General features: G+C 55.6%; 48 protein-coding genes and 1 pseudogene (1 of these 49 running past the window's edge). 27 read left to right on the top strand and 22 right to left on the bottom strand.

Annotation, left to right across the window (positions count from 1 at the left end; genetic code table 11):
* Nucleotides 1–417: 417 nt before the first annotated feature.
* On the bottom strand, nt 418–2790 hold the full coding sequence (locus tag ACIOTL_RS17200) for a hypothetical protein (protein WP_400344001.1): 2373 nt from the start codon (nt 2788–2790) through the stop codon (nt 418–420).
* Nucleotides 2787–3431, bottom strand: coding sequence for an ABC transporter ATP-binding protein (locus tag ACIOTL_RS17205; protein ID WP_400344002.1), 645 nt, complete (start codon nt 3429–3431; stop codon nt 2787–2789). The genes ACIOTL_RS17200 and ACIOTL_RS17205 overlap by 4 nt, the downstream gene beginning before the upstream one ends.
* A gap of 905 nt (nt 3432–4336) precedes the next feature.
* Between ACIOTL_RS17205 and ACIOTL_RS17210 the strand changes: the two genes are divergently transcribed.
* Together ACIOTL_RS17210 and ACIOTL_RS17215 are read left to right on the top strand one after the other, a co-directional pair.
* The gene (locus ACIOTL_RS17210; protein ID WP_400344004.1) at nt 4337–4915 is read left to right on the top strand and encodes a recombinase family protein; all 579 of its coding nucleotides are present in this window, start codon (nt 4337–4339) and stop codon (nt 4913–4915) included.
* A 132-nt stretch (nt 4916–5047) separates the two neighbouring features.
* On the top strand, nt 5048–5737 hold the full coding sequence (locus tag ACIOTL_RS17215) for a hypothetical protein (protein WP_400344006.1): 690 nt from the start codon (nt 5048–5050) through the stop codon (nt 5735–5737).
* A 286-nt stretch (nt 5738–6023) separates the two neighbouring features.
* On the opposite strand, the gene ACIOTL_RS17220 is transcribed toward ACIOTL_RS17215, so the two are convergent.
* Nucleotides 6024–6653: a hypothetical protein gene (locus ACIOTL_RS17220; protein WP_400344007.1), complete on the bottom strand. Its 630-nt coding sequence runs from the start codon at nt 6651–6653 to the stop codon at nt 6024–6026.
* A 114-nt stretch (nt 6654–6767) separates the two neighbouring features.
* Between ACIOTL_RS17220 and ACIOTL_RS17225 the strand changes: the two genes are divergently transcribed.
* Nucleotides 6768–10028, top strand: coding sequence for a type ISP restriction/modification enzyme (locus tag ACIOTL_RS17225; RefSeq protein WP_400344008.1), 3261 nt, complete (start codon nt 6768–6770; stop codon nt 10026–10028).
* Between the two features lie 117 nt (nt 10029–10145).
* Here the strand turns inward: ACIOTL_RS17225 and ACIOTL_RS17230 are convergent, their stop codons facing one another.
* From ACIOTL_RS17230 to ACIOTL_RS17270, 9 genes are all read right to left on the bottom strand, one after another.
* Nucleotides 10146–10772: a helicase associated domain-containing protein gene (locus ACIOTL_RS17230; protein WP_400344009.1), complete on the bottom strand. Its 627-nt coding sequence runs from the start codon at nt 10770–10772 to the stop codon at nt 10146–10148.
* 27 nt (nt 10773–10799) lie between these two features.
* Nucleotides 10800–11045, bottom strand: a complete 246-nt coding sequence (locus ACIOTL_RS17235) for a hypothetical protein (RefSeq protein WP_400344011.1) — start codon at nt 11043–11045, stop codon at nt 10800–10802.
* Nucleotides 11046–11515: 470 nt separating this feature from the next.
* Complete coding sequence (locus ACIOTL_RS17240) at nt 11516–11722, bottom strand: hypothetical protein (RefSeq protein WP_400344012.1); 207 nt, start codon at nt 11720–11722, stop codon at nt 11516–11518.
* Nucleotides 11723–11922: 200 nt separating this feature from the next.
* Nucleotides 11923–12717, bottom strand: coding sequence for a ParA family protein (locus ACIOTL_RS17245; RefSeq protein WP_400344013.1), 795 nt, complete (start codon nt 12715–12717; stop codon nt 11923–11925).
* 80 nt (nt 12718–12797) lie between these two features.
* Nucleotides 12798–13022, bottom strand: coding sequence for a glutaredoxin-like protein NrdH (gene nrdH / locus ACIOTL_RS17250; RefSeq protein ID WP_400344015.1), 225 nt, complete (start codon nt 13020–13022; stop codon nt 12798–12800).
* A 76-nt stretch (nt 13023–13098) separates the two neighbouring features.
* Nucleotides 13099–13281, bottom strand: a complete 183-nt coding sequence (locus tag ACIOTL_RS17255) for a hypothetical protein (protein ID WP_400344018.1) — start codon at nt 13279–13281, stop codon at nt 13099–13101.
* 64 nt (nt 13282–13345) lie between these two features.
* On the bottom strand, nt 13346–13756 hold the full coding sequence (locus tag ACIOTL_RS17260; protein WP_400344020.1) for a hypothetical protein: 411 nt from the start codon (nt 13754–13756) through the stop codon (nt 13346–13348).
* A gap of 110 nt (nt 13757–13866) precedes the next feature.
* Nucleotides 13867–14088: a hypothetical protein gene (locus ACIOTL_RS17265; RefSeq protein ID WP_400344023.1), complete on the bottom strand. Its 222-nt coding sequence runs from the start codon at nt 14086–14088 to the stop codon at nt 13867–13869.
* Nucleotides 14089–14187: 99 nt separating this feature from the next.
* Complete coding sequence (locus tag ACIOTL_RS17270) at nt 14188–15075, bottom strand: ArdC-like ssDNA-binding domain-containing protein (protein WP_400344025.1); 888 nt, start codon at nt 15073–15075, stop codon at nt 14188–14190.
* A 320-nt stretch (nt 15076–15395) separates the two neighbouring features.
* Here ACIOTL_RS17270 and ACIOTL_RS17275 point away from each other — a divergent pair, with 320 nt between their 5' ends.
* Nucleotides 15396–15686 (top strand): hypothetical protein, encoded by a 291-nt coding sequence (locus ACIOTL_RS17275; RefSeq protein WP_400344026.1) that lies wholly within the window; start codon nt 15396–15398, stop codon nt 15684–15686.
* A 597-nt stretch (nt 15687–16283) separates the two neighbouring features.
* Here the strand turns inward: ACIOTL_RS17275 and ACIOTL_RS17280 are convergent.
* Both ACIOTL_RS17280 and ACIOTL_RS17285 read right to left on the bottom strand, forming a co-directional pair.
* Nucleotides 16284–17711: a hypothetical protein gene (locus ACIOTL_RS17280; RefSeq protein ID WP_400344027.1), complete on the bottom strand. Its 1428-nt coding sequence runs from the start codon at nt 17709–17711 to the stop codon at nt 16284–16286.
* Between the two features lie 150 nt (nt 17712–17861).
* A complete protein-coding gene (locus ACIOTL_RS17285; protein ID WP_400344029.1) occupies nt 17862–18092 on the bottom strand; it encodes a hypothetical protein in 231 nt (76 codons plus the stop codon).
* Nucleotides 18093–18792: 700 nt separating this feature from the next.
* On the opposite strand from ACIOTL_RS17285, the gene ACIOTL_RS17290 reads away from it, so the two are divergent.
* From ACIOTL_RS17290 to ACIOTL_RS17310, 5 genes are all read left to right on the top strand, one after another.
* Nucleotides 18793–19848: a LacI family DNA-binding transcriptional regulator gene (locus tag ACIOTL_RS17290; protein ID WP_400344031.1), complete on the top strand. Its 1056-nt coding sequence runs from the start codon at nt 18793–18795 to the stop codon at nt 19846–19848.
* A 61-nt stretch (nt 19849–19909) separates the two neighbouring features.
* Nucleotides 19910–20800 carry an SMP-30/gluconolactonase/LRE family protein gene (locus ACIOTL_RS17295; RefSeq protein ID WP_400344033.1) on the top strand — a complete coding sequence of 297 codons (891 nt, stop codon included), beginning with the start codon at nt 19910–19912 and terminating at the stop codon, nt 20798–20800.
* A 15-nt stretch (nt 20801–20815) separates the two neighbouring features.
* A complete protein-coding gene (locus ACIOTL_RS17300) occupies nt 20816–22144 on the top strand; it encodes an MFS transporter (protein WP_400344035.1) in 1329 nt (442 codons plus the stop codon).
* Nucleotides 22145–22234: 90 nt separating this feature from the next.
* Nucleotides 22235–23014, top strand: coding sequence for an SDR family oxidoreductase (locus ACIOTL_RS17305; protein WP_400344036.1), 780 nt, complete (start codon nt 22235–22237; stop codon nt 23012–23014).
* Nucleotides 23015–23028: 14 nt separating this feature from the next.
* Complete coding sequence (locus ACIOTL_RS17310) at nt 23029–23961, top strand: 3-keto-5-aminohexanoate cleavage protein (RefSeq protein ID WP_400344038.1); 933 nt, start codon at nt 23029–23031, stop codon at nt 23959–23961.
* 213 nt (nt 23962–24174) lie between these two features.
* Here ACIOTL_RS17310 and ACIOTL_RS17315 read toward each other — a convergent pair whose 3' ends face one another.
* The gene (locus ACIOTL_RS17315) at nt 24175–24750 is read right to left on the bottom strand and encodes a recombinase family protein (protein WP_400344040.1); all 576 of its coding nucleotides are present in this window, start codon (nt 24748–24750) and stop codon (nt 24175–24177) included.
* A gap of 541 nt (nt 24751–25291) precedes the next feature.
* On the opposite strand from ACIOTL_RS17315, the gene ACIOTL_RS17320 reads away from it, so the two are divergent.
* Nucleotides 25292–25996 carry a hypothetical protein gene (locus ACIOTL_RS17320; protein WP_400344042.1) on the top strand — a complete coding sequence of 235 codons (705 nt, stop codon included), beginning with the start codon at nt 25292–25294 and terminating at the stop codon, nt 25994–25996.
* A gap of 401 nt (nt 25997–26397) precedes the next feature.
* On the top strand, nt 26398–28368 hold the full coding sequence (locus ACIOTL_RS17325) for a hypothetical protein (RefSeq protein WP_400344045.1): 1971 nt from the start codon (nt 26398–26400) through the stop codon (nt 28366–28368).
* 1125 nt (nt 28369–29493) lie between these two features.
* Here the strand turns inward: ACIOTL_RS17325 and ACIOTL_RS17330 are convergent.
* A pseudogene (locus ACIOTL_RS17330) lies at nt 29494–29634 on the bottom strand (IS110 family transposase); the annotation flags it as partial.
* A 1131-nt stretch (nt 29635–30765) separates the two neighbouring features.
* Between ACIOTL_RS17330 and ACIOTL_RS17335 the strand changes: the two are divergent.
* The 6 genes from ACIOTL_RS17335 to ACIOTL_RS17360 all read left to right on the top strand — a co-directional run bounded on the left by ACIOTL_RS17335 (nt 30766) and on the right by ACIOTL_RS17360 (nt 38532).
* Nucleotides 30766–33144 (top strand): SpaA isopeptide-forming pilin-related protein, encoded by a 2379-nt coding sequence (locus tag ACIOTL_RS17335; RefSeq protein WP_400344047.1) that lies wholly within the window; start codon nt 30766–30768, stop codon nt 33142–33144.
* A gap of 131 nt (nt 33145–33275) precedes the next feature.
* Nucleotides 33276–34769 carry a SpaH/EbpB family LPXTG-anchored major pilin gene (locus ACIOTL_RS17340; RefSeq protein ID WP_400344049.1) on the top strand — a complete coding sequence of 498 codons (1494 nt, stop codon included), beginning with the start codon at nt 33276–33278 and terminating at the stop codon, nt 34767–34769.
* A gap of 96 nt (nt 34770–34865) precedes the next feature.
* Nucleotides 34866–35816, top strand: coding sequence for a class C sortase (locus ACIOTL_RS17345; protein WP_400344051.1), 951 nt, complete (start codon nt 34866–34868; stop codon nt 35814–35816).
* A 158-nt stretch (nt 35817–35974) separates the two neighbouring features.
* Nucleotides 35975–36202 (top strand): hypothetical protein, encoded by a 228-nt coding sequence (locus ACIOTL_RS17350; protein ID WP_400344053.1) that lies wholly within the window; start codon nt 35975–35977, stop codon nt 36200–36202.
* 897 nt (nt 36203–37099) lie between these two features.
* Nucleotides 37100–37792, top strand: a complete 693-nt coding sequence (locus ACIOTL_RS17355; RefSeq protein ID WP_400344055.1) for a hypothetical protein — start codon at nt 37100–37102, stop codon at nt 37790–37792.
* 5 nt (nt 37793–37797) lie between these two features.
* Nucleotides 37798–38532 (top strand): hypothetical protein, encoded by a 735-nt coding sequence (locus tag ACIOTL_RS17360; RefSeq protein ID WP_400344058.1) that lies wholly within the window; start codon nt 37798–37800, stop codon nt 38530–38532.
* Here the strand turns inward: ACIOTL_RS17360 and ACIOTL_RS17365 are convergent.
* Together ACIOTL_RS17365 and ACIOTL_RS17370 are read right to left on the bottom strand one after the other, a co-directional pair.
* Nucleotides 38516–39715 (bottom strand): M23 family metallopeptidase, encoded by a 1200-nt coding sequence (locus ACIOTL_RS17365; protein WP_400344061.1) that lies wholly within the window; start codon nt 39713–39715, stop codon nt 38516–38518. The two genes, ACIOTL_RS17360 and ACIOTL_RS17365, sit on opposite strands and share 17 nt — an antisense overlap.
* Nucleotides 39715–40077: a hypothetical protein gene (locus tag ACIOTL_RS17370; protein ID WP_400344063.1), complete on the bottom strand. Its 363-nt coding sequence runs from the start codon at nt 40075–40077 to the stop codon at nt 39715–39717. Before ACIOTL_RS17370 ends, ACIOTL_RS17365 begins: the two co-directional genes overlap by 1 nt.
* 491 nt (nt 40078–40568) lie before the next feature.
* Between ACIOTL_RS17370 and ACIOTL_RS17375 the strand changes: the two genes are divergently transcribed.
* Genes ACIOTL_RS17375 through ACIOTL_RS17385 form a run of 3 tightly spaced genes read left to right on the top strand, consistent with a single transcriptional unit; the run spans nt 40569 to nt 42718 of the window.
* Complete coding sequence (locus tag ACIOTL_RS17375; RefSeq protein ID WP_400344065.1) at nt 40569–41609, top strand: MinD/ParA family protein; 1041 nt, start codon at nt 40569–40571, stop codon at nt 41607–41609.
* A 3-nt stretch (nt 41610–41612) separates the two neighbouring features.
* Entirely contained in the window at nt 41613–41963 is a 351-nt protein-coding gene (locus ACIOTL_RS17380) for a hypothetical protein (RefSeq protein WP_400344067.1), read from the top strand.
* Complete coding sequence (locus ACIOTL_RS17385; protein WP_400344070.1) at nt 41963–42718, top strand: hypothetical protein; 756 nt, start codon at nt 41963–41965, stop codon at nt 42716–42718. Before ACIOTL_RS17380 ends, ACIOTL_RS17385 begins: the two co-directional genes overlap by 1 nt.
* 131 nt (nt 42719–42849) lie before the next feature.
* Here the strand turns inward: ACIOTL_RS17385 and ACIOTL_RS17390 are convergent, their stop codons facing one another.
* Nucleotides 42850–43122 (bottom strand): hypothetical protein, encoded by a 273-nt coding sequence (locus ACIOTL_RS17390; protein WP_400344073.1) that lies wholly within the window; start codon nt 43120–43122, stop codon nt 42850–42852.
* 48 nt (nt 43123–43170) lie between these two features.
* Here ACIOTL_RS17390 and ACIOTL_RS17395 point away from each other — a divergent pair, with 48 nt between their 5' ends.
* The 5 genes from ACIOTL_RS17395 (at nt 43171) to ACIOTL_RS17415 (ending at nt 50423) form a co-directional block, all read left to right on the top strand.
* Nucleotides 43171–44793, top strand: coding sequence for a hypothetical protein (locus ACIOTL_RS17395; RefSeq protein ID WP_400344076.1), 1623 nt, complete (start codon nt 43171–43173; stop codon nt 44791–44793).
* 9 nt (nt 44794–44802) lie between these two features.
* Entirely contained in the window at nt 44803–46443 is a 1641-nt protein-coding gene (locus ACIOTL_RS17400; protein WP_400344079.1) for a hypothetical protein, read from the top strand.
* A gap of 233 nt (nt 46444–46676) precedes the next feature.
* Nucleotides 46677–48074 (top strand): ATP/GTP-binding protein, encoded by a 1398-nt coding sequence (locus ACIOTL_RS17405; protein ID WP_400344081.1) that lies wholly within the window; start codon nt 46677–46679, stop codon nt 48072–48074.
* Complete coding sequence (locus tag ACIOTL_RS17410; RefSeq protein ID WP_400344084.1) at nt 48049–49809, top strand: type IV secretory system conjugative DNA transfer family protein; 1761 nt, start codon at nt 48049–48051, stop codon at nt 49807–49809. The genes ACIOTL_RS17405 and ACIOTL_RS17410 overlap by 26 nt, the downstream gene beginning before the upstream one ends.
* The gene (locus ACIOTL_RS17415; protein WP_400344086.1) at nt 49806–50423 is read left to right on the top strand and encodes a DUF4913 domain-containing protein; all 618 of its coding nucleotides are present in this window, start codon (nt 49806–49808) and stop codon (nt 50421–50423) included. The genes ACIOTL_RS17410 and ACIOTL_RS17415 overlap by 4 nt, the downstream gene beginning before the upstream one ends.
* A gap of 211 nt (nt 50424–50634) precedes the next feature.
* Here ACIOTL_RS17415 and ACIOTL_RS17420 read toward each other — a convergent pair whose 3' ends face one another.
* Both ACIOTL_RS17420 and ACIOTL_RS17425 read right to left on the bottom strand, forming a co-directional pair.
* The gene (locus ACIOTL_RS17420) at nt 50635–51204 is read right to left on the bottom strand and encodes a DUF6036 family nucleotidyltransferase (RefSeq protein ID WP_400344089.1); all 570 of its coding nucleotides are present in this window, start codon (nt 51202–51204) and stop codon (nt 50635–50637) included.
* Nucleotides 51201–51797, bottom strand: a complete 597-nt coding sequence (locus ACIOTL_RS17425; RefSeq protein WP_400344092.1) for a helix-turn-helix domain-containing protein — start codon at nt 51795–51797, stop codon at nt 51201–51203. The genes ACIOTL_RS17420 and ACIOTL_RS17425 overlap by 4 nt, the downstream gene beginning before the upstream one ends.
* Before the next feature lie 1045 nt (nt 51798–52842).
* On the opposite strand from ACIOTL_RS17425, the gene ACIOTL_RS17430 reads away from it, so the two are divergent.
* Both ACIOTL_RS17430 and ACIOTL_RS17435 read left to right on the top strand, forming a co-directional pair.
* The gene (locus ACIOTL_RS17430) at nt 52843–53631 is read left to right on the top strand and encodes a hypothetical protein (protein WP_013350257.1); all 789 of its coding nucleotides are present in this window, start codon (nt 52843–52845) and stop codon (nt 53629–53631) included.
* An 18-nt stretch (nt 53632–53649) separates the two neighbouring features.
* The gene (locus ACIOTL_RS17435; protein ID WP_013350258.1) at nt 53650–53892 is read left to right on the top strand and encodes a hypothetical protein; all 243 of its coding nucleotides are present in this window, start codon (nt 53650–53652) and stop codon (nt 53890–53892) included.
* 610 nt (nt 53893–54502) lie between these two features.
* Here ACIOTL_RS17435 and mobF read toward each other — a convergent pair.
* On the bottom strand, nt 54503–57671 hold the 3' portion of the coding sequence (mobF, locus tag ACIOTL_RS17440) for a MobF family relaxase (RefSeq protein WP_400344109.1). Its footprint extends 1172 nt past the window's final position; the window shows 3169 of its 4341 coding nt (coding positions 1173–4341); the start codon falls outside the window, past its right edge; the stop codon is at nt 54503–54505.

Below are 57671 nucleotides of genomic sequence, written 5' to 3' on the forward strand. Positions count from 1 at the left end.
TAGTGATTTCATTACACCAGACTATCTAATTTCGAGAATAGGCACGTCCAGCTGAGGCAATGTGACTTTCTGGGGAGTTCGTTGAGAGTGTCCCGTATGCCGGTCGCCATACGGGACACTCGATCCGTTGGCTTGTTAAGTTTTCGAAACTCCGAGTTTTCAACGATTTCAGATTCCCATATACCCCGCCCGAGAAAATGCCCGGTGAAGGGGCCTTATACGGACGCCAAAAACGGTCGTTTTTGACACGCTCGAAACGCAATCTCTCAGAATTTTCGTGACAGTTGAAAACTCAAGAGAATTTCGACGCGAGATCGTCGCTAAACTCAGTGCCACAATCTATGTAGCGAAAATACTCCCATTTCGCGAGTATCGATACACCTAACAGTCGCAAATGAACCCGGTCAATGAATTTTTCTAACGATATCGCTCCTGCATTAGCGATCGGTTACTGAGAACGTAACGCCAATAAAACCACCCGATACCAAGGACCACTAGTGCAGTACCGGGGGCGATTGCCCAAATGAGCCCACTGCCTAGCCCGTCCTTGGCACTAACCAGCCATGCCACGAAGAGTCCACCGGCAGAACCTGAGGCAATAGCAGCCACCCATAAACCAATGACGGTAGCCGTGAGGCGTCTTTTTATTCTCTGCGAAGCAGAGAATAAGCTCATCACTCCACGCGTTTCACGCATCAACGAAAGAGCAAATCTTATGCCTGCAACGACGCACACAGTTGCCAAAAAAGCTGCACCCATAGATACGACAATGAGGAACCTCATCCACTGCCCGGACCCATCGGCCTCGATTTCCACCATTTCCGCGCCCGGAGCAATACGTGCAATGTAGCTTCTCAGCTCGGCTCGCTCGCGTCCTTCCAAGGTCCCAAAATCCGTGAAGACCAGCTGACGAAGTTCGCTAGGCTTTAGACCCAGCTCTTGCACAAGCGAGGAACCTCGCCCAATAACGGCCCCCGCTAGAGGTTGAACAAGCGAGTCATCAGATGATGCATTTCTACTACTCAGCTCCTTGCTGGCGAAGCTTTCCCCGGCTTGAAATAAAAGGAAAGTTGCTTCGCCAGCATTAGTGAGCTCACTGGAGACTCGAACTGTCTCTGTGCTGTCCGCAGAGAGCACAACGTACCGGAGTACTGGTTCTAAACCACACAAATCACCGGCGATAAAAGGATCAGCTTCATCGTTTTCACTCATACACAAGGCAATTTCGGGGCTTGTAATACGAGTATCAGCCACATCTTCCAAAGGAAGAGAATAGCGGGTTGGCGGGATCCCGCCTTTTTCTAAGTAGCGTTGGGTGACAGCGTCTGCCTGATCCGCAGGAATAGAATCCAGCGCCATGCTGCCGGCAGGAAGCGTCGGCGATTGATGCACCGTTGCGGTACGTTCATCGTGCACCGCACGCGCTGTAAAGGCGACTGACATGGCCAGCAAAGTTGAAACAAATAAAGCAAAGCATAAAGTCAGCGCGGCGGCAGCCTTCGTAGCCTTTCTTAGCGCAGGAGGGAGCAGAAAGCGACGTAGTAGAGACGAAAAAGCCCAAGGAAAAACCGCGAAGGCGGTCACTACGATAAAGACCGCTGATTCCGGCGGAATCATCCTTTGTGCCGCAGCGAGGATCGCCAGTCCAGAAAGTACTATGAGGACCGTTGAGGTCAGAACTGCTCCACGGGTCTGATCAAAACCGAGGCGTAGAGCCAAGTCCTGGATTCGGGAAGACCCATGACGATATTTGGGGCGAGCTCCGATGGTTGCCGCTAGCAGCACCGAAGATACAGGAAGAAGGATCAAAGTTGCGTTGAGACTAACGCCAGACCACGCTTGTAAAAATATGCTGGACACTGCGTTTCGACCGATCCAAAGCCCGGCTATCGAAGTGAATATTCCCAATAGGGAAGCGACCGCCACAGATGTTCCCAATAGAAGCAGTATCAGCGTAGTTCGTTGACGAGCGGTAACTCCAGAAGAAGCCAGCCCTCTCAAAGGCGCTTTGAGAGCTCGCATGAGAACTGATACGCCAAGCCCCAGAACGATCAGATACGCCAGCCATAGTCCAGTAAGCAAAGTACCTGCTTGCGGGAAATATGTCGCAGAAGCATCAGCGATGGTTTTTTTCTTCAGTGATTCCAGAGAATTGTAAGTGAACAATTTTTGCTCGAATAAGGATGTTGTCGAAGTGTCAAGGAAGGGATCAGTTTCGCTGAGGAACCCGCTAATTTCGGGCAGGGCAACCGAAGTAAGCAGATAGGCCTGTTTATCATCGATTTTCGCTGAGTCCTGGACCAGGCCACTGATCTTAGCGGCAAAAGATTTATTGTCTGCTATTTGGACAGATACAGTATCTCCGACGGCTAATCCCAGATCATTGGCAATCCCAACTGGCAGCAGGATCTGTCCAGACTCTTCAGGCGAGGCTCCCTCGATGAGTTGTCCGAAGGATAGTTCCGAATCCTCATAGGAACGCACGTCTCCTTGAACCAGCTTTGCGTCCGTACTGAAGGACGCACTGGAATCAGATATTGGGGACCACCCAGTGACCTCTGTCCCTGCCTGAAGACTTTCCGTGGTGGTGGGCTGCATTAGATGCTGCATATTGGTGAAATGGGAAGCAACACCTGTAGCGGCGGCATTTTCTACCGAAGATTTGGCAATCGATATTGAACTGAGAGCTACTGAGAATACGAATGCGCATATAAGCAAAGGGATGAGCGATCGCCAGTAGTAACGGCCGATCCGGATCGCTAAATGTCGAGGAGTGAAGATCTTCGTCATCGAATTTTTTGCACCTTGCCCGACTGAATGGAAAGTACTGCATCTGCGACATCAACAAGTGCTGAATCGTGCGTAGCGACAATCACGCATCGCTGATCACTGTGTGCGATTTCCCTGAGAAGAGCGGCGATACCTTGACTCGTCTCATTATCCAGAGACCCTGTCGGTTCATCGGGCAAGAGCACGGGAGCTTGGACCGTTAGAGCGCGTGCAAGAGCCAGGCGTTGTTGCTGTCCTCCGGAAAGTTCTTCAGGTACCCGCTTGGCTAGACCCTGCAGACCGACAATTTTTAGCAGGATCTCTGGATCGTTGACGTTGCGTCCACGCATCTCGGCTGCAAGTTGCAGATTCTCCGCAGCTGAGAGAAAAGGTACGAGCTGAAAATCCTGGGGAACATAAATAGACTGCGCAGTTCCAGCATCATGCTTGGAAGAATCAATGCAATATTCTCCGACGCATACCGTGCCTTGGTCAGCGATCTGAAGGCCAGCAATCACCCTCAGTAAGGTTGATTTGCCAGTTCCGCTAGGTCCAACAACTGCAGTGAGGCCGCTAGGAACTTCAAAGGTGACGTCTTTGAGTACGGTAAGTACGTCTTGCCCGTCTGGGTAGGTCAGTGAAACATGGTCAACGGTCAGCATAACTCTGCTTTCAGGACAGACAGATGGCCCGCACTGACTCACAGTGCGGGCCATCAACCGATTGGTATTTAGACGTTGCGTACGGTGTAGTAAGCACCACGAGTCAACGTCGACTGGTTGGTGCTGTAAGTGGTGTTAGTCCGAGTGAACCATGAGGTGTGGTAATCAAAATCGGCAATCCGATCGAGACTGATGCGAACCTTTTTGTTGCCGTCAATCTTGCTGCAACGACCGGTAGCCTTATGGCTATTTGGAAGCCAGCCACGATCATCGACAAGTACACCATTCGCGGAACAAGCAGTCGCAGCATTCGCTGCGGGTGCAGCCACAAGGGCTCCACCTGCCAGAAGCCCAACAGCCGATGCCGTAGCCGCCACTAACTTGAGAACCTTATTGATAATAACTTTCTCTGATGGATAGATAGGAGGAGACTATCGTTTACGATCAGGGGTGTCAAGCATCACAAAATACGTTTAGAAATAAACCACCGACCTCGCATGCTCTCCTCTTAAGCGAACTAGCACACTGAGTGCGCAGCTAGGGCGCGTCCAAAAAATGCCACACGGCAAAAGCGCGGCTTCGCGGTACTTTCCTTCCTTTCGAATTCTAGGGATTGCGTAATCGAGACTTCTGCGCCGAGGTAAAGCCCGTCATGGGCCACTTTGAAACGCCTCCCCAAAAAAACAAGGTTGCCAAATCTGACCAAAAGAGCAGGATGCGAGCCCGAATTCAATACACGCATGCGTCTTACAACCCATAGGTTGCGAGACGTCTCATCACTCGCCACTCCCCCAGCTGAAAATCCTCGCAAACTCACTGGTCCTAAATTCTCGCAACTATGTGTTTCAACTGATGTCATAGAATAGTGTCAACACCATTAGTTGCGAGACACTTTCGAAGGCCTGATGACGAAACTGATCGGATACGCCCGCGTATCAACCAAAGCCCAAGACGCTGACCGGCAAATCCAGGATCTTCTTGCGGCCGGAGTCCGCCGCGATGACCTCTACATCGACCATGGTCTCTCAGGTGCATTGGCCAAACGCTCCGGGCTCGATAAAGCTCTCAACGCGTTGCATCCAGATGACACCCTCGTCATCACCACCTTGGACCGGCTGGGGCGCTCCACCCAGAAAATGCTCGAATTAGCCGAAGAGCTTCGTGAGCGCAATATCGGATTGCGGGTGTTGAATCTCGGCGGCGGCGACGTGGACACCAAAACGCCCATGGGTGCCATGGTCTTCACCGTCATGGCCGCCCTCGCGCAGATGGAGCTGGAGATCAAGCGCGAAAGGATCACCGACTCCGTGAACAAACGCCGCACTACTGGCGGCGACCTCGGTGGCCGCCGCCCCACCTTCACCGACTCGCAGATCCGCACCGCAGCGAAACTCATCCAGGCAGGAGAGCCAGCAACCCAAGTCGCCAAAGACATGGGAATGTCCCGCGCAACACTGTACCGACGGATCAAAGAGCTTCCATAACCAACCGGTGATCGACAAGGGTTATAGCGTTTCTTCACCTTGCATACTGTTCTAGAGTCCAGGTCACTCGTCGGTGCAATAGACTACGCTGAGCAGCATACGACACAACCTTTCCACGACTGGAGCTGGATCTTGGCCAGAACAAGAAAGACCGCCGCCGAAATTGCAGACCTCCTACGCAATGGCAAGGGTATACCCACTGTCTCAGAGGTCGAGAACCACGCTATCCTGTTCTACCCTCGGCACTGGTTGAACCGGTGGGACGAAAACATGCCGGGCATTCCTTCCATCCTCCAAAGCGGAGAAAAGGATAGCAAAGGGCGACTTGCCCTCAACCGAGGCGACCTATTCACTCTGGGTACCAAGGTGGAAACTGCACAAGATGCGGTCAACTTCTACGTCGCGGTCTGTTCATGGGGCGCTGGCGCCAAAGCCCGGGATATCTACCGTCGAATTCCAACATTGAGCGAACCGGACGTTGGAGGAAAACTCCTCGGCGGAATCATGCTCGCCAAAGACTCGAACGTCGAATCGGAAGATGCCTACCGATCCTTCTGGACACGTGAGCAGCACAGACTCAAAGGTCTAGGCCCAGCCTTCTTCACCAAGCTTTTGTACTTCGCAGCTGGCCCCACGGATAGCAAGAAAATGCGCCATCTCATTCTAGACAGGAAGGTCGCTGCTTCCATTGGCTGGCCTGACAAAGCCTGGTGGACTCCATCGGAGTACCGAGAATACTTAGAACTGATCAACAATGTCGTGGAACACCTGCCCGAAGCAGAACGCTCCGACTGCCTCGAAATGCGACTATTCAATCCCTAGTGCAACTCAAGGAATCTTCCCGAAACGCTATGATCCCCGTTCTGGGCCACGAGCTTTCGGTTCAGAGTTTCGGGAAACCGAAAACGTTGAGAAACTCCCGTTCGAGCGATTGATCGAACGGCGGTTTTCTTCATCCCAAAAACGACCGTTTGTGGTAAATCTTTGCCTTTGCGACTCCACCTCTCAACATTCGCAAGGTAGCGATGTCTTCTAGAATGAAAAGCTGGATATCAGAGACCCAATCCAAGTGACTTGGCCTTAACCACCCGAAAGATCGCGCCTTCTGTTAAATTTCAGCGACAACACCGATTATTACTGTCACAGCGCCGAGAATCTTAACGCTCTCACCAAACAACGCCAAACCATCCGTCAATCTAGGGTTCGATTGCACATCGTCAGCTTTTTTAGCAGACTCGACAACCTGACCAATCGCAGCAATTACCAGCCCTGCAATTACCTTGCCTTTCCCAGTTGGGATAAAAAAGATCAGGGACAATACGACGATGCCAACGATCCATAGAGCGATAAGAACCCATGGCACTTTCTTCCTGTCATACTTCGGGCTGTCATCCTTCGGTGGTGGTAGCTTCGTCAGAGCCGCAACTGCTCTGTCTCGTATTTCCTCCAATTTCTGCGATCTAGGCCTGTTTGAACCTATTCCCTCATACGCTTCTAAAACCACTTTTTGTGCTTTCGCGACCTCCTGTGCCGCTTTTCCCTGACTGGCCGCCGCTGCCGTTACTGCTTCATCCTGCAGTCTTTTCAGGTCTTCTGGATTCAGAACACCCGCTTGATCCAAAGCTTTCCTTAACTCCGTGGCTTGCACGAATTCCTTCGTAGCAAGTTCGAGTTTCTTCGTTGTTTCTTCGAGATATTCCTCTGCGTTGCCGAGGTCCGGTAATTGCTTCTGGCTCATGTTCTCAACTTTCGCTTGGTGTATCGAGCAAATGATGCGCTCTTTACACACAACTTACTGCTTTATCCAGCGACTAACAGCAGTATTGTTTGATCTATGGTTAAACTCGCTGACTTGGTAGAAAAGTACGGTTCCTTGGCAAAGGACTTGCTCAACGGCCCCGGTGAACCGGAAGCTGCATTGTCGCAGCCGGTCACGGAACTAATCACTGGTATTTCTACTGATCTTCTTGGTCTTAAAACCGTGATGCATAAAGAGGTGCGCGAGGATTCCGGCACGGTTCGTCCTGATTATGGGGCAAGAGTTGGTGGCCTCATGACAGGTCATGTCGAACTAAAGAAGCCTGGTACGTCATTAGATCCTTCGACCTACGCCAAAACCACACATAATGCCCGGCAGTGGCAGCGACTTCGCAATCTTCCTAACTTGCTACATACAAACGGCACTGACTGGCGCTTATGGCGCTACGGGGAATTGATTGCTGATTCCACACTGCATACTCCAAGCCTGGCAACGCACAAGGGCAAACTGACTGCGCCTGCATCATTCTTGCCACTGATCACAAACTTCCTTACTTGGACTCCTACACCGATCACGTCCGTGGGTCGGCTCGTGGACACCATCGCTCCCCTGGCAGTGTTGCTGCGGGAAGAAGTATTGGAATCACTGAAGGCAGACCGCCGTTTCGCTAAAGCGAACAACCTCGATCCATCTTTGCGCCCATTCATTGGTTTGCACCGCGACTGGCGCGCAAGCTTATATCCACGTGCCACTGACGAAGAATTCGCTGATGGGTTCGCTCAAACTGTCGTTTTCGCACTCGTTGTTGGTTTGTCTGAAGGAATCGAACTTGAAGGCCTAAAGATCCCTGAAATAGCCAAGCGATTGCAGGCTAACCACACATTGCTAGGGCGTGCGCTGGATCTGCTGACCGAGCACGTTGCTGAGTCAACGGTGGGATTAGCGATCGAAACCATTGTGCGGGCACTCTCTGCTGCGCGTTGGCAGCATATTTCTCAAGGCCGCCAAGATGTTTATCTGCATCTCTACGAGCATTTCCTGAGCGCTTATAACCCTGAGCGCCGCAAGCAATCCGGTTCGTTCTATACTCCGGTTGAAGTGGTCGATTCGATGACTCGATTAACTGACGAAGCACTCAAGAAATACCTGAACACACCCGACGGCTTATCGGCTGATTCTGTTGCGGTCATCGATCCGGCGATGGGTACCGGAACGTACCCGTTGTCGGTACTTCGCCAGGTCGCAGAAAACTCATCGAAATATGGTCGCGGTGCTGTCAGCGATGCCGTGACCTCTGCGGCACAGCGGCTGTACGGGATCGAACTTCAATCCGGGCCGTTCTCTGTCGCTGAGCTACGCCTTACTCAAGCAATCCGCGACTATGGCGGCTCGCTTCCTGATGGTGGATTGAACCTTTATGTTGCCGACACTCTAGAAGATCCAAAGTCTGGTTCGTCGCGTCAACTGAGCTACACGCTGCAATTGATCGCTGAACAGCGCCAACGGGCTAACAAGATGAAAGTCGAGACTCCTATCCAGGTATGCATCGGCAACCCTCCATACAAAGACAAATCTGAGGGCATGGGCGGATGGATCGAGCACGGAGATCCAAACCGAGCCAAGACACCCTTGGACGATTTCCGATTACCCGGCAACGGAAAATTCGAGTACGTACTGAAAAATCTGTATGTGTACTTTTGGCGCTGGGCGATGTGGAAGGTCTTTGAAAGCACACCAGCAAGCCACCATGGCGTTGTCTGCTTCATTACCGCTACCGGCTATCTGAACGGCCCTGGGTTCAAGGGCATGCGCCAATGGATTCGGCAGAACACCTCCCGAGGGTGGATTATCAACCTCACGCCCGAGGGCAAGCAGCCACCGGCTAATACGGCAGTGTTCAATATTGAAACCCCCGTGTCAATCGCTCTGTTCATTCGTGACCAAGCTAATGATCAGTCCGTGCCAGCAGAGATTAAATACACTGAGCTGCATGGACTGCGTAAGGATAAATTCGAGGCACTGTCTCAGTTGAAGCTTGAAGATGCATCCTTCATCCTTGCCGGTTCTAACTGGACTGACGGATTCGTGCCATCGGCCGGGGAAGACTGGGCTTCGTACCCGGCGTTGAATGACCTTTTCCCGTGGGCCGCCCCTGGCGTTAAGCCGAACAAGACGTGGGTCTACAATCCGAGCAAAGAGATCCTAGAGCAGCGGTGGAACGATCTGATTCTTGAAGGCAACAAAGAGATCAAGGCTATTAAGTTTAAAGAGACCAGCAGTACAGGACTACATCTGACTAAAAAGATTCCGTTGGATGGGTACGACACAGAGCAACACACCCAAGATGCCTTCGATTCTGTGTCCTGGCCTCACACGCCAGCTATCGTTCCTGTGGGGTACCGCTCCTTTGACCGACAGTACATTATCGCTGACAGCCGCTTACTGCACCGCGCTAGCCCCGATTTGTGGGCTGCGCGTTCTCAAACGCAAATTTTCATGAGTGAGTTCCATGCACATCCTGTAAAGAAGGGGCCTGGACTATCATTTTCCGCATTAGTTCCTGACATGCACTTCTTCAAGGGAAGTGAAGGCGGCCGGATCATACCTGTCTATCATCCTGATAGATCGGCCAATGTTGCACCCGGTCTGTTAGATGCTCTGTCTGAGAAACTCGAAAAGCCAATCTCTGTGGAGGATCTTGCTAAATACTCAGCTGCGATTTCTTCTCATCCTGGCTATGTCTCGCGCTTTGAAGAAGACCTAAAGTTCGGATCAAATCGCCTACCGATCACAGCTAATCTTGAACTTTGGGATAAAGCCATAACGCTCGGTCAGCTTATTATCTGGCTATACACATATGCAGAGCGGGGAACCGCCCCTAACGGAGCATCTAGCGTTCTCGAGACTGTCACTTCTGCGTCGTTGCCTTCTTATGATGTGGCGGTAGGTAGCGCTATGCCTGAAACCGTGAACTATGAGCCGCTTACCCGCTCGATTTCGTTGGGGTCTGGCTTGTGGTCGAACGTTGATCCGCGCGTCTGGTCTTACACCATCGGTGGAGTTTCCGTCATCGAGTCGTGGGTGGGATATCGCCAGAAAAGGCCTAAGGGAAAACGAACTTCGCCATTGAATGATTTGGTCACGACTAACTGGCCAAGTCAGTGGTCGCGTGAATTCTCGGAGTTGTTGGCTGTCTTGACTCATTTGGTACATCTTGAAGATCAGCAAGCGGATCTTTTAGAAAACGTCTTGGACGGCCCACTTTTGAACATGGATGAATTGGAAGAAATGGGCGTTCAGTGGCCTAAAACAGCCAAAGATCGCAAGCCGCGTATGGCTGGCGATCTGTTCTAGACAAGTAACGCGTGGGCCGCTGATCTTCAGTGGCCCACGATGCCTAAGTCTAGGCTTCTTCATCGGCCCTGCTGTCTAGAACGCAATTCATCGGCTTTGGTGCGGTGCATGCGGTGTTCAGCCGCGGCTGTGCCAGGATGAGACGGCATCATCTAACGCTGCCTTGCGCCATTCGGTTAGGGTTCCTGCGGTGCGCTTCTGGTGCTGGTTGTGCAGCCACACGCCCAGACTACGTTCGTGCTCGGTGGTGTAGTTCCTGTATCGAGGCAGACTGCCGGTGGCTGTCACATAGTCAACTACAGCGGCTAGTTTGGCTTTCCATGTCTCGTCTAAGCGTTGCTGATGCAGGTTAACGTTCCAGTTGGGCAGCTGATCCAGCAAGATGATCTTCGTCGCTGCCATCTTGCCCTGTTGGTAGGAGATGCGTTGGCTGGCTACCCACTCTGCCAGTGACTTTTCTTGGGCTTCTCCCTGGCTGCTGGGCAGCCGCTGGTGGGTGGCATGGAATGCCAGGACTTCATCGAGCCGTCTGCGCCACGAAGTGGTGGGCCGGTCAGGGTCACGACGTGCTAGCGCTGCTTCGTGCGTTGCCCGTAGTCCTGGTGAATATTTTTCTCGCACCTGTAGGTGTAGGTGGACGGTAGCCACGATTGCGTGGCATCGGTCAGCGATTTCTCGCACGGTCAGGCCGGCCGCGTACATCATGTCCCATTCTGGGTGTCGTGATACGTGCCAGCCTGTCATGGCTCCAACCTACACGGCTTGTTCCTTTTAGCGGGTTCCCTGGTCGGGTTCTTTTCCGGTAGGTACTGGCGAGGGCAGGGTTTCCATCCAGCAGGTAGCGTTGATCGCTTGTTGCAGCGCGGCCAGGGCTTGAGCGACGGCCTGTTTCGTGTCGGGGTAGTCCTTGTTCCATGAGTCGGTGCTCATGGTGATACGCCCACTAGCGGCGAGGTCTTCCAGCTCGTTAGCTAAGGTTTTGAGGTCATCGTAGATTTCTGAAGCATCGCGGGTCATTGGTTTTCTCCTGATTTTCAGTTAGTTAAAGGTCGGGCATCGGACGGTAGGAAACCAGCCTCGAGATACCGAGTTATGCGTGTAGCCTCCTGCCCACATGGGCACGAAAAAAGCCCTCCCGCTCCGCTGCTTTTCTCGCACACATCATGGACAGCAGGAACCAATCGACCGACCGCACACAGCCCAAAAGTTGCGGTACCTAAGTTACCCAGCGTTATGCGATCTTGGGTTGTGCACGGATCTTTGAAGCCATGCGCGCGAGTTACAACCAGGCATAAACAGCTGATATCAGGCAAATGATTGCACCGGCAAGCATCACGTACACCCAACGCGTATCGTGCGTTTCCGGCTTTAGTTGCTTATTAGCCAAGACGACAACGGCAGCCCCGAGAACGAAGAATAGAATCGGCAATAGTGGCAAGTCGCTCAGGCGCATGAACGTTCTTTCTATCGCACTACGGTTTTGCGCATTAGTCTTCCTTTTCTCCGTGGGCTGCTGCGCCCTTGGGCATGTCGTTGGCTTTCACAGCTGGCCAGGGCTGGCCACCGTTGTATTCGGCTTCCAGGCGCTCTACTTCCTTCATCACTGCCTTGTGAATGAACTGCGAGAGATTGCGGTTGCCCTCTGAAATCATCGTGTGCAAGATGGCTCCGCGTACCCGGTCCGTGTCACTCATGTCCTGATAGAACGACACTTTATGCGGGTACTTACGCTTTTTTACCGATTCTTCGGCGGCTGGCTTCGACACTGTGGGGGCAGCCTTGACGGCCTTTTTAGGTTCGTCCTGCCGTGGCTCGGCGGCTGCGGCTGGCACAGGATTTACCGGGCTAGTTCCTGCCAGATTCGATTTTCGGGCTGCTGGTCGGCCTGCCATAGCTACTTAGCTCCTTGGATAGTGGTGAGGTGATCGGCGTACATCTCGCTTAGCTCCATCGCTTCGGCGCTCCCCCATTCATCGAGGGCTACTGATGCTTCGGTAGCATCTGCGATGACTACGCGCTTCGGAACTGGCGGGGTAAGCACCCTAAAGTTTCGGGCTTCGGCGGCCGCGTGCAGCTCGTCAAGCCAGGTTTGCCCTGCAATAGTTCGGCCTTCGTGCTGGTTCACCAGGACACCGGCCACCTGCAAGCCCTGGTTATAGTGCTCCCGCACGCTCTCAATGGTGCGAAGGAGCTTGGCCAGCCCGTCAAGGCTCCACTTCTTGGATTGCGTAACGATCAGCACCTTATGGGCTGCTGTCAGGCCGTTGATGGTGAGCTGATCCAAACTAGGAGCACAATCCACCAAAATGAGGTCGTACCGGTCGGAGACTTCTGCCAGTGCTTTGCGCAGCTTCGATTCCCGGCCGGCTCCCGTGGTGATCAGTTCCTCGCCCACGGATGCCAAGGTGTCGCCTGCGGTTGGCGCAATGTCCACGCCTGCCCAGATCGACGGCACGATAACATCTGAGAGTACTTCGTCGGCTCGGGCGCTCAGTACGTCAGCTAGGCCCACCTGGTCATCTGATACCGGCTCGGCGGCCAGCGCGTCGGTTAGATTTCCCTGGGGGTCCAGGTCAACAACCAGAACACGCAAGCCACGCCGAACGGCGGCACGCGCCAGGTTAACCGTTGTGGTTGATTTCCCGACGCCGCCCTTTTGATTCGCCAGGGCGATGATCTCTGCGTTCATGTTCTTACCTCCAATAGTGGTAACAGTACTAACAACTCTAAAAGTACTGTTAGGGGTATGTTCTTATAGTACTACCAAGGCTAGAGAGATTCGATCTTATCCGGCCTAAAGCCCGACCAGTGATCATTGACTGTCACCACTACGGGCGCTTGCATGTAGCCCAGGCTGCGCACGTAGTCCAATGCTTTCGCATCGGTAGATATGTCGACCTTTCGGTACTTGATCCCTTTCTTGTCCAGTGCTCGATAGGTAGCGTTGCACTGCGCGCACGAGGGCTTGGTGCAAACGGTGATTTCGGAGTCCATGCCCCCCCCTTCCTTATAACTCCAATAGTACTATTACCGGTGGCATAAAGCAACGGTAACAGTACTGTTAGTGCCGTCATTTCGTCGGATAGCGTCGAGCCGCTGCAATGTTCTGCATAAGGTCGATCACTGCCGCTGCGCCATCGGCGGGGCCATGGTAGCGCTTGCGCGTTTCCTCTGCCATCTCCGCACGACGCTCTGGCGCGATGCCGCGGATGGTCTCGGCGGCCATGCTCTCGATCTGCTCAATGGTGAGCATCGTTCATTCTCCTGTAACGCTTATAGTACTATTGCCACCGATGGTGGTAATAGTACTTTTGGTGTCAGTTCGTCCAGTAGCGCGGGTTCAGTACTTCGGTGCCGCCATAGTCGATGGCCAGGGCTGCGCGCTGTAGCTGCTCGATGGCGATCCCCTCGATTTTTGCGTGCTCTGTGCCGCGTGCGATTTCTCGGGCTTCAATCTCGATTTCATCAGCGGGGGTCAGGCTGACCATGATGCCCATGTTGCGGGGCCGCGTGCCGCGCGTGCCCCGCTTGGTCATCGGCAGGACTCGGGCGGTGAACAGCAGGCCGCCGCACTGGTGCGCTCCTGGCACTGCGGTGAGTTCGCTAGCGCCGAGCGATCCCAGTACACCTAAGCCGAGTGCCTGCCGGAACTGCATTGCATTGGCGCGATGCTCTTCGCTAGGGCCGAACACTGCCTGCTGGTCGTAGATGAAAATTGCCTTGTTCATGGGGGTTTCCTTCCTTCTTGCTTTCTCTTCTAACTCTAATAGTACTATTACCGCTACTAAAAAGCAACGGCAATAGTACTATTCTCCACGCTTCCTTCTCGTCAGCGTTCTCATTCGCCGTCGAGTGCGCGGTGGCGCACCAAAGCTTTCTGGAACTTCTTGAACTCTATGCGTGAAACAAGCATGCAGGCCAGGAAAATTGACCACATGCTCAGCCGTGAAATCATTTCATAATGGAGCGCCACGATTGCACCCAATGCCACTGGCACGCAAAGCAGTGAAATAACCAAGTGGAGCTTTCCGGCTAGTGACACCTTCTTCTCGCGATTCACGTCGAACCTCTTTCCATTTCATCCCTTTTGCTTCCTAACTCCAATAGTACTATTACCACCACCAAAAAGCAACGGTAATAGTACTATTAGTTGAGGTTTTTAGGCGGCTTCTTGGGTTTCTTCCGGCTCGGTGATGGCTTCGGCTAGTAGGTGTGCTGCTTTGAGGACTCGGGCGGCGGTGTTCTTGATCATTTCGGTGTCTCCTTGGCTCCATCCGGCGACGTAGCCGATGCTGTAGGCGCTGGTGTCCAGTCCGAGGATTCCGGCGACGATGTAGGCCACGCTCTCGGCTTCGGTTTCCTTGGTGCCCCGGTGCTCGATGTATTCGGCGGCTTCTTCGGTGCTGTGTAGGATCACGTGGGCGGCTTCGTGCAGTGCGGTTTTGGCTGCCTGTGCTGGTGGTAGTGCGGTGTCGATGACTACCTGGCGGCTGCCGTCCGTGGTGGTGTAGCCGTTGGTGCTGTCGCTGATCGGCTCGCGGGTGACAGTCCAGCCTTGGCCGGTGAGATAGTCGGTCACTGCCTGGGTGATGCCCTGGGGGTCGTCGCCGGTGAGCTTGTGGGCGATGGTGCTGGGGTCTTCGGCTTCGGGGTCGATTAGATCGGTCTGGGCCATGTCGAAAACGCTCACGGGGAAGAAGCGCACCGCGCTGTGCTCCTTTTCTTCTCCGGTCTGCTCGTCTTCTGCCGTCCATTTGACGTTGCGGCCGCCGAAAATGCGGATGCCGGTTTCTCCCTTGCGTACCTGGCGGCCGAGGTTCTGCCAGGTGCGGTATCCGGCGACGTGGGTTGCTCCTGGGCACTGGGCCATGATCAGCAGTAGGTTTCCTACGCTGTAGCGGTGGAAGGCTTGGGCGAAATTCAGGTAGTTAATCCATGCGTCGCTGTTGCGCAGCTGCTCGACCTGTTCAGCGATTTTGGCCTGCATCGCTTCGGCTTCGGCGCGGCGCTGGTCGGCGGTCTTGGTGTTCTTGATCTTGCGTGCCATGAGATGTACCTCCAAAAGTACTATTAGGGCTAAATGAGATGCTCGGTTGATCACCTCGTTCCTGATAAGCGGAGCATTCCTGGCATAAGGCCGCGTAGTGCAACCCGTAGGGCGGTGGGGGAGAGAATTTCTGGGCGGGATAAGGGAGCTTGCGACCGCGCCCGGAAAATCTCGGAGGAGCCGGGGCGTAGCCCTTGCGCGCAGCGGCCGGCCAGGCATGATGGAGCGCCAGGAACGAGGTACGAAAGAGTGGGGTAGGGGATAGGTCGGCCGCGTGCGGCCGTCCTTTTGTCTGTGCCAGGGCGTAGCCTTGGCTCGTTATGTCTGACGAATTTGTTGAGGTGCGTTTTACGGCGGCCGGTGTGCCTTGGAAGATTCGGCGCGGCGGCCGTGTCTGGCAGGTCGCGGTTGAGCCGGGCCGTCATTTTGGGCGGGTGAATTGGTGGGAAGATCACTCGTTCAGAATCAAGAAGGGGGCTGCTGATCGGATTGATTTTGCGGTGTGGCGGGTGCAGGTGCGGTTAGGGGCTAATCCCCGTTCGGATCTGCTGACATGGGATCTGGTGGAGCGTCCTCGGGATGGTTCCTGGGCTGTGGGAGACGTGGAGTAGATGCGCGAAAAAGGGCCGGCCTTGTGGCCGGCCCTTTTTGGTGTGCTGGTTAGATGAAGATGTTGAGTATGAGCGCAATAAGCACGATGGGGACTGCGCTGTATCCCAGGGTTGTGAGTGTTCGGTTTTCGGTCGTGTTCTTGTAGCCCTGGAAGTGCGCTGTCTGCCAGATGATACGCATTAAGCAGGCTACAGCCATGGTTACTGCTGCTAGTGCGATTCCGAAAAGTACTGTGAGTGATCCTGAGATGATCACGCCGAGGATCAGCAGGGCGGGGATTAGCGGTGCTGCGAAAAAGAGGGGCGTTGCTCGCGCATTTTCAGGGCGGCTTCGTCTGCTGCGTAGGGGGTCATTGCTTCTCCTTCGGGCCTATGGCAAGTCTAGGTGTATCGTCGGACAGTTTGGGTTTCGCTGTGTTCTGGTGGGTGGTGCCTGGTCAGAGATTCGTGCACATGTCATGCTCGCGTGTCGTGTGCTAACTCGAGTACTAAACGTGTGGCTTGTGTGCGGTCGGTCGTTTGGTTCCTGCTGTCCATCATGTGTGCGAGAAAAGCCGCTTGTGGTTGAGCTTTTGTCGTGCCCATGTGGGCAGGAGGCTAGGAACATGCCCCGGTTCGGCGTGCGGCGGCCAGGGCGGCGCGTGCGGCTGCGGCGCCTCGGGAAGCGGTGCTGCGCAGTTGCGGGCGCTGCGCGGCTTGCTGGGCGCGGCGTTCGGCTGCGGCGCGTGCGGCGGCGCGCGCGTGGCTGCTGGCGGCTGCTGCTCGCTGGGATCTGCTGAGCATGATTTCTCCGGTGGCGGTGCGCCATTGGTTCATGCGGTGCAGGATCGCTGCGCGCAAGATCCGGCAGTAGTCGATGTAGGACTGAGTTTCACGGTTGTGCTGGGGTAGTGCTCCCCAGGCTTCCTTGCCGTGCAGGCCTGGTGTGGTGCGCCATTCGAGGGCGTGTTGGATGTCTGAGATTGTCCATCCGTTGGAGAAGAAGGGTTTGAACATGTTGAGCACGTTTTTCTTGGAAAAACGGGCGAGATCTGGCATCCGACGTGAGATTTCAGCGGTAGCCGATAGCCCCTGTCCTCTAGAGCTGATCGTTCTGTGAGCTGGCCATAGTTCGACTGGTCGATGATCGCTGTGGTGAGTTTGCGCGGCGGAGCCGTGCCTAAAAAGTTTTTCAGTGCCGCGTAGCGGCTCATTGTGAGTGTTTTTTTCGCGCGTGCGCGTGTAGGAACTTACTTCGTAAGTGGTTAACCCCCCTACGGGGAGGGGTTCTAAGTTATTTCCACAGGCCGTGCGGTTGGGGGTTGGCCGGGTGGCGGTGGTGTCTTCGGCGTCCTGGGGGCGTAGTCCGAGGCCGATGGGGCGGCAGATGACGTAGACGGGGGCTTCGTTGGTGGCTGGTTGGCCGGCTTTGGCGGCGTATTGTGCGCTGCGGCCTGATGCGACGATGCCGAGGATGCCGTGGGTGCGCAGGAATTTGAGGGCGTTGCCTACGGTTGCGCGGCTGACCCGGGCTTTGGTGGCGATGGTGTCCCAGGTGATGCGTACTGTCATGCTTTTGTGGTCGGTGTAGCGAAGGAGGACCCAGAGCACGGCGAGGATGTTTCGTTTGCAGTCCGCGCGGCGGCATAGCAGTTCGTCCAGGGAGCGTGTGGCACGCCATGCTTGGGCGGTGTGGTCGATTTTCTTGCTCCCGGTCGGGATGGCCCAGTTAATGGCGCGGGGGGAGGTTTCCTGGGCGCGTGAGACACGCTTGATGTGCAGGGGTGCGGGGGTGTGAGCGTGTTTGGTGGCGAGGGCTTCTTTAGCCGCGTTGAACTGGCTTTTCCCCTTGGCAGTGAATCCTTCGGGGGTTTCTGCCTTGGTAAACGGGCGGTGTCCTTTGGCGGTGTGGGCGAGGATTGCGGCGATCCGGCCGTCGGCGGGGCGGGTGCACCAGCGTGGTTTTGTGGTGTGGATCGCGGTGTTTTGCGGCGTTTCTTTGGTGCTGGTGCTTGATTGGGCGCGTGGAGGCGCTACTATAGACACATAAGTCCTTTTCTCTTAGGAGGGTAAAGGAAGGGGAGCGTCCGGTGTGGTAACCGGAAGCTTCGTGGTAAATCACGATCTGGGAACTTTGGCGAGAACGTCAGATCGGATTCAGAATTTCAGTCCCGCGCATTGCGCGGGCTTTTCTGTTTAAGGCTTGTCGATAGGCAGTTTTCCTTCGTCATCCTTTTGCGGTGCCCAGGAAGGTAGGCCTCGCTTATCAAGTTCGATATTTTCGATCATGAGATCGAACATAGCTGCGCCTGACAGCCCAGCCTTAGCTGCTAGGTCGGTAAAGAACTCTTTATTCTCGCGCTGTACTTTCCAGCCCAAAGCGATGGGGTCGTTTACGGACCCTCTAGGTCGTCGTGGTGAGCTCATAGCTCCACAATACGAGATAGCGACATCATTAAGATATCTGCGACACGGCTCAATTTTTTAAAGATTCCATTTGTTTCCTCTCCTCAGCGCTTTAGGCAGAGGAGAAAGCCCTAGATCACCAGCATGTGTCGCTGACAGAGAGAGCGCGCTAAGGGGCAGCGGCACGGAAATTCGCGCTAACGACATCCTGGTGTCGATCTTGGCGCGAGGAGAAAACTCGCAAAAGCGGAATGGCCGACACGAAGATTTCGCATCGTCGGGCTATGGGCGAGAGTCGCACGTCATCTTTCAGTAATAGCACCAGGGGATCCCTTGCGAACGGAACGTGAGGCCTGTTTTCGCAATTTCTGAAGAGGGGCAGATTACATCCCTGAAGACTTACACCAGGGGCAAACAGCCGTGAGCCCACATATACGGCCCTGGAATCTCTGCAGTTCAGTATGTCCTTCCAATTTCGGGATGGAACCCTGTATCCCTTTGTAACCAAGTGCACCCGGCCACATCTCCTGCACATTGCAACTCATTTGAACTTAAGTAACCGTAATCTGCTTTTACTGTCCAAATCAACGAATAGAAAATGACTCTCGAGACTAAATCCGAAAATTAACTTACGGTTGCTTAACACTAAATCATCAACTGTAATGGTGATCACATGCTAGCAATTTGGCTACATAGGAACTGAGACTCAAAGGAGGCGTCAATGACTACTGATATTGTCAGTACCTCAAGAGAGCGCCCCTCGCGAGTCTCAGCCGCCGCAGTTGCTAGAGCGGCAGGTGTTTCAGCGGCCACCGTCAGCTACATCATGAATGGACGACCAGGCGCATCCGCTGAGACCCGTCGGCACGTGGTAAAAATAGCCAACGAAATGGGTTTTCGCCCTGCGAGCAACGGAGTGGGGAACGATCCACTCCTGACCCGCGTGGTGGGCCTAATCCTCCCGAACATCGTCAATCAGATGTATACCGGCTGGGCGCAACACATTATCAACGCCACAGCAGCCGAAGGCTTCGAAGTTTTTGTAGCCACGACACAGGACGATCCTGAATCTCTGGCACAGGTTGCCAGTACGTTGGCGGCACGCAACGTCGATGGCGTCATCATCGCAGCTGCTTGGCGTGAGGACACGAGAGCACTGCGAACTCTGCGTCAAAAACGCATCCCATACGTATGCCTTTCAAGACGTACCGAACACCTTCCCGGTGACTTCGTGGGCATCGATGACGATGCGGCAGCCACAGAACTTATGAGCCACATTCTGAACCACGGATACCGGGAGATCGCGACAGTAATTGGTCCACGTTTTTCCACCGCCTCGATAACCCGCGAGCAAGCATTTATCCGTACAGCCATCGCAGCCGGGGTTTCCATCAGCGGAGAACGCAAGATCAGTACCAGACTGAACTCCGACGGGGGCCGTGTGGCCGCAGAAAAACTTCTAGGATCGCCAAACCCGCCACGCGCTATCGTTTGCGGTTCCGATGAAATTGCCATCGGCGTAATGGAGCATGCCTTGACTTTAGGGCTTCGCATTCCTGAGGATGTGGCGGTAGTCGGCAGCGACGGCTTACCTCACAGCCGTTCTCTGCTGATCGGGCTGACTACGATTGTCCAGCCAGTCAAGGAGATGGCCGAGCGCTCGTTCGAATTGTTACTAGACCAAATCACTCATCCTCGAAGCACTTACGCGCACACGGTGTGCAAACACCAAATTCATGTGGGGCGGACCTGCGGGTGCCCCCAGCCGCAACGCTAACAAATTTCCGCTTATATCTCGTCTGCTTTTGATCTTTTCTACTTCGAAGGACACTACAACTATGCCTAGTTCGCCGCACATTGACGTGCTTCTCGATATTAAAACCACGTTGGGCGAAGGGCCCGTCTGGGATGCGGAGTCACAACGCTTACATTGGATCGACAGTGCAGACGGCCGGATCTTCAGATCCACATATGACGGCCGTGAGCTTCGGGCATGGGACATGCGCGAACCTATTGGTTCGATGGCCATAGGGCATGATGGCAGCACATTCATAGCTGCGCTGCAAAGCGGCTTGTATCGAATTGATGTCAGCACCGGCGACCGTGAGCTGATTATCAACCCCGAACCAGATTTGCATTCCAACCGTCTTAACGACGGAAAGGTCGACCGCCAGGGGCGGTTCCTTTTCGGGTCTATGGACACACTTGAAGAGAGCGCAAGCGGTAGCCTGTACAGCTACTCACCGAATGGCCAACTACAGGTACTCGACAAAGACATCGTAGTTTCCAACGGACCGTGTTTCAGCCCCGATGGGGAGACTCTGTATTTTGCGGACACTTGGACGGGCGAAATCTGGGCCTACGACTACGACACGGTCAGCGGTAAAGCGAGTAACCGCCGGACATTTGCCAAGGTAGACACAAGCGGCGGAGGCGCTGCAGACGGTGCAACTGTCGACTCCGAAGGGTACCTCTGGCAAGCATTGGTTTATGGCGGCAAAATCATCCGTTACGCACCCGACGGAACAGTAGACCGAATCATCAAGACACCCGTACTCAAAGTAACCAGTCTTGCCTTCGGTGGGCCCAACATGGACATACTTTTCGTCACATCCATGGCGAAGCCGCCTCTTCCTCGCTTTCCCGAAGACGGACAACAACGAGGCGCTCTCTTCGCAATTACTGGTCTCGATGTTCTGGGACTCCCTGAACCGCGCTTTGGCGCCTAGACAGAAGGAAATCTCGTGTCTACGAAAAAACCATCTCTCTCGATGAAATCCATTCATAAATATTCTTGGATATCACTTTTTGTCTGTTGGCTTATCTGGATCCTTAATGCCTATGACCGAGAAATCATCTTGCGTCTAGGCCCAACAATTTCTGAGACCTTCAATTTGTCGCCCGAAGCATGGGGAGCCATTGCTTCATTGATCATGTTGGTTCTTGCCGTCATGGCTATTCCCGGCTCAGCGATGAGTGACAAACACGGCGGAGGCTGGAAGCGGGCTCGATTCCAACTCCCACTAGTTATCGGCTATACAGCACTATCCTTCCTCTCCGGATTTAAGTTCATCAGCCATAACATCGTCGCTTTCGTTGCGCTTCGGGTTGGTGTCAACTTAGGTGCAGGCTGGGGCGAGCCAGTCGGTGTCAGTAATACTTCCGAATGGTGGCCTAAAGAACGGCGCGGATTTGCACTCGGCATTCACCACACTGGCTACCCGATCGGTTCGCTGCTCTCAGGTTTGATGGCCGCGGCCATCATTAGCTTGTTCGGTCCCGACAGCTGGTCCTATGCATTCTTCTTTGCTCTGATCATCGCAGTGCCTTTGATGATTTTCTGGGGCAAGTACTCAACTCCTGACAAGATTGCAACCCTTTATGCGGACATTCGTAGCCAGGGGCTCACCACGCCAGATGTGAACGACGAAGCAACTCAACCCAAAGGACTCCTGAAGAAGACCCTGCAGCAACGCAACATTACTCTCACTGCAGGAACGACATTACTGACTCAGATCGTCTACATGGGTATCAACGTCGTGCTTCCGGCTTACCTATTCAATGTGTTGGGCCTGTCTCTAGCTGCGTCAGCAGGGCTGAGCGTGGTCTTCACGATCACGGGAATTCTCGGTCAGATTATCTGGCCGACGCTTTCGGATGTTATCGGCAGAAAGATCACCATTATTATCTGTGGCGTGTGGATGACGATTTCCGTAGCTGCATTTTATTTTGCGACAAGCTCTATGTTGATCGTTGTTATCCAGCTAGCTTTCGGCCTCGTAGCCAACGCAGTCTGGCCCATCTACTATGCTGCCGCATCAGATGCAGCGCCTATGGGCGCTACGTCAACGGCCAACGGTGTGATCACTACAGCGATGTTCATCGGTGGCGGCATCGCTCCAGTATTCATGGGCGCGCTCATCAGCGCAGGCGGCGGCTGGGAACAGCGTAGCGGCTATATTATCTGTTTCCTGGCCTTGGCAGCATGTGCTTTGTTTGGCGTTGCCCTGCAGCTTTTTGCGAGAAGCGATAAGCGGACGTCGAGTAAGAAAGATCCGGTTACAGCCAGCTGACAATGCGAAAGCACAAGAACGGCAGCGAGGATCCCACGCCGCCATGCTTGGCAGCTAACTAGTACCACCCGCGAGAGGAAAGACAACATCATGGAAAACAGCAAACTTGATTTCACCGGACGCACGGTCCTGGTCACAGCCGGCGCTGCGGGCATCGGAATGGCCATCGCAGACGCCTTTAAAGATCTTGGCGCTCGGGTCTTCGTCACGGACATCAATCCCGCAGCGGTGAGAACAGCCACCGAAGCCGGCTTTAGCGCGCTACTCAGCGATGTATCCGATGAAACTCAAGTCATCGAACTGGCGACAATAATCCGCCGCGAGTTCGGCGGGCTGGATGTTTTAGTCAACAACGCAGGGATCGCAGGTCCCACCGGGCCCATCGACACTCTCGACACCGCGGAGTGGAAGTCAACCTTCGAGGTCAACGTACACGGCCAGTTCCACTGCATCAAGCATCTGTTACCTTTGCTGCGCGAATCATCCGATGCTTCCATCATCAATCTATCTTCGGCCGCCGGACGATTGGGCATGGCAGGACGCAGTCCTTACTCAGCATCCAAATGGGCAGTCATCGGATTGACCAAGACCCTGGCCATCGAACTGGGCGAAGAACGCATCAGAGTCAATGCCATCTGTCCCGGCGCTGTCAACGGACCGCGTATTCAATCAGTGATTGAGTCGAAAGCAGCCATGCTCGGCCGTCCCGTGGATGAAGTGTCCGATCTCTATCACCGACAAGCTTCACTGAACCGATTAGTGGAGCCTGGCGACATCGCAGACATGGCTGTCTTCCTAGCCAGCTCGCTGGCACGCAGCGTCAACGGCCAAGCAATGGCTGTTGACGGCAATACCGAGAAACTCTACTAAGGAATCCCCAAATCATGGCAAAACCGCGCAAAGTCATAATCACCTCCGCCGTCACCGGCGCAATTCACACCCCCTCCATGTCCCCACATTTGCCAGTAACCGCGGAGGAGATTGCAGAGGCAGCAATCGGTGCTGCCGAAGCCGGTGCCTCAATCGTGCATATGCACGCCCGAGATCCCAAGGACGGGAGCCCCTCGCAAGATCCCAAACACTTTGAGCCCATCCTGGAAAAGATCAAGGCTAACACTGATGCGGTCATAAATATCACCACCGGTGGATCCCCTCATATGAGTGTGGAAGAGCGCATGCGCCCAGTGATCGAGTTCCAGCCAGAACTCGCCTCACTGAACATGGGATCAATGAACTTTGGGCTATATCCAATGCTTGACCGCTTCCAGGAATTCGAACATGAGTGGGAACGTGCTGGTCTGGAAAATTCCCGTGACCTGGTCTTCAAGAACACCTTCGCGGATATCCAACGGATCTTGGAAATCGGCAACGCTAACAACACGCGCTTCGAGTTCGAATGTTATGACATCTCGCATCTGAACAACCTTGCCCATTTCCACGGTCGCGGATTGGCCCACGGACCGCTCTTCATTCAGTCCGTGTTTGGGCTGCTTGGTGGTATCGGTGCACATCCGGAAGATCTCATGCACATGCGTCGTACCGCCGAACGGCTCTTCGGCGATGCCTACCAGTGGTCCATTCTGGGTGCCGGCAGGAATCAGATGCCATTAGCCACTATTGGCGCAGCTATGGGTTCCCATATCAGGGTTGGTCTCGAAGATTCACTGTGGATTGGCCCCGGTCAGCTCGCGGCCTCTAATGCTCAGCAGGTCGAAAGGATTCGGACTATCCTTGAGGCTTTAAACTTCGAAGTAGCTACCCCCGATGAGACCCGCGAAATACTTCAGCTCAAGGGTCGAAACAACGTCAATTTCTAGAAATGATGAGGTCATTTTTCCTCTCCCTGGTCGTTACTAAGCCCTTGTAGAAATTGGCGGTGCGGCCTGCCGTACATTGGTCCAGCGTGAATAGGCTAATTCATTAATCAGCATGTCCAGACTACCGGCCACTGAGCATGGTCAATCACCAGCAGGGATTCCAGCGTAGCCAGGAAAACAGCGTTTAGCTCCCGCAAAGAGGGATTTGTACAGCTACAGCGAGCCTTCCCGACCGTCTCTTCGCAATGCTCGGTAAACAGTACTGCGACTAACACCGAGCACCTCACCGATTTGTGCCGCAGTCATGTCACGCTGTTCGTAGAGTCTCTTCGCGGTGCGCAGTTTGTCGGGGGAGAGGGAAGAGGGGCGGCCTCCGGTACGGCCACGGGCACGGGCCGCGGCTAAGCCGGCATTGGTTCGTTCTCGGATGAGGTCGCGTTCAAACTCTGCCAAGGAAGCAAAGATGTTGAATACGAGCCGGCCACCGGAAGAACTGGTGTCGATATTCTCCTGCAGGGATTTGAACTCTATTCCTTGTCGCTGCAACGCGTCCATGTGGTTGATCAGGTGACGGATGGAGCGCCCGAGTCGGTCCAGGCGCCAGACTACGAGAGTGTCACCGGGGCGAATCTGGTCCAGGAGCTTATCGAGCTCTGGGCGTGATTCAAGTGCGCCGGAGGCAGTGTCGGTAAAGATTCGATAGCAGCCGGCATTAGTCAGTGCATCATGTTGAAGTTGCGCGTCTTGGTCGCCGGTGGAGACTCTGGCGTATCCGAGGAGGTGTCCCATTGCTCTAAATGTATCAATACTCGTGGCGTGGTCACCGTTTCGACGCATAGTTTGTGACACTGGGTATTGCGACTAAACGCGCTTGAAAAACTATTGAGTTTTCAGCTGTCAGGGATTTTCAGCTCAGAAGGCAGGATGGTGTGTCATAAACGAATGTTTTTGAGATGTGTGTTCGACCCGTGTTTTTTCCGCCGCAGCTCTTGGCGTGGCCGGTTTTTCGATGGCTGGGACGGCATCTCCAATCCAGGCCGGCCAGCACCGGGCCAGATTGCGCATGTCTAGATTGGTAACGACTCGTCCCGAGCGGGACGAAGGTTTTCTATACGGTGGTTGATAATCATCCGATGCGGTGACCCGTGAAGGGTTGCTACTGGCTGAGCACGCGGCGGAAACCGCCGGGCAGGTGCCAATCACCACCGGGGGCGAATCGTGGGGCGTGGCCTTGTGGCGGGAACGGAACCCTTATAAGAAGTGTCGGCGGGGTGTGTCATGCTGAGCGAAAGTGAAATCAACCGGATTTCATAGCGCAAGTAGGAGTGAGATGGGACCTCTTCCAGGAAGCGGGCACGGATTCATCGCCTGGGTCAGGAATAATTTCGGCACCGAGATGGTGACGGTCATTCATCAGTCGGATCAGGGCACAGAGGAGCGTACTGAACTAGAAGCCCAGGTGCAGTCCAAGGCGGCCTTCTTTGATGTTGATGTGCCGGTCTATGAGGGCGACCGGTTGGAGATTCCCGATCCGCGCGGTGGAGTGCAGCGCGTTTATATCACCGACGTGGAAGTGAACCGGGCCGGTGGACGCATGCGAGCCGATATGAGCCATATCAAGGCAACATTCAGCACCTCAGCACCCCAGAGTAACCCTCCAGGAGGGCACTCGGGCACGGTGATCTACGGAGATCATGCCATTGTTGCTTCCGGCTCACGGGTGGCGATTGCCACCCAGGGAGGGCGTGTGGTGCAGCATGAGGAAGTTCCTGCCGCCTTCACCGAGCTGGTTGCTGCGGTCCAGGGTGCGTTGGACCTGCTGGAATCCGCGGATTATTTCGGTCCGGATGACCAGGAAATTGGTCGGGATGCAGGATCGGTCATTCTGCAAGAAGTGATTAAAGAAGAGCCGGACCAGAAGAGCCTTAAAGGGGCACTAGCGACTTTGCGGGGTGTTTTGACGGCTGGGATGACGTCAGCCTCGGGAGCGGCGGCCAGTGAAATCACCAAACAGCTTTTCGTTCCTGGTAGTTGAAAGACGTGGCTCGCCGCACGGTCTATGCCGACGTGGTGAGTCCAGCGCGCTAGTTATCTCACTACCGTGGATGGCGCGGCTTTCATTGTGTCAACTGCGGCTGCGCCAGGATGCTGCCGCATCGTCTGGTCTTGTTTATAACTGAAAATCAGTCTTTTCCTACTGAAGCATCCCGCAGTCATCAGGGGACGCTTGAGTGTTTAAGGACATGGTAGGTAACTCATTGGATCGCATGCCCATGTAGACCTAAAACGATCGATAGTGAGACGCGAATTTTTGTTTTGCTGCATTTATCTTTTGCCATTTATCGCGATGTGACTCTTCCAGCAATCATCTGCTGGCATAGTTGGAATGACGGTTCCACAACAACTTTTTCCTCACATGTTGAGTACAATTAGCGGATGGAAGATGTGGATTCACTCGTGAGGTTAAAGTTCTATGGCGTACGGGATTTAGCCAATGGGTGGCTTGCGGAGAAGGCAGTCGCTCTAGTCCAGAGTTATTCCTCGGGGCGAAAGCTCCTTTCGCTTAACGATGCTCTCGAACTCCATAATGCGCTTGAATTTGAAAAGAACAACATTTTCCCGAATTTCCTGACTGCGCAAGACCATACAGAGTTAGCTCTGTCGGCGCGTGAGTCGCGACGACGGGTCGCCTCTTTCTTCTCAACTATTGAAGCGTCGAACCTTAAAGAGCATTTGAACAAGATGGACTTTCAGTATGCCGACGACCTGCTCCGCCTCATCGAAAGGCATGGAGTTGCTAAAAGGGTTGGCGGCCAAATGCTATTCGAAGCCCTGTCAGATGCTGCACTACCTCTGGAGGTCATGCTTGCAGATCGTCAATTCGTGAACCGGAATGACCGAAAACTTCGAGAGGTGATGCTCTCCGATGCCCAAAACGGAGAGCTACTGGTCCGCATGAGGCTGGTCAAAGATTCGAATCCTTTATACCATCTTCCCGCAAGCCTGAGCGGAGAGGACATGCAGCAGCTCTTGAGCGCTTACATCGGAAGTGCTTCTCCGCATCTCAATTATGTTCAAGCGATTGCGGAGAGCAATGACAACGATAGTTTTGGTTTAACTCCGAAAATACGGTTGGAAGCGAAGAAGCGTCATAAAGACCTTATCGAGGAGCTCCTTGCCGCAAAGAGGACCAAAACAACGAATACGTATCACGGACTTAGGCTGGATCCGGAACAACGAAAACCAGTGATCGACCGCGTTGAGCGTGACGAGAACAGCGTGAGCTACGTCCGATCGTTCAGTGAAAAATATCTGTTATCTTCCATGGATCCGGAGCGAATACTTCTAAATTTCGCTTCGGTGGTGGGCTTCCTTGAACGAGGACTGCTCACAATGCCATCCTTCAAAGGTCAGCTGGGAGCGCTCCGCACACTGTTAATCTCAGGAAGAGACGCATACCCCCGAGGGAGCGCGTTCAACTATGTTGATGCGCTCACCCTTAACGGGACTCAGTTTTACTCGGATTTCCTACGTCAGTACAGCATCGAAGTAGAAGATTCCGTGGCATGGTTCTTCCGAGAGTATTTGGTTGATAAGTTCGGTGCGGCTAACTTCTACTTCGCGGCGTCTAGTCCTAGCAGCTCGTTCCTTGAGCGATGTCGGCATATTTCCGCAGAGATGGAGAGTATTGCAAGACAGTTCAGCTTATATTGCGATGAAGGTGTCCTGGATCCTGAACTTTTACAAATGACCTCCACGCCTCGGCCGTGGGCTGCGATCCCAAGCTTTACGGAGCGCAAATATTTGCACCGGGGAAGCAATCATAATTGTGATCGGGCTATGCATCTGCTTTTTAGTGATCAGTCTGGAATGACCTACATAAGCAGTGAACTCAAAGCCTCGAACTTCGTCGAGCTGATAACAGAGAACGAAGTTTCTTACGAGTCGGTCCGCCCTCATCAGAAGGAATCTATCGATTGGTTGATCGACGAGGGTTTGGTTGCCGTCGATTCTGATCTGCTGGAATTTGCTCAGCCAGTGCAGGTTCTAGTGCTAAGTGACATCAACAACCGCGAAGCCGCAGCTTACGGTCACTATGGTACGGATGAAGCTTCGGCGGCGCTCGTACTGATGCAAAAGGGGTGGCTCGAATTTAGTTCGACGCTGTTGACAAGACCTGAAGCTAGTTACTTCAACTATTTCTTGAACAAGAGCGAGTTCAGCGATGGCCCAGACCTGCGAAATAAGTACGCGCATGGGACTAACGCCGATCCCGGCGATATAAGTACGCATAGGCAGTCCTACTTCCAGCTCCTCAGGTTGCTCGTGGCCTTGACCCTGAAGATCAAAGACGAGTTCCGCTTAGCTGCCCGGGCTCAACCATCGACTATGTCGGAGACACCCTAAGCTCATGCAATCAAGCCCTAAACAAGTTGCGCAGCTGACACGCCTACTGCTCACACCTGCTCCATGAAGGCGGGACCCCTTCAAAAATAACTATTGCAACGGTGCCCCTAGCCATGCGAGTGGCCGCAATTTCACTGGTGATGGGTGCCCCTTGCGCAGCTTTCCGGCCTCTTATTACCCAGACACATCAGCGAACCAGCATGGGGCCCGTGAGTTCGCATGTTCTGACAATACAACAGCCTTAACTTTACATAACGGAGGTTATCGGCTTCTATGTCACGGGATAGAAGTGTTGACGTTCGGGGTAAGGAGTTCCAGTATGGTCAGTTGCCCGTCGCCAGGATCATGCTCTTGCAAGACGTTCCGGCTGGCATATCGACCGTCGGCAACGCGAACTCGATAGACGATGGAATAGCCGCTTTGAGGCTCTCGTCCAGCATGTAGCAGAGAACGGGCAGCTTACCCGCCTCAACGCCGATCATTCTTATGCCGCTGGAACAATTGGCCGTTGATTATATCAGCTTTTGACAAGCTTTTTTGATCAGAGGTTGCGGCATGGCACACACTTCCATATGAGGATTAACTCCTGAGGCTGATAAACAAGTCACAATAGTACGTGCTCTATATCACTTGGCATCGCTGTAATTAATACGGTTTTTTTACCAAATATGGTGTGACTCAGCTCACTATCGCTATGTGTTTCTCGAAACAGCGTAGGAAAAATACCCTACATAAACTCGTAATAGAGCATGAACTTGGGGGCATACTCAGCGTTTGGGTGGCGATGATCTAGCAGATATTGGAGTGCGTCGCCATCCAAGCAGGAAGAAGCAACGGGGCGGCCCAGCCTTTGCGCGATAAAGCAGAAGCAGAATCCGAACTATCCAGTTTGGGTTTGGACGCACGTGCCAAACAAGCATGCCGCCGCCTCTAAACGCGTAGCCGGAAGAAGCATAAACACGAATACCACTCGATGTTTAGGCTTGGTGAACCCCTTGCAGATCTAGTATCAATTCATTAAAAATCCCCCGCAATAGAGCTGTCGGTGCTCGTTGGGCTGGACCTCTCATCAGATGTGTCGCGACATCTCTCGATCACGACCAGGAAAACAGTCCATGGATTCAGCCATGCGTCATGAACGACTACTGCACTCACCTGTCGGACACCAGTGATCTCAAGTAGTGGAGCAGCAGTGCTGGACTCGATTGGTTCCGGGATCTTTTCTTGTTTGCCTACGAGATCAACACTTAGCCCGAGTACGCATTTCTCCCTTCCAATCGACACATCACTAGCTGGTCATCGTGCGTCAGTTCACCTAGGCCCCGTACTGCGCTACATGGCCTGTTTGCTGACCCGTCATACGATTTGGTCCGGGGCCGCAGCTTTGGTGGCTGCCGTGAACTAGTGGGTGTTCTCTTGGATTCCCACGGTTGCGGCTTCACCTTTGCTGGGAGTCGTTTCAGTAAGTTCTTCGGTGACTCTCATGCTGAGTTCGCTATCTTCGGGAGGATGCCGGCTCAATCGTGAACCGTGCCATTGACTTGAAACTTATGGGCGAAAAAATTCCTTGCGAGATATCCCACCGCAGGCGAATCTGCGGCAAGTAACTTTAATGTCAATTAAAAACTATGCAAAGCATTAATGGCATGACCATATTTAGTATATCAGAGTATCAAAATTGCCCTATGTGCATGTCAAAAGTTCATTAAGAAATGTTACTGACTTAATACCTTAGTATTCGCTGAATCCTGATAGCTTGAAGTCGATACATAAATTCAGGTGTGGGGTCCTGGATGTATAAGCAGAGGTTTATCGTCAAGCGCTTGACTTATGTTGCCCTCTGGTTGCGTCTCCTTTCGTAAGCGACTTTCTTCCCCACGCCTTTCATCAGTTGGGGAACGATAAATGCTCGGCAAGCACTACGACAATCCTCGTACTCGGAAAAGTAGCGGCAGGGCCAGATTGTCTAACGGCCTGCCAGTGCCAAGAAGCTTCCAGCACAGAGATGCTTCTCCGCGCCGAGGACCGCGGAATTGGCTCATTTTTTGTGCAGCTCTCATTGCCATCGGAAGCCTTGGTTTTCAGGATTCCGGAGCGGCATATGCCACGTCGACCACCGGTCCCGTTTCAGAAGCAGGCGGACTTTCGACAACGGCATCCCCGAGTCCAGCATCCACTGCCAGTCCGGAAGTCTCCGTTTCTGCACAGCCATCGAGTTCTTCCGAGGAAGAGCCGTCGGGCATAACAGAGGGATCTGTTCCTTCTGCTTCGGTGATCAACCCTTCGGAAACACCAACGCCTTCGCCCTCAGGTTCGGAGTCGGTTAAGCCAACCACTGAGTCTGCGGCGGAGCCAGGTTCTTCGGAACCAACAGCCAAAGAGTCAGATGCTTCGGTATTGGAGTCCAAGGCTCTTAGAGCTGCGGCAACCTATGCTCCGATCTGCGGTCCCGGATATGTCTACGGGATGACCTCTGCTGGGCAGATCCGTGCCGTAGCACCAGGTGGAGCCGTCTCGAACCTGGGCAGTCCTGTCAACCAGGCGAACATGCGGATGAATGGTTTGGGTATTGGAGCTAACGGATCCACGGTGTTCGCCTACCACAGGACCTCGGATGCTCTAGGTGCTACGGTGTACCGTTTCGACGTCAATACGGGTTCGTGGTCTTCTACCGGCGCGGGAGTCGATACATACAATACAAATCGTTCGGCAGTATTCGTTGCAGGTGCAGTCGATCTGGGCACCGGTCGCTATTACATCGGCGGCTATACCCCTACCGGCAATAGCACACGGTCATTCCAGCTATGGGAATACAATCCTGCGACAAATGCGATCTCTTACAAAGGCCGCATCGCCACAAATACTGGATCCAACGATGCCGCGAACGGCGACATGGACTTCGATGCGAACGGAAACCTCTTCGTTGTCCGCGGCTCCGGAAGCACTGCGACGATATACTCCGTGACGGCAGCTAATCTGGCGTCTGCAAATGGCGGAATTATCACTTCGTCAGTCAGTAACACGGTTAATAACACCACGACCAACGTCAACGGTGTGGCCTTCGACGCCGACGGCAAGGGTTATCTGAGCTCGGGCGATATTGTGCAATCTTATGACATGCCTGGGTGGAGCAATCCGAAGACCGTTGTAAACGCGAATTTCGGCGGAAGTACGGACCTCGCATCATGCGGATCACCGCCGACCATCACCATTGAGAAGTTTGTTGAAGGTGGACGTGTAGCATCAGGCGATCAATTCGGTTTGTCCCTACGCCAGGGAAGCACTACCGGAACCGTCATCGGCACGGCTACCACCACGGGCAACGCTAATGGGCAGCAGCCCGAGCGCGTCGGCCCCTTGCCGACTGTACGCAATGTCGAACTGCATTTCGCGGAAACCGCCGCAGGAACCACAACCCTAAGCAACTACGCCTCTAGCTACCGTTGCTTGGTAGATGGTGTCCAAACCGTCCAAGGCACTGGAACTGCAGGAAAAATCACGATTCCTTCCAGCGGCCAAGCAGTGGAATGCCGGTTCTACAATTCACCGCTCATTGCGCAAGTGAACGTCCACAAGCAAGTCACCGATTCCAAGGGCGAAAACCCGCAACCAGGAAAAAACTGGACTGTGGGAGCTACCGCGCAAGCGATCACCGGTACCATTTCTTCGACGCCTTCAGCAACTACACAGCAAACCAATACTGAAGGAACATCCTCATGGCGTTTTCAGTTCGGAGCCAGCAACAATAAAGCCGATCTGAAAATACGTGAAGTCATGCAGGACGGTTATAAATTCTCTAGCGGAAAATGCGACGTGACCAAGCTGGACGGAACCAAAACGACTATCACTTTGACCGGTCCGGACAACAATCCTGCAGCTGGAATCGTTCCCGGGGACGTAGTCGACTGCACCATCGTCAACAGCCTCAAACCCGCAAGTGTATCAATCGGAAAGCAGCTTCAGGATTTCAAGGGGCAGAACCCTAAACCAGCTAGCAACTGGACAGTAGGCGCCGCCCTGGCAGCCGGAAGCAGTTCTGGAACCAGCATCAGCACCCCGGCAACATCGCTGACTGGTGCCGATGGCAAGGTCGCGACACCGTGGGCTATTAATTTTCCGAACAATCCTACGGCCACTGCCAATGTGACTATTACTGAGACGATGCAGACAGGGTACGACTTCGTCAGCGGTGTGTGCTCGGTGACTAGTGCCGGTGGAGCCAAAGCGGATAAAAACCTCTCTTCGGCGTCTTCAGTCCTGACAGGTCTTAAACCGGGTGACGTTGCTGAATGCACTTTCACCAATAAGCCCAAGAGCGGAGCAGTTCTCTGGCAAAAGATCGACGAGGCCAGCAAGGCTCTCTCCGGATCGCAGTGGACGCTCACCGGGCCATCGAATTTCAATGGCGGGCAAGGGCTAGAAATCCAGGACTGCATCGCTCAGGAAGCTTCTTCGTGCACTGGTGCAGACCGTGATCCGCGGGCAGGCGGCTTCAAGATACCTGAATTGCCGTGGGGGCAATACCAGTTGGAAGAAACTAAAGCACCAGCTGGCTATTATCCGCTCGATGAGCCTCTGGAGTTTGAAGTATCTGCAGATACTCTGACTCTGGACCTCGGCCCAATTGAGAACACCCGGCGTGAGGGCCCGGCAATACCACTGACTGGCGGGCTGGGCAGTGATTTCTACAGCATGCTCGGTGGCGGGATCCTGGCCGCTGGTCTTGTTGGCGCAGGTCTTAGCCGTCTGCGCAAACGCCGGCGGGGAGTTTCATAGCATCAGTACCCCCTTATAGAACTCGCATCATGCGTGCACTAATCCATTTATTTCGAATCCACTCAAAGAACAATTCATCAGTCCACCCGAACCCGATGCGCGGTGAGGGAACGAAAGGAAAACGGAAAACAATGACCGTTATGAATCCGCTCCTAAGGCGCGCAACCGCCGCCGTTGGAGCTATCTCGATCGCAGCTAGCGGGCTGCTGCTTCTTGGTTCACCTGCCTTTGCAGCTGTGGGCCCCGATCAGCCGGGCGCTCCGTCTGGCGGCACCCTGACCGTGAACAAGTATTCGGGTTCGCCAGTTGGCGCTGGGGAAACTCCTGACCCCGAGAACTTGCTTGATGGAGTTGAATTCACCGTGCAGCAGGTCGGTAAGCTCAACGCTGGGAATTCATGCGAGCCAATCGATCTGGCTGCGGCTGCCGACTGGGACGGCTTGAACGGATTGTTCAACTCTGCGCCAGCTGCTCCTTCCGCGCCGTACTGCTTGGTTTCCGGTACCGATGTTGCCCAGCCGACGGTGGATGGCTCTACTGTTTTCAACTTGGAACTGGGTGTTTACTTCGTTCGCGAAACTGACCCAGGCCAGAACAACATCGTCTCCAAGGTTCCGGACTTTTATGTCTCGATCCCTACCTCTGAAGGTGCCGAAGGCAACGGCTGGAACTACAACGTGGTAGCCGACCCCAAGAACCAGATCCTGGATGAACCAACCAAGACCATCGATCCTGCACAGTCCGAACTGACAGTAGGCAGCGATGTGACCTGGAATCTGAACGTTCCAGTACCTACCCTTAACAATGGCGAGAAGTTCACTGAAGCCATCGTTCGCGACGCCCTCGATTCCCGCCTGCGCTATGTAGCTGACTCGACAGTTGCCGCGGTCGGCGGCACGCCACTTGTTCAAGGAAACCACTACAACGTCACTGGAAACGCCGTGTGGACCTTCACCGCAGCAGGCCGCGCAGTGCTCGATGCGAATATGGGTGAGAGCATCGCTCTTAGCTTCGACACCACCGTGCTTTCTGTCGGCAACGGGGCTATCCCGAACGACGATTACAAGAGCACCTTCAACGGCACCACGGTTCCAGGCGAACAAGTTCCTTACACCTATTGGGGGCAACTCTCGATTCTGAAGACCGATGATTCCAAGCCTAACGCGCTAAAGCTGGCAGGCGCTGAGTTCCAGGTCTTCAACCTCACCGGTGAGACCTGCCCGGCAGAAGCTCCAGCAAATGGCACCGTGGCCACCGGCACCTCCGATGCCAACGGTCTTGTGCAGTGGAGCCACACTACCCCAGCCAGCAGCCCTCTGGGCCTTTGGATCACCAACGTTGACAACGGTCCAGCGGCGCCTGCCCCATCCAAGGACTACTGCGTTTATGAAACCGTGGTTCCAGCTGGCCACACTGCAACACCAATCGACAATCCTGTCACCATTACCCCAGGTGAAAACAATGTCAATTCGATGACCGTGGTGAACGCTAAGACTGAAGGTCCGGATCTTCCGATGACCGGTGCTCAGGGCACGATCCTGCTCACCGTTGGCGGACTGGTAATCGTTGCGGCCGGCGGAGGACTCCTCCTCGCAGCTCGTCGCCGCAACAAGCAGGATGCTTAAGCTCCAGCTGGCCTGAACATCTAATGGCCCAGAATTCGGCGGCGGTGCACTCATGCGCCGCCGCCAATTCCATTTCATCACCTACGAGGATAACTAGTGACTACATCGAGACTTGGGCGTCATGCAGCGCACCGCGAGTCCCATTGGAGTTGGAGGCTTCCCTGGCTGGAGACCCTCGCCGCCATCCTGATCCTCGCTGGAGTCATGACTTTCATGTACCCTCGCACGGCGTCTTGGTTCTCGCAGCGCGAGCAGTCCCGCGTGACTGAGATGGCGCTCAACGAAATGCGAGAAGCTCCGACCAATGACGCAGCATATCGGGCAGAACAGATTGCCCGCGCACATGAATACAACGGTGCCTTAGCCAGTGGCGCCGTATACCGGGCTAATGAGAACATCGCCAGCAGTGACATCAACGTCGCTGAAGAAAAGTTGGACTACGATTCAATGCTGGACACCACCGGCAACGGGTTCATGGGGCGCCTTCGATATGAATCTCTCGACATTGACCTTCCTATTTACCACGGCACAAGTGACGAAACACTGCAACGCGGCATTGGCCATCTGGAGGGAACTTCGCTGCCGGTCGGTGGAAATGAAACCCGTTCTGTATTGACAGCGCACCGCGGACTACCGGAATCTACGCTTTTCACCCATCTGGATAGGGCGCAGATCGGAGACCGTCTCACTGTTTCTGTACTCGATCAGACTTTAACCTACGAAGTTGTTGAAACGGTGGTCATTGATCCAGACGAAACTGAAGCTATACTTCCTGTCGAAAATACAGACATGCTGACACTTGTAACCTGTACGCCTCTCGGGCTGAACAGCCACAGGATTCTCGTCAATGCAGTGCGAGTAACACCGACTCCACTAGCAGATGAACTAGCCTCAGCAGAAAAATCCGAACTACCTGGCTTTCCGTGGTGGGCCGTAGTCCTGAGCGCAGTGCTGCTAGCGGCAATTGCATTCGTCTGGCGCGCTGGCTACGCGCAAGCCAAAAGGCATACCCGCGCCTCGGAGCGCATGGCTGCAGAAAACACATGAGTACCATTTGCTGTTTACGGCTTCCGACAGCATTCAGAGCTAGAAGTATTCCGATAGCAGCCAAACCTCTCACGAGAGATACGTCTTCGGCATCTCGTCTGAGCGCCCATCACACTACGCCGCGGACAGTTCCGCGGCACGACCATCAAGCAGGAATCATGGATTCTGACAAGCAGTTCGTTCCATACACACTCACTTTGCAGTTGGAGAATGATGATGCCAGCTACAGTTTGTATGAAGCGCTGAAGAAGTACAGGGCTGGTTTGTTATCGGGGCCATCGGATTCATCGGAAATCCTTAGTTCCGTCACTCGTTTGATCCAGGTGGTCGAAGAAGCATGGGAAGAATCGCCGAATGGTGATGCCACACTGGTATTAGGAGACTGAGCGCCAGCAAATGATCTGCTTGGGAATTTACGGCCTGTAAGGCTGAAGAAGAACATTTCTTGGGTGTATGGCTGCGGATCCAGCATCTGTCTCACGTAGAGATGGCGCCTGTTTTGGCTTGTGACAATTCGTTTCGTTCGAAGAGACGACGTTGTTCAGCGACCCGCCATGGAATGTCCTACTAACTTCCCGCTACGGGTCGCAAGGAGCCCAAGCGCTCCATAGGACTTTTGGGCTTCTTTCGCTCAGCTCCGCCACTTCGTGGTAATGCAATACGGTCCTCGATCTTCTAACGCGGTCATGTGTTTGGCGAAAAAATCAGGATCGTATTTCTCGCGGTTTCTCAGGTGCAGGTGCACTGTAGCGATGTTCTGTTCACATAGATCAGCGATTTCGTGCGCGGTAAGGCCAGCGGTAAACATCATGTCCCATTCCGGGTGCCTCGAGACCTCCCAACCCACCATGAACACCAAGCTACTGCACAACAGCCGCCTAGTTAAAGAGCCGTACGGCATTTGACCCTGAAGCAGCTCGAACGAGCTACGTATGCACCGGTCGAGGCTTCTCCTGCTCCATTCTCCCGAGATCCGACAGTCCTAGCTAGCAGCGCTTTCGAGTACCTGCCCTTTGCCACTTATGACTAGCATCCGGTCTTGTTCGGCTATCTCGTGAACAACTTACTGAGCGTCCCCGTATTGGCCCCTTCAGCCGCCAAACCCGGGGTTGGGCACTGATTTTCGGGGCGATTCGTGTTTTGTGGCCGAATTGTGTCTTGTCCCCGCCTCTAAACTGAGCTCAAAGGCACTGCTGACACGATAAATTTAGACAGGTTGGCAAAAGCGCCGAGTTTGGTCTCGGTGTGGGCATGTTGCTGTGGCGTGAGTGAATGAGCGGTAAGTGAAGCTAGGACGCGATGAAGTTCAAGCATGGCTGGATGAGGTTTCTCCAGGCACCGGTTCCGTGCGCCTTGCAGCCCTCGCTGACCTGCCGCGGTTGAGGGTCAAGCAGCAGCTCGCTCGAGGCAACGTCGCCCCAGCGACGATCGCTGCCATCTCCCGCGGTCTGGACTTGGATCCGCTCACCCAGCTCACCAGGTTCGAGGTCTTCTCAGATCTTGTTCCTTCGTCCCCTGACGAAGGTGAGATGCCAGGCTTCATTTCCTCGCCTGGGTTGTTCCGTGCGAGTGCTGAACGCCTGGAAAACCAACCGGTGACCGCAGCCCAACTCGGGCCTGAGAGCTACGAGCTGGCGGCGTTGTATTGGTTCAACCTCGCCAACGACGGAGCATTGCGTGCCCGGATCGCTGACGAGCTAGGCGTGAATCAGCCGACGCTGTGGAAGATGTTGCGCACCCGATTACGTGAGGACGTGGCCCTGACTGTCTGTGAGCATGCTGGGTGGCCGGGCGTGTCGGCTCTAGTGGCCTCTGAGGTCCTCACTGGGAAAGAGGCTGGCTGGGTTGAAGAATGCCGTGCGACTTGGGTTAATACGGTTCCGGTCGGGGACTTGCTGAGTTGCGCTGAGCAACGTTTGCAGCAGGTGGGCAAGCAGGAACGCGACAAGGAGTCTTTCGACCGTCATTTAGGATGAATGATGTGGCGTTTTCGAGCTGGGTGTCTGCAATCCTTGCCACCAGTTTCCTCGCAGCCCTCATCGCCCGCCTTCCTCGACTGATCCAACGGGTCGGGAATCTCTGGTTGTGGCTCACCCATCTGGGCATGGCCCTCGTCTTGTCTTTGGCTGTTGATCCGGTCTATGAGTTCGTTGATTCCTTGGCTGGATCCCATAATTTCGCGAACCTCGTCTCCCATATCGGTATTGCGCTGGTGTTCTACTGCGGCGGCATACAGATCTCCCACGGCATCAACCGCCCAGAGATCGCCAACAAGCTCCTGAAACTCTCCACCGTCGCCCTGCCGGCTTGTGCCGGGTTGATGGGTGTCCTGTTCGTCTTGAGCGGCAGTTCCTATTCTGATGTGGGGTTGAATGCGTTCAGGGATAACCCGCTGGTGGTCTTATACAAGCTCGCGCTTTACATCTACCCGGCGATCGTCTCCTCGTTCCTGGTGGCCCCGCTGATGAGGGCAGCTACCGAGTCGGTATCCAGGATTCCGTACTACTCTAAGAAGCTCATGGGCTTCGGCTTCGGCCTGGTCATCGCCGCCCCGCTGGGGCATCTGGCCGAGCTGGCGAACCGGCAACTGGGCTGGATTACGGACTTGTTCATCTATCCTGCGATTCTCAGTGTCCTGGCCGGCATGACGTTGGGCCTGGTGGATGCGGTGCTGTGCAGGAGCCAGCAGCGGCGGGACTTTATCCAGGCATCGTGACTCCTTGCTGCTCGAGCAGCTCCATCGGGTTCGTGATCTGCCCGTCCTTCCATACTTCGAAATGCAGATGGAAACCGGTCGAGTTGCCGTTGGTACCCACCTGGGCGATCTGCTCCCCTGCTTCAACTTCATCGCCGACGTGCGCGATCAGATCATCCGGATACATGTGAACATACAAGGTCGTGACCTGGGCACCGTCGTGTATGCCGTGGTCGATTTCGATCTGGCAGGGCGACCGGCCGACGACGAGGTCATCACAACTGGCGCGGATGACTTGCCCGGCGGCCGCCGCGTAGATCGGGGTGTCTTCCGGGGCGGCGAAGTCTTCGCCGGCGTGCGGGTAGGGGCCGCGGGATTCGCCGTAGTTGTGCCAGATCTTCGTCAACGTCTCCAAGGGGAAGACCCAGTCTGATTCATTGTTCGGAGTGTTTTTCGTTTTCGGGTTGCGTCTCTCAGCCCCGTCATCACACGAAACATAGGCTTCATCCTGGTCGGCATCAGTGACTTCGGCGCCTTGCAACGCCGCATAGATCAGCTCTGCATCATCCCTGCGTTGCGCGTAATTATCAGGCAGGCCGGAGGCTTGGACGGATTCGGCGGCTTGCTCGTAGGGCAGCTCGTCCCACCCGTCGATGTTCTGGAGGCGGTCGAAGAAGGTCGCAGCCGCATAAGTAGGGTTCATGATCTGTCCGACAGTGCCCCAGCCGGCGCTGGGCCGTTGCTGGAACGTGCCCATGGCGTCCCAAGCGTGCCCGACACCTTCATGCGGTTCATCCAAGGAAGCCACGGCCACCTCTTTGGCTTGTTCCCATTCGTTTTCGGTCATGATGCGGGTGCCTTCCGGGTACTCCCAGCTCCCGTCGTTGGCCAGGATGGTCAGGCTGCTTTCCTGAATGGAGGTCATCAGTCCGATGATCGCCGCGCGTTGGGGCAGATCTGCGTTGTTAGCTTCGTTGATGATGATCGCGGCGTTGGCCAGTTGCTTTTCCGTGTAGTTGCCGACTGGTGTGGTGGGCAGGTTGGTGACGTCGATGCTTTCCCCGATGCTGCTGTTCGGGTTGCAGTCCATAGAGCGGGGATCCGCAGCGTCTCGTGGTCCGAGGATGGTCAGGGAGAGGAAAATGCCGCCGAAGAAGACTAGGACGACAATGGCGAGGGCTTTGATGAGTCTGAAGCGTCGCATTACTTGGTGCTGGTGATCTTTTCAACGACCCATTCACCATCAGCCCGGCTCAGCAGGAAGTCCAGGGAGCCGGTGTTGGTATTCACGGTGACGGTGGCGATCGCCGCAGACCGTCCCTCGACCGGTTCCTCGGTGCTGGTGACTGTGGTGGCGGTGATGTTCAGGTTCGAGACGTTCTGGAAGGTGCGTTGCGCGTCGGCCGAAAGATAGGGCCGCAGCCCGGTAAACCATTGGGACTGTTCCAGGTCGGGGCGGGCGTAGGCTGTCGCGGCGTTGGTGGCAACCTCGCTGGCTTCTTGGGCGATCTGGGGGCTCCATTCTTCGATGGCTGATTGTTCCGGTGAGGCGTGGATATCGTGCATGATCCCGTTCTCCTCCCCCGGCGTGTCTTCTGTTTCGGCCGGTGTGCAACCCGCCAGCAGCGCGCCGGCTAAGGCCAGAGCGAGCCCTCTCGTGGCGGCACGACGGCGAGAGTGTTCCCTAGCGTGGTGCGTGGTGCGGTGCATTCCCTGGTTCATGGCAACCCCATTGAGTATTGTTTAGTGTTGAAGCTTATATTTTCAATACTAATTGATACCATGGCTTTGATGAACGAAAGGGGACCTGCATGAGCGGGGATTGGCCGGGCGAAGAACGCCGCCGCATGAGAACAGACCTTCTGGTGAAACCAGCACCCACCAATGAGGACACCAGCAACCCACCCACCCAGCAACCAGCCAGCGACGGACCAGCCCCTGGCTCGAGCACTACGACCCCAAATAGCGAGGGGCAAGAACCAGCAAACGCATCTGAGAAACCGGATTCCGCACAGGCATCCCCGGCATCCGGGACGATTCCGGGATCAGGAACACTAATGGGCTCAGGGACACCGCTGGTTTCGGGAACGCTCAGCAGTGCGATCACCGGTTCCGACGCCCTGGAAACGCCATTGCCAGCCGAAGAGGGGTGGCAAAAGAAGATCCGCACCTTCACTGGCGGGCTGATCGCCCCGAAACCAGGACCCCAAGAACTGACACGCCGGGACACGCTCGCCTCAATCCGCCGGGTCTATCCGCGCCCGGTCACTGTGACCATTGCTCAACCTGCCGGCGGCGCGGGGAAAACTTCTCTCACCGTCGCACTGGCCTCCACCATCGGCAACACCTCGGATCACAACGTGCTGGCCATGGACAACAACGAAACCATGGGCACCCTCGGAGTGCGCACCCGTTCCAATGGGTCGAACATGACCATCATCGACCTGCTCGACGCGCTCGAGCAGCTCAAAAGCGAACGGACCCGCAGCGGCGATGTCCAGTACTACACCCGCCCGCAAGGCGATAACCGGTTCTGTGTACTGGCCTCCGATGAGGATCCAGACCGGATGCAGATGCTCACCCGCCCCACTTTCATCGAACTGCTCGAAGTCGTCCAGCGTTTCTGGAACGTCGTCGTACTGGACACCGGAAACAACACCCGCGCCGAGAACTGGTTGGCCGGCATCGATGCCACCGACCAGCTTGTCTTCCCAGTAGAGCTCAACGACAAATCCGTCGTCTCGGTCCTGCGCACCGTCGAGCAACTGCAGGCGATGTCCCAGGTCACCGGCAACCAGCATTATGCCAGCCTGTGTGAGCATGCGGTCCTGGTCATCACCCCTGGCTCCCACCGTCGGGCTGTGGCTCCGGAGCGCCGAAAAGAGCTGCGCCAGATGCTCGAACAAGCCCTCGGCGAGACCGCCACATTCCTCACCGTCCCCTACGAGCCGGCTCTGGACACCAACGGGCTCATCGACTGGCAACTCGCCACAGACCAGTCAGTGCGCGCCTTCGAGAAAGTCGCTGCCGCCGTCAGCGCCGGACTCTTCCGTTCCGCCTCTACCGACACGACCCCACGAAACACCAAGGAGAACTAACCCGTGTTCGCACCAGTACACACCGCGCTCAACATCGTTGCGGAACAAAAAGAATCCACCACGACCGTGAAAAACCCGTTCGAGGGAGTCTCCCCCGACATCTCGCCGTTGGGCGATGGATTCGATAGCGCACTGGGCATCATCCTCGGCGTCATCTGGGGCGTCGTACTGATCTATGTGGCAGTGAAGCTGCTGACCAGCCTTGGCAAGTTCGCCGGTGCGAAAAAGCAAGGCCACTATGAAGAGCTCGGTGAGCATACCGATGAGATGAAACGTCGTGGCATTGCCCTGGTCGCGGTTGCCGCGTTCGGTGTCATCATCGGTGCTGTCCTGAAATTGGCGGGGATGCTCTAGTGACCAGCCGCCGCAGAATCATTGTCCTCATCGTCGCGGTGGTGGCTATCGCCCTCGTCGTGGTAGCCAGTGTCCTCATGTCCCAAGATCAGGATCAATCCGATTCTTCGGCGGCCACCACCCCCACCACACCAGCGAAAACCAGCGAGTATGGGTTCCCGATCTCGCATATCCGCCTCGGTGAAGGCGGAACCAAGACTGCGCCCGACGGCAAAACCCCTATTGGATACACGGCTTCGTGCGAAGACGCCGTCCGTGCCGCCGTGAATTATGTGGCGGCTGATTCCTACTCCCCTGAAAACTGGAAGAACCAGAAGGCAACGCTTCAGCAGATCACCGCTTCGGGCGAGTACAACACGAAGTACATCAACGCCACAGCCTCACTGGTATCGAATAATTCAGCCTCCGCCGAAAGCAGCCTGATCTCCCCGGCGATCTACAAGGTCGAGAACTGCGAATCAGGAAAATCAGCAGACATTGTCGTGGCACTCCAGATAGTCGATCCAGGGCTCATTCTCGACGGGAAAACTATCGCTCCTTCGGTTGAATTTCGTACTCAAAACCAAGCTTTGGTGTGGGAAGACAATGATTGGAAGATTGATTTCTCACCAACGCCCGTCCGTGCAGAATCTCAATTGATCATTGCCGAGGGCGAGAAAACTCCAGACTCCCCGAACGATCTGTTGAACCAAATTTTTGTGGACTCCCAAGGCAATCCGCTAAGCCGTGATGGGTGGACGGAGCTCGCAGAATGAAGCGACTGATTTCCGCGCTTTTCGCAGCGCTCCTTCTCCTAGGCCTGGCAGCGTCTCCCTCGTTAGCGGACGACAATGACACAGAAGTATCCGAAGTGCTGAGCCAGGACCAGGTCAAGAGGTACGAGAACTTATCGGATGAAGATAAGAACACCTTGTTGCATGATGTCATCACAGAAATTGGGGCGGACGAATGCAGCAATTTCACGTACTACCGCAAGATGGAATCTTTCCTCAACTTCGATGCCCGCAACTGTGAAGAGCAAACCCGCGATGCGCTGCACGCCATGTATCCGGCCCCTGATGCGTTGATCATCGAGCAGGAACCAGCAATGGATTTGTGTGAGGCCCTGATGTCCACGGGTGCCGGCAACGAAAGTGTTACTTTCTGCATCAGAAAGCAAGCAAACGATTTCCTTACGGGTTGGGCTTCAGACACTCTGAGAAATTGGATGGGCCAAAGCAAGGTAGGCCGATCGGTACTGAACGCTATGGATGCCATCGGCAACACTATCGACTTCGTCGCCGACCCCAAAAACGGACTCGAAGAAGTCGCCAACAGCAGCAAAACCGAATCCATCGCACTCACCTCAAAAATCCTCGAAGAACTAACCTCCACCACCGAATTCGACGCCTCCAACCAAGAATTCAAGGACCGCTGGGCCCTCTACGCGGGCATTGGCGTCGTCGGGCTCGCCGTCATGCTGCTCATCTTGTTCAAGCACCACAGCAACGGGGAGATCAGCGACGACGATTTCAGCAACTCCCTGCTCTACTACCTCCCAGTCAGCCTCTTCCTGGTGATCTACGGACCGTGGGCCATGAACGAAATCCAGCAGCGCATCACCCCACTCACTTCCGGGGCAACCGACTGGTCCGCGGAAATGATCAGCAACTTCATCACCGTGATCTCTCGGTTCGCTTCCCTGGAATCCAGCAGCTGGTTCGGTCCGTTGGCGGCGATCATCTTCTTCGGAATGCTGTTCATCGGCTCAATCGCCCTGATGATCTATTTCCTGCTGATCCCGATCTTCCAGCAACTCATGGGCCTGGCCATCGCCGCCCTGATCGGCATGCTGATCTCGCCGAAAACCCGCCGCTATGTTCTGAAGATCGCCTCCACCCTCGCCACCCTGCTGGTCCTCAAGCCCGTGGTCTTCCTCGCCATGGGCGCCGTCTTCGGAGTCCTCGCCTCACAGACGGCTTTCAAGGAAGGCACCGATGATGTGCTGGTGAATGTGGGAAACCTTGGAGCGACTGCGTTCATCATGCTGCTGATCGTTCTCTCCCCGGCCGCGATCTTCCGGTGGATGCCAATCATCCAAAGCCGTGAAGCGAACTTCGGCGGGATCTCCCCTGAAATTTCTGCTGGTGTCGGCGCTGCGGCCGGTGGCATGGTCGGCGGACTTGCCGGTGCCGGTGCAGGAGCAGTGCGTCGGGCGATCTCTGCACGTCGCAGCAACGCTGCCAGCGGCTCTTCTTCTAGGTCCCGTGCCGGTAATGGTGCATCGGGCGGTACTACAGCAGGTGTTGGAGCAGCAGCAGGTGCTGCCGGCCAGGGATCTGCCGCCGCTCGTGGCGGTGATGATGGTTCTTCCCCAGATTCCGGGGCCGGTACGTCCGGCGGGCCGCATGCTGGCCAGCCGCAAGGTTCTTCTGTTGGCCAGTCATCTGCTGGCAGCCCGGGCCAGGGTGCTCCGACCCAGGCCATGGAACGGCCCATCAGCCCCCGAACAGGCAGCACAGGACATCCCGGCGGATCCAACGGCGCGGGCAATCCCGGGACAACGGGCTCTTCGGGCCGCAGTGCTGAAGGTGGCTCTGCTGACGGGCCCGCTTCCGATGGTGGCGGTACAGGTGCTGCTGGCCAGGCTGCTGGTGCCTCCGGCCGGCAAACCCAATCTGCAAGCTCCAACCCTCCAACCAGTGCGGCGTCCAAGGCGTATCGGCCGTTGCGCACCGGCAAGGTCGGGATGCTCGCCAACGCCCGCTACGCCATGTCCAACGCGGCAGCCCAAGCCCGCATCGCCCAACAGGACTCCGACCCCGATACCTGGGATTCGTTTAAGGACTGATCAACCCTCATGACTCGTCACGTTGCCCTCGGCGGTGAGTTCAAGTCCCGCGGACTGCTCTCAGGCCGTTCCCTGCCCGAAAAGCTCCTCCTCTTCATTGGCCTCGCACTCTCAGCGTTCCTGGTCATGTTGGGATCGTTCAGCTTCTTCTTCCTCGTCGCAGCGCTCTTCGTGGCAGTGGCCAGCATCCTGACTACGATGCCCACCGCCATCAACGAAGGGCGCAGCCTCGCAGCCATCTATACCGAACGGGCCTACCGGCTCTGGCAGAAAACCACCGGCACTGATGTCTTCGACCCCGTCCACGAACAAATCGCCGCAGAGCGCCTGAGAACCTACCAGCACACCACCAGAAGTAAGCCGAAAACCCCGCGCAAGCAGAGAACACCGAACAAACAGGCAACCCCGAACCAGCAGAAAACTGCCCGTCCTAAAGGGTTTGCTGTGCACAGGGCCCAACGCCGCAAAGCCACCGACCAGCCGGCTCCGTTGATGATCGGGAAGATGAGCGCCACCGAAGTGCCCTTCAACTCCCGCGAACGCCTCACCATCTTCCGACATGCGAACACCACCCCGGTGTTCTATACCGCGATCTTCGAAGTGCGCGGCAGCACCGGCGGCGTGGTGGAAGAAGATATCGAAGATATCCCGTTCATCGGGTTCGGCAAAGTACTGGCCCGGGCAGCGCGGCGGACCAGTGCCATCTCCCACATCCAAAGCTTCACACGCTCTGTGCCCCTGGACATCACTGACCATATTTCCTGGCTCTCGGACTACGTCCACCCCGAAGCACACGACCATCTGGTCCGCTCCTACCAGGAGCTGTGCCTGGATGTGGAGCAGAAGGCTGAACAGCACCGTTCCTACTGGGTGTTGCGCTTCGATAACCTTGCTGCTTTGCAGCGCGCGGTCAACGCACAAGCCCCAGGCCCAAAGGCTGTGTACGACGCGATCATCAACGAAGCCCACGCCCTGATGTCCCAAGCAGTCACCCATAAGGCGATCCGCAGTTTCCGGCCGGTGAACTCCAACATGGCCGCCGCATTGCTTTCCCATTTGCAGGATCCTTACGAGTTCAGCATCGACGATCAAGACCAACACCTCGGTTCGGTCTGGCAGCGCCTGGATGCTACGAAGACGTCCAAAGCAGTGCTGGTGAATAACCGTGCTTACACTCGGGTGGCTTATATTCCTCGGCATGGGTTCATGGCCGGCTCCGCCCTGCCGGTCCAGTCCATGCGGCAGCTGGTCAACGGGATCGTGCCCGCAGTGATCCATTCGGTGTCGTGGGTCAACGAAGTCGTTGATGCCCGCACCGCCCGTGCCCAAGCGGTCTCTGATCGCACCAGCGACAAGGCCAAGCGCAAATCCGATGCGGAGAAAGGCAAAATCAGCGACGGAACCGAGCACGTCATGTCCAGCTCCTCAGACCAACGCGGACTGGACCTAATGCCAGGCAGCGGGCATCACGGCGTGAAATGGGGCGCGTACCTGAGCTTCACCGTGCAGTCCGAAGAGGAACTATTGGCTGTTTCTACGCAGATTGAATCGGTGGCTACTGATTGCGGGATCGAGCGGTTGATCTGGCTCGATGACCGCCACCATATGGCGTTGGCTTCCGTGATGCCGCTAGGACGAGGGATCCGTTAATCATGAAATATTTCAAGAAAACCAGCACCACCACCAACCCCGTCGACACCAGCAAATCTGGGAAGACCGCCTCAGGACCTATCTCTCCTGCTGATACAGCCATCAGCCAAAAGGGCGCGAAGAATCAGTCACGGAAGGACCGGCGGACAGCGAAGCAAGCCAGGAAACTAAATCGAACACAAACGATCAAACTAGCAAGCACACAAGATAGCGGCACGCCAGCAAACACCGAGATGCTCCGCCCGGACGTGTCCTGGGACGCCGGCCGCCGTTCCCGCACCGGCTCCGCCTACGGCCTCTACGACCCAGCCCCCGAAGGCGGGATCAGCACCACCCGGCAAACAGAGATCAGCAACCTCGCTGTCCCCTGGTCCCCCACCTCCTACAAAGGCCTGCTCTTCGGTTTGGACCTGGAATCAGGGTGGGGCGTCATGCACGACCCGATCTTCGCCTACCCGAACACCGTGAACAACGCCAACGTCATCCTCATCGGCGACCTCGGCTCCGCCAAAAGCTCGGGAGGTAAAACCTGGGGCTGCCTGCGCCCGCTGATCCTGAACCGCAACGTCATCGTCGTCGACAAGAAACCCTCGGACTCCAACCCGGAAGAAGGCGAATACGCAGCCCTCTCTAGGTTCTTCGGGCGCGAGCCGATCACCTTCAAAATCGGTGGCGGCGGAGCCTGTCTGAACATCTTCGACCCGGCCATCTCCCCCGAAGTCGAAGACACCCGAACCAACGGCTCCGAAGCCCCACCAAGCCAAGCTCAGCTATTGCGTGCGGTCGCCACCGAAGTCCTCGGCCGGCCAGTGTCCTCCCGCGAAGGCAAAGCGATGCGCACTGCCCACCACCGCGTCCTCAAAGAAACCCATGCTGCTGGCCGTACCCCCACCATCGGGCTGGTCATTGCCCGCATGCTCGACCCCTCCCCTGTCGACTGCGAGGAACTGCAGATCGACCGGACCGTCTTGCGCGAATGGGGCTACGATCTGGCGTTCGAACTGGAACGGTTCGTCGATGAAGACCTCTCCGGCCTGATCGACGGCGAAACCTCGGAAAACGTGATCCTCGCTGACGGGCTGACCGTCTTCGACGTCTCCCAACTGCCCGAGACCGGGCCGGCGTTGGCGATCATCATGACCGTCATCAACACGTGGATGACCAACCGGCTCTTCCGGGCCAAGAACCGGCGCCAAACCCACTTCATCGTCGAAGAAGCCTGGCACGTCGTCCAAACCTCCGTCGCCAAAGTGATCCGACGCAACCAGAAAGTCTCCCGCGCCATCGGCCTGTCGAACTGGTTCATGTTCCACCACGTCTCAGACATCCCACCCGGAACCGAAGCCGAGGCGATCATCAAGGAATGCGACACCGTCCTGGTCTATCAGCAGAAGAAAGCCCCGGATGCGCGGGCCGCAGTGGAAATGTTCGACCTGCCCGCCTCCAGTTACGGCACGATCTTGAACCTTGCGACCGGCACGTGCCTGATGAAGATCGGCAACGAAGCGCCGTTCGAGGTCAAGCACCTGCGCAGCGACGTGGAAAAGATCCTCACCGACACCGACAAGGCCCTCACCGCCCAGAAAATGAACGAGGTGATCACCGATGAGCTCGAACCCCACGCGGCATAACCGCGAAATCCCCGCCTGGCTGATCATCGCCGCCCTTGCCGGCCTCGCGTTGGTGGCGTTGAACTGGGGCGAACGCCTCACCCCTACCGGTACTGGAATCTCGTGGAACCCGATGGACCTGATCCAAGCCGCCCTCGATGAGAACCTGGGCTGGCCGACCGCGTCCTGGTTCATCCTCGGCGGCTTCTCAGCCGTCCTGATCGTGGCGTACGTGCTGTTCACCGAACTCTGGGCTGGCTCGCGAGACGAGGCGAAGAAGTTCACCCCGCAGGGCGCTGCGATTACCTCGATGATGGGCTTCACCTCAGCCTGGCGCAAAGCCCGCCAGATCTACGGGGCGCAGGTCACGAAGAAGACCGCCGAAGCGTTCATCGCCCTGGCCGTCTATGCCAACGCGTCGAAGAAAATCCCGCTGTATATCCAGCTGGAAGACAGCATGTGGGTTTACGCCCCAGCCCGCGGTGGCAAGACCTCCAGCATCGTCATCCCCATGATCCTCAACGCCCCCGGCCCAGTCCTGGCAACGTCGACCAAACCAGATGTGGTTGCGTGGACTGCTATTGCCCGGGAGAAACAAGGGCAAGTGTTTGTGTGCGACTGGGAAAACATCACCGGCTGGCCCAACACCGTGAACTGGACACCGATCTATGGGTGCGAGGACGAAGATGAAGCTTTGGAGCGCGGCAAGGCGTGGGCTAACGCGGCCCCGATGGAAGGAACCAAGAACGGGTCCTGGTTCAGCGCCAAGGCAGGCACCGTCCTCGGCCGGCTCCTGCACGCCGCCGCACTGGAAGATCGCACCATGGATGACCTGCTCATGTGGATCTTCGACTCCCACAACCCCGAACCCATCACCATCCTTGAAGACCACCACAAATCCCGGGCCTTCATCCAGCCCCTGCGCGAACGCACCGAATCGCGGGCCGGCGAAACCGAGGACTCCATCAAAGCCACTCTCATCTCCCTGGCCGAACCGCTGGTCACCGAACGGGTGCTCTCGCAGTTCCGCTTCCGGAAGGAAGAAGCCTTCGACATCAACACGTTCCTTGAAGGGCCGAACACCTTGCATATCGTGGTCGACGGGGAGAACTCTCCGTTGGGGACCTTGAGCACGATGTTCGCTGACCAGGTCTATCGGGCGGCACGCCGCAAATCCAGCCAGTTCGCCTCCGGACGGCTCTGGCCCGTATTCCGCATGGTCCTGGATGAGGCACCGAATGTGGCGGCGTTCAGCAACATGGGCGAGCTGATCACCGACACCGGCGGCCGCGGCATCCAAGTGATCGGCATCAGCCAGTCCTTCATCCAGAACGAAGCACGCTGGGGCAAGGAAGAAGCCAAGACCATTGAATCCAACGCCTCATTGAAGCTGATCTTCCCCGGCATCAACAGCGAAGACTTGAAAACCTACGCGAATGACATGGGCGTACGAGACACCCCGCGTATCAGCCACTCCTCGAGCAAGACCGGAGGCTCGATGACCCAAAGCACGGAGGAAAAGGCGGTCGTGCGTGCTGAGGAGCTCAAGCACCTGCGGTTCGGGCAAGCCACCGCCGTGTATCGGAACCTGCCGCCGCATGTGGTGCATACCGAGATGGTGTGGCAGCGCAAAGACCATAAGGACTTGAAAGACATGAAAGACCAAACACTGCGCAGGTGCGGAAAGATCTTCCAGGATCCCAACCAAAATCAAGCCGGCAGCCAGTCGGCAGAAACCCTTGGCGGTGCCCGATGAGCGAACCACAAACCCACGATGACCTCGTCGAGCTGATCGTTCCGCTGGTTGAGCCGCTGATCGAACGGCAAGAGAAAGTCGAGCAAGGCCTCGCAGCACAAGAAACAGTTCTTGTGGAACTCACGAACCAGCTGGAACGGCTCACCAGCATAGGGCCTGAACAGGATATTTCACCGTGGAATCTCTATGCGGCTAACCCGACACAGATCAGTGAGCTGCTGACTAAGATCAATCAGTGGCTGCCTTGGATGAACGAGACCTACGGTGCGGGGCAAAGCACGAACATGATCCCAGCTTGCTGGTTCCTCCACCCGAACGTCGTAGCGCACGTGGTCGGGTTATATACGTCGTGGACGGCCGCGAACTACGGGTCCGAGACTCCGAATAGCGATCTGGTGTATTGGAACCTGCGCTACCTACCCGACGTACTCGACATCATCAACGCACCAGCGGATAAGGGCGGCATGGCCGGCTGCCGGCGCGAACACCGCGCGCCGGAACGGACGGATCCAGTTCCCGAGGCATTCACGGATGAATTCGACCAATGGGTCATGCAAAAATATCCTCTACCCGATGCCCAAGCCGATTCCATTCCACAAGAGACCTCCGAATGAGATTTTCAAAGCTTCTCGTTTCGGCTGAGAACGCCGTCTGGCCCTTTGGCCATTGCATTGCGACCGCGCGGGACCATATGTCCCAGGTGTAAACTTGTACTAATAGCAAAGGGACAAGGATTCTTGCTCTTATACGTCGAAGAAACCCACGGATTCCGTGGGTTTCTTAGGTTAACAGTGGAAGAAAATTTCTTTAGCTCTTCTACGATGATTATGCGTCGTCTTCTCGATTTTGCTGCTTGAATCGTCGGGCTGCCGCTATCGCTTCCTCCGCGACAATCTCATAGTTCAAGCGGCCCTGCGACAGGGGAATGGAGTCCTCTCCATACTTCTCGTATGCCAGATCAACGAGCTCTGCAGGATCAGTAATGCCCATCGCATTGACCAGATAGCCTAAATCGATGATGTCCTTATCGCGCTCTGCCGCAACTTTCATCGCTGCCAGCGTCGGCAAATCAGCAAGCTTCACAGCGGAAGACAAGCCCTCCGGGTAGGCCATCCAGCGAACGTTGTCCGGCAGGAATGCTGCCGCACGCGAATTCAACCATTTTTTCGGCAGGTTGTAGTCTTCGGCCATGGCGTCAACAACCTCATCGACGACAGCAGTGCTTTGATATTTGGCGTCGATATCCTCGGTCACTCGGTCCAACAGTCCGTGTAGCAATAGTGCGGCGCCTCCGACGATCTGAATATCGAGGGCTACGCCGCGTTCAGCCAATCGGCGCTCAAGTTCGCTAAGGAACTCAACGATCTTGTCTCTGGTAAATCCATCCCTGTTCATGCGGTGGCCAAGCTTCGTTCGCGCATCCATACGTTCATTTCACGAAGTTCCTTTGGGGTTTCGGATCGGATGAGTTGTTTCATCCGGTCTCCGACGGGATAGATTTTTTCCGAGAGGAACACAGGTTCAGCAGACGCAGCGGTTTTCCGTGCCCAAGCAGGCGTGATGCTATCGGTCTTCGAAGCGACCCAGCGTGTCAGTGCTGCAAGAGTCACCAAATACTGCGCATCATCAATCGCAGGGCGCTGCCGCAAGAGCGGCCGCCCTTCTTGGAGTGATTCGGCAGCGTATTCTCCGACCAACCTCAGAGCGTACTCATAATCTTTCGCTGCAAGAGACCGGCGAAAAATGCCGGAGATCTCTTCGCCACGATCAGGGACTTTTCGGAGTGCTGGCTCTTCGAATCCGAGCTCGTGCAGCACTTTCAACGTCAACCCCAGTGAGGCTGAGTCTTTTCCTGATTCCAGCTCGCTGATGAATTTGCGGGAAACACCTACCGAAGCAGCCAGCTCGCCCTGTGTCATGCCCAATGCTTTGCGTTGCGCTTTGATCCGCGTCCCCAGCTCAGAGGACATCATTGATACGTACTCCATACAATCATTATGGCACCGTACGGTTACATTTCACAGTAACCTGCCCATGCTAAGCTCAATCCAAGAATCTCGTTCCCCTATTGACTCTGGGGCGTTTGACCACATGCCTCAGTTCAGTACCGTGCGACTTTTCCATCTTGAGCTCACGCTCACCTAGTCAAGCTGCGGCCCATAACACCGTAGCTTCGGCAATTGCTCTCGATTAACAAGTCATATCCGTCGCTAGTTTGCGGCGGCTTGATCCGCGAATCTCCTTGCCTATAACTTGCAGATTTAGTCACCGAAGCGCATCAGGATGAGCCACGAAATGTCGCTCGGTCAAGTATTCCGTTGAAATCGAACGGAGTGAACTTCGCCGGAGCTATCGGAACCGCTGAGCAGCCAACGTGCGGAATCCTAGAACGCTGAGCCCAGCACATCATCCAGATCGAAGTTCTGGGGATTGCTCGCCAAGATCTCTATGGCATATTGGCCTTCGAATCGGAGTTCATTATCAAGCCGTGCCCACGCTGGTTGGCGCGGGTCAGAGATCTGGTTATACAAAGTGATGATTCGTGAGCGGTCAGACCTTTGAAGCCGTGGCACCAGCGCCAATGGGTCCCCCAACAACGTTGATAACAAAGCTGTATCTTCCAGGTGACGCTCACGGTCCTTGAAGTCCTCTCGATAGGCGGTGCTTTCAAAACCACTGCGCCCAGGACACCCGAGATTCTCAGCGTCGCAACCAGCTCTCCAGATACATCCATGACACTGCAGTTGATGGTGCGTTTCAGCGCCTGCGTGCCGGCCGGAATCTGGAATGGTTCACGACCGCCTAGTTTCAGAGTAGAGCCGGGCACCTACAAAAATTTTGGAATCTTTTAGTCCAATGACCTGACTTTTTGATATTCTTCAAATAAGATCAGTAACGTTAGGAACCATATCAAGGGTTCAACAGGGGTCAAATATCGATTTTCGGAGAACTATGCGGGCAAATCTAACTTTCATTCGAGGCACAAAGCTATTAGGCATTAGCGGAATCTGTCTTTCCCTAACTCTCTTTGGCATGAATATAGCTTCTGCTGCGGAACCAGCACCACTCGACCTAGAAAATTATTCCTCCGAGAAACTCATCGTTGACCAGTCTTCTATCGAAGTAACTGATGGCAACGCTTCCATGAGCCTTACATTGCCAGGAAAGCCCGCAGAGCTGGCAACGCCAGATCTATCGGGAGTACCAGAAACTCTAATTGCACATGCCACCGAGCCTGCTCTGACGACAGAAACGAAGGAGGCTTCGATTTCAAGTTTTGAGACACCGAACGGTTCTCAGACGCTGATTTCAATTGAATCTGCTGAAGCTTCCCACACCTATAATTTTCCTTTTGAGGCCCCATCCGGCTCTGTGAGTCAGCTAGAAAAAGATGGCTCAGTAAGCTTCATCAATGATGAGGGAGAGTATGTTGGAGGCATATCCGAGCCATGGGCTTATGACGCTAACGGGAAGCAGCTAGAAACTAGTTTTAGCTTGTCAAATGGTATTTTGACTCAAACTGTAGAGTTTGACGAGCACACGGCGTTTCCTGTCGTAGCAGATCCCAATACGGTCTGGGGTTGGACTGTTTGTGTTGCTACAGTGGGTGCCAACCTAATGCCTTGGGGAGCTGCTGCAAAAGTTGGATATAAGTTAGTCAAGCGGTTCGGATCCGTCAAAAAAGGCGTGAATATTATATGGCGTGCGTACCACAGCAAAAAGGGCGCAACCGCAAAGCGAAATGCAGCTGTAGCTGTAGCTGGTGGCCTGTTCGCCGAGCTTATTGGTATTAACGACATCAAGCAAAACTGTTTCTCCTAATCCGGAAAGAAGTTCCCAATGGCTACTGAAGCTAACCCAACGTCGCAAAATAAACGTAAGCCGAAGGCTATTCTTAGCGACTACTTTTATCTCGTCCTTGCTCTCTTGGGCCTTTCGCAGCTTCCTGCTACCTTCCAGACCAACGGACTATGGATAGGTCTTCTTCAGCTCGGCGCAATTTTGTGTTTCACCTATCTCATCGCAGCTGGCAACAAAGGTCGTTTTGTTCCTTGGCTAGATCACGATAAGCACCGTATTTAAGTGCCCGGTGGCTATGAAAGAGAGCACTTACCGCTATCTTTCATAGCCACCGTCCTTTGGACGTATAGCTTGCACCGGTACATATGGAGTCGCAATTTTCCGAGGTGGCTAGCAGGGTTTCGAGTAGTCGGCAGGGTCGGGAAACTGAAGGCACGCCATTTCGCGAGGCGCACTGCTCTCGCTGCCACGTTCTGAGCCTCTCGTTCCTTTTGCGCACGTTGCACGGCAGCCAACTGTGTTTTTAACCAGACGTTCTCGCGCTCCACCAGCTCCAGCTGTTTCATTTGTTTTCGAAGTCGCGGCGCAGTCTCCAGCCCATAAGCCTTTTCCACACTGGCGCAGGCTTTTTGAGTTACCCGGAGATCGTTCTTGGCATGCCATAGCGGACCTAGGCCATCCTGATAAGACGATGATATAGACATGGTCTTCCCTGTGACGCACCATCACCCACCGCTGATCCGCATGCCCCATCTCCTCTGCAAACAACTGCCATTGTCAGCATGCTGCTTATTGCTCAATGTCCGATTTCCTTCTGTCTTGCGAGGGGCAGGATGTTAGACCACGTCATTAACCCAAGCGTGCATTCAACACGATACGTAGTTCAAACCCCTTATCTCAGGGTCGGTCCGGATGGTCCGCGACGCTGCGCTTCATCGTCCTTGAGCTTGCGCTGCTGATCAGCTGCCTGCTGCTGCGCCTCTTGTGTCTTGCGCAGGCGGGCCAGCAACTCATTCGTCTCAGCAGCCCCCGACCTTTCCTGGCCTGCATGGTTTTCGCTAGTACTCATGGCGTTCTCCTTCTCCTGCGGGGTGGTCTCATTACGGGTTTGGGCTCGTTGGCGTAACGCCGCGATCTTCGCCGCCGCATCCGACTGATGCACGGCTGTTCCCGCTTCATCGGCCTTCTGCTGTGTTAGTTGTTCCTTGGCGTCGTCGGGCATTGGCTTGCGCGTGGTCAGCTCTGAATGCTTATGAAGCTCGGCGGCACGGTTGCGCAGGTGTTGGGCCACCGGGTTGTCCTTCAGATGCTGTGTGGGCAGCAGGGTGGGTTCTGAGTTAGGGATGTTGTAGGTGCGGCGGTAGGTGGCGATCTCAGCTGCCAGCCGGCGCCACTCTTCCGCCCGGTCAGCCCGCCCCGGTACTGGACCCAGGTCTTCAAGCCATGCTGGCGGGTTTTGGGCGAGTTCTGCTCCGAGCCTCTGGTGCTCGGCATCAACCACAGGACGGTACGCTTCGATCTGTTCCTTCCAGGCTGCTGGCAGGCGCGGATCAGCCAGTTGTGTGCGGGGGGCGAACCATTCACCCAACCGGTTGGGTTCGCGGGGCTGCTCGAACGGGGTTTGTTCCAGTTCGCGCAGCTTCAGCTCGGTACTGATGCGTCGTAGGACGGTGCCGCTGGTTCCGGCCAGTGTCCGATGCTCACGGCCCCGGATCTCTGCCTGGGCCAGTGGTTCTGGCATGTCCTGACGCAGCTGCTGCTCGTGGCGCAGCTTGCCCAGCGACCAGGAAAGGTACGCTTCGTTGTTGTCCACGTCTGAGGGGATCTGGCGGATCAGTTCGTTATCGGTGTGCTTGATCCGGGCCGCTAGTTCTTCGTCGCCCAGGTGGCCGTACAGCCGGCGGGTCAGCGGTGAGATCTTTTCAGCTTCAGCAAGCTCGACCGCGCTCTTGCGGGACGAGGAGCCGGCAGCTTCGGAGCGGTCCAATGCGCGTTCCTTCAATGCGAGCAGGTGGTCTTGGTTCACCTCGCGCAGGGGGCGTTCGGCGGTGGTGAGGGTGGCTTCGCGGTTCTCGAGCAGGGTGTCCATGCGCCATGCGAGGATCGCGGCGATGCTGTCTGCTTCGGTGAAGTCGTGCTGTGAATAGGCGTCCTCGATGAGGGTTTCCAGCTTCACCCCAGCCTCTTCGGCCCGCTCCAGATGCCGGGAAACTGCGCCCCAGGCCGGGTCTTCAAGGATTGGCTGGGCGATCGGGGTGCTGAGGGTGGTGCGCAGGATCTGCTCGTATTTGGCGGTCTGGGCTTGGTCTACCAGGTCCCGGTAGATCATTCCGAGGCTGTTGATGTCTCGGGCCTGCTCGAATTCGCGAGTCACGGTTTCGTGGGCGGTAAGGTTCAGGTCGGTACGCTCGGCAATACCGTTCAGGACCGTTTCGGCTCGGTCCCCGTCGGCCAGGTCCACATAGATGCGGTTGTCGTATTTGCCGCGGCTGGTCGCCACGTACGCGCCGGCACGATCAGTGCTCTTGGTCAGCAGTGCGTGGGCGGTGTCGACGGTGGCTCCCTGGGCACTATGCACGGTATCTGCATACCCGAGGATGACGCTTTCAGCGACATAATCGGCGGGGATGGCGGCCAGTCCGTGGTGTTGCTGGTGGCGGGCGAGCAGGTGCCCGGATTCGATGCCTTCGACCACCCAAGAGTCGTTGTTCTTCACGAAGTCCTTGCCCTGGTGGACGCTGAGGCGGCGGTCGTTGTTCTTGGTCAGGATGACATCGCCAACAAAGATCTCCGTGTCATGCCGGCCAAGGATCTTTTGGGTTGGATCCAGTTCATTGTTGCCCAGCCGATAGGCTTGGGCCTTCTGATTCAAAGCAGCGACTTGTTCGTTGGTGCCGGCCAGCATCAGGGAGGTGCGGTGTTCGTTGGTGTCTTTCTGCCAGGCGGCGAACACATGGTCGGCCATGTCACCGGTGGTGCCGGCTTTGATTTTTCCTTCGGCCCGGTAGTACGCCCACGGGTCATCCTTGCCCACTGCTGGAGCTTCGCGCAGGGCCAGGGACGCGGCGGCTTCGCCAAGGTTGGGAGTGCCGTCAAGGTTCCTGAACCGGTGGATTTCCTCCAGGTGGGTGAGCTGTTCTTCGTGGTTGAGCAGGCGCAGGATCCCGCCGGATCCGACGGAGGCGAGCTGCTTGTCATCGCCGATCGCGCGGACCAGGGCGCCGTGTTCTTGGGCTTGTTCGATCAGGGCGAGGAATTGGGTGGTGCCGATCATGCCGGCTTCGTCGATGATCACCACATCCCCTGGCGATAGCTTTTCCTCGGTGGCCAGGAGCCGGTCGACGGTCATTGCTTCGACCCCGACTTCATGGCCTAGCAGGGTGGCTGCTTTGGCGGAAGGGGCTACGGCGATGACGTGGTGATCGGCTTGTTTCATGGCGTTGACGGCCAGTTTCATGGAGGTTGTTTTGCCGGTGCCAGCCGGCCCGATGCCTGCTACGAGGAGTTTGGTGCTGCAGGAGAATTCATGGGCCAACGCCACCTGCTGCTCGTTCAGCCGGCCCTCGAAATTATCTAGGACGTTCTGGAAATGGTCGGCTGTGACCGCGGGAATGACATCAGTGCGCGCGGCCTGCAGGACCTTGTGTTCGGCTTCCAGCACCGTTTCGGAGGTATAGAGGGCGGCGTGGGGTTTCTGGTACTTGTGCACCGCCATCATGGCCCCTGCCACCGGTGCAGGCACGGGAAGGTCAGGGGTGACTTTCAAGCTCAAGGAGTCAATCGCGGTGGCTCGGACTTGGGCGATGACCGCATCAGCGACGGGTTGGGCTTGGTAGTGGTTGGTGATTTGGCGGCGCACTTCAGCTTCCACGTGCGCCTGATTCCATGTCGCCCGCGACTGCTCTAGTCGGGTGATGGTGGACTGCGCCAGCTCACGGATCTGTTCTTCTGGCAGCTGCTGGATCGGTGTGTAAACCGGTTCTTGGCTGGCCGAGTATTCGCGGGCGGCCGCGAATAATTCATCACCTACCAGGGCTCCGGGGACAGAAGAGAATTTGTCT

The organism is Glutamicibacter sp. NPDC087673 (assembly GCF_044743255.1).
Taxonomy (GTDB): Bacteria; Actinomycetota; Actinomycetes; order Actinomycetales; family Micrococcaceae; genus Glutamicibacter.

Coding starts and splice junctions, on each gene's coding strand:
- ACIOTL_RS17200 (WP_400344001.1), bottom strand. CDS start 2,790: ATGACGAAGATCTTCACTCCTCGACATTTAGCGATCCGGATCGGCCGT.
- ACIOTL_RS17205 (WP_400344002.1), bottom strand. CDS start 3,431: ATGCTGACCGTTGACCATGTTTCACTGACCTACCCAGACGGGCAAGAC.
- ACIOTL_RS17210 (WP_400344004.1), top strand. CDS start 4,337: ATGACGAAACTGATCGGATACGCCCGCGTATCAACCAAAGCCCAAGAC.
- ACIOTL_RS17220 (WP_400344007.1), bottom strand. CDS start 6,653: ATGAGCCAGAAGCAATTACCGGACCTCGGCAACGCAGAGGAATATCTC.
- ACIOTL_RS17230 (WP_400344009.1), bottom strand. CDS start 10,772: ATGACAGGCTGGCACGTATCACGACACCCAGAATGGGACATGATGTAC.
- ACIOTL_RS17235 (WP_400344011.1), bottom strand. CDS start 11,045: ATGACCCGCGATGCTTCAGAAATCTACGATGACCTCAAAACCTTAGCT.
- ACIOTL_RS17240 (WP_400344012.1), bottom strand. CDS start 11,722: ATGAGTGACACGGACCGGGTACGCGGAGCCATCTTGCACACGATGATT.
- ACIOTL_RS17245 (WP_400344013.1), bottom strand. CDS start 12,717: ATGAACGCAGAGATCATCGCCCTGGCGAATCAAAAGGGCGGCGTCGGG.
- nrdH (WP_400344015.1), bottom strand. CDS start 13,022: ATGGACTCCGAAATCACCGTTTGCACCAAGCCCTCGTGCGCGCAGTGC.
- ACIOTL_RS17255 (WP_400344018.1), bottom strand. CDS start 13,281: ATGCTCACCATTGAGCAGATCGAGAGCATGGCCGCCGAGACCATCCGC.
- ACIOTL_RS17260 (WP_400344020.1), bottom strand. CDS start 13,756: ATGAACAAGGCAATTTTCATCTACGACCAGCAGGCAGTGTTCGGCCCT.
- ACIOTL_RS17270 (WP_400344025.1), bottom strand. CDS start 15,075: ATGGCACGCAAGATCAAGAACACCAAGACCGCCGACCAGCGCCGCGCC.
- ACIOTL_RS17275 (WP_400344026.1), top strand. CDS start 15,396: ATGTCTGACGAATTTGTTGAGGTGCGTTTTACGGCGGCCGGTGTGCCT.
- ACIOTL_RS17285 (WP_400344029.1), bottom strand. CDS start 18,092: ATGAGCTCACCACGACGACCTAGAGGGTCCGTAAACGACCCCATCGCT.
- ACIOTL_RS17290 (WP_400344031.1), top strand. CDS start 18,793: ATGACTACTGATATTGTCAGTACCTCAAGAGAGCGCCCCTCGCGAGTC.
- ACIOTL_RS17295 (WP_400344033.1), top strand. CDS start 19,910: ATGCCTAGTTCGCCGCACATTGACGTGCTTCTCGATATTAAAACCACG.
- ACIOTL_RS17305 (WP_400344036.1), top strand. CDS start 22,235: ATGGAAAACAGCAAACTTGATTTCACCGGACGCACGGTCCTGGTCACA.
- ACIOTL_RS17310 (WP_400344038.1), top strand. CDS start 23,029: ATGGCAAAACCGCGCAAAGTCATAATCACCTCCGCCGTCACCGGCGCA.
- ACIOTL_RS17315 (WP_400344040.1), bottom strand. CDS start 24,750: ATGGGACACCTCCTCGGATACGCCAGAGTCTCCACCGGCGACCAAGAC.
- ACIOTL_RS17320 (WP_400344042.1), top strand. CDS start 25,292: ATGGGACCTCTTCCAGGAAGCGGGCACGGATTCATCGCCTGGGTCAGG.
- ACIOTL_RS17325 (WP_400344045.1), top strand. CDS start 26,398: ATGGAAGATGTGGATTCACTCGTGAGGTTAAAGTTCTATGGCGTACGG.
- ACIOTL_RS17340 (WP_400344049.1), top strand. CDS start 33,276: ATGACCGTTATGAATCCGCTCCTAAGGCGCGCAACCGCCGCCGTTGGA.
- ACIOTL_RS17350 (WP_400344053.1), top strand. CDS start 35,975: ATGGATTCTGACAAGCAGTTCGTTCCATACACACTCACTTTGCAGTTG.
- ACIOTL_RS17365 (WP_400344061.1), bottom strand. CDS start 39,715: ATGCGACGCTTCAGACTCATCAAAGCCCTCGCCATTGTCGTCCTAGTC.
- ACIOTL_RS17370 (WP_400344063.1), bottom strand. CDS start 40,077: ATGCACGATATCCACGCCTCACCGGAACAATCAGCCATCGAAGAATGG.
- ACIOTL_RS17375 (WP_400344065.1), top strand. CDS start 40,569: ATGGGCTCAGGGACACCGCTGGTTTCGGGAACGCTCAGCAGTGCGATC.
- ACIOTL_RS17395 (WP_400344076.1), top strand. CDS start 43,171: ATGGGCCAAAGCAAGGTAGGCCGATCGGTACTGAACGCTATGGATGCC.
- ACIOTL_RS17400 (WP_400344079.1), top strand. CDS start 44,803: ATGACTCGTCACGTTGCCCTCGGCGGTGAGTTCAAGTCCCGCGGACTG.
- ACIOTL_RS17405 (WP_400344081.1), top strand. CDS start 46,677: ATGCTCCGCCCGGACGTGTCCTGGGACGCCGGCCGCCGTTCCCGCACC.
- ACIOTL_RS17410 (WP_400344084.1), top strand. CDS start 48,049: ATGAGCTCGAACCCCACGCGGCATAACCGCGAAATCCCCGCCTGGCTG.
- ACIOTL_RS17415 (WP_400344086.1), top strand. CDS start 49,806: ATGAGCGAACCACAAACCCACGATGACCTCGTCGAGCTGATCGTTCCG.
- ACIOTL_RS17420 (WP_400344089.1), bottom strand. CDS start 51,204: ATGAACAGGGATGGATTTACCAGAGACAAGATCGTTGAGTTCCTTAGC.
- ACIOTL_RS17425 (WP_400344092.1), bottom strand. CDS start 51,797: ATGGAGTACGTATCAATGATGTCCTCTGAGCTGGGGACGCGGATCAAA.
- ACIOTL_RS17430 (WP_013350257.1), top strand. CDS start 52,843: ATGAATATAGCTTCTGCTGCGGAACCAGCACCACTCGACCTAGAAAAT.
- ACIOTL_RS17435 (WP_013350258.1), top strand. CDS start 53,650: ATGGCTACTGAAGCTAACCCAACGTCGCAAAATAAACGTAAGCCGAAG.